Annotated in this window: 37 protein-coding genes and 1 pseudogene (2 of these 38 running past the window's edge); 9 read left to right on the plus strand and 29 right to left on the minus strand. The window is 41.4% G+C overall.

Annotated features, from left to right (window positions below; all coding sequences use genetic code 11):
- From B7P33_RS18340 to B7P33_RS18385, 10 genes and pseudogenes are all read right to left on the minus strand, one after another.
- Positions 1-66, minus strand: partial view of a hypothetical protein gene (locus B7P33_RS18340; RefSeq protein WP_097443692.1) — the start only. The gene continues 1,122 nt to the left of window position 1, outside the view; only the first 66 of its 1,188 coding nucleotides appear in the window; it begins with the start codon at positions 64-66; its stop codon lies beyond the left edge, outside the window.
- 15 nt (positions 67-81) lie between these two features.
- Positions 82-1,233, minus strand: coding sequence for a glycosyltransferase (locus tag B7P33_RS18345; protein ID WP_097443693.1), 1,152 nt, complete (start codon positions 1,231-1,233; stop codon positions 82-84).
- A gap of 103 nt (positions 1,234-1,336) precedes the next feature.
- Positions 1,337-1,528: pseudogene (locus tag B7P33_RS19850) on the minus strand (DapH/DapD/GlmU-related protein); the annotation flags it as partial.
- A 385-nt stretch (positions 1,529-1,913) separates the two neighbouring features.
- The gene (locus B7P33_RS19780) at positions 1,914-2,501 is read right to left on the minus strand and encodes an acyltransferase (RefSeq protein ID WP_097443694.1); all 588 of its coding nucleotides are present in this window, start codon (positions 2,499-2,501) and stop codon (positions 1,914-1,916) included.
- A gap of 11 nt (positions 2,502-2,512) precedes the next feature.
- Positions 2,513-3,451 (minus strand): GT-D fold domain-containing protein, encoded by a 939-nt coding sequence (locus tag B7P33_RS18360; RefSeq protein ID WP_141402512.1) that lies wholly within the window; start codon positions 3,449-3,451, stop codon positions 2,513-2,515.
- A gap of 3 nt (positions 3,452-3,454) precedes the next feature.
- A complete protein-coding gene (locus B7P33_RS18365) occupies positions 3,455-4,876 on the minus strand; it encodes a lipopolysaccharide biosynthesis protein (protein ID WP_097443696.1) in 1,422 nt (473 codons plus the stop codon).
- 59 nt (positions 4,877-4,935) lie between these two features.
- A complete protein-coding gene (locus B7P33_RS18370) occupies positions 4,936-6,027 on the minus strand; it encodes a GDP-L-fucose synthase family protein (protein WP_097443697.1) in 1,092 nt (363 codons plus the stop codon).
- Positions 6,024-7,109 (minus strand): acyltransferase family protein, encoded by a 1,086-nt coding sequence (locus B7P33_RS18375; protein ID WP_097443698.1) that lies wholly within the window; start codon positions 7,107-7,109, stop codon positions 6,024-6,026. Before B7P33_RS18375 ends, B7P33_RS18370 begins: the two co-directional genes overlap by 4 nt.
- Positions 7,110-7,139: 30 nt before the next feature.
- Positions 7,140-8,255 carry a GDP-mannose 4,6-dehydratase gene (gene gmd, locus B7P33_RS18380; protein ID WP_097443699.1) on the minus strand — a complete coding sequence of 372 codons (1,116 nt, stop codon included), beginning with the start codon at positions 8,253-8,255 and terminating at the stop codon, positions 7,140-7,142.
- 132 nt (positions 8,256-8,387) lie between these two features.
- Complete coding sequence (locus tag B7P33_RS18385; RefSeq protein WP_141402513.1) at positions 8,388-10,217, minus strand: right-handed parallel beta-helix repeat-containing protein; 1,830 nt, start codon at positions 10,215-10,217, stop codon at positions 8,388-8,390.
- A 286-nt stretch (positions 10,218-10,503) separates the two neighbouring features.
- On the opposite strand from B7P33_RS18385, the gene B7P33_RS18390 reads away from it, so the two are divergent.
- Positions 10,504-11,382, plus strand: coding sequence for a polysaccharide deacetylase family protein (locus tag B7P33_RS18390; protein WP_097443701.1), 879 nt, complete (start codon positions 10,504-10,506; stop codon positions 11,380-11,382).
- Between the two features lie 95 nt (positions 11,383-11,477).
- Here B7P33_RS18390 and B7P33_RS18395 read toward each other — a convergent pair whose 3' ends face one another.
- The 3 genes from B7P33_RS18395 to B7P33_RS18405 all read right to left on the minus strand — a co-directional run bounded on the left by B7P33_RS18395 (position 11,478) and on the right by B7P33_RS18405 (position 26,451).
- Positions 11,478-18,443, minus strand: a complete 6,966-nt coding sequence (locus B7P33_RS18395) for an Ig-like domain-containing protein (RefSeq protein ID WP_097443702.1) — start codon at positions 18,441-18,443, stop codon at positions 11,478-11,480.
- Between the two features lie 127 nt (positions 18,444-18,570).
- The gene (locus B7P33_RS18400) at positions 18,571-24,852 is read right to left on the minus strand and encodes a PKD domain-containing protein (RefSeq protein WP_172436002.1); all 6,282 of its coding nucleotides are present in this window, start codon (positions 24,850-24,852) and stop codon (positions 18,571-18,573) included.
- A 225-nt stretch (positions 24,853-25,077) separates the two neighbouring features.
- Positions 25,078-26,451 (minus strand): sugar transferase, encoded by a 1,374-nt coding sequence (locus tag B7P33_RS18405; protein WP_097443704.1) that lies wholly within the window; start codon positions 26,449-26,451, stop codon positions 25,078-25,080.
- A 443-nt stretch (positions 26,452-26,894) separates the two neighbouring features.
- Here B7P33_RS18405 and B7P33_RS18410 point away from each other — a divergent pair, with 443 nt between their 5' ends.
- From B7P33_RS18410 to B7P33_RS19710, 4 genes are all read left to right on the plus strand, one after another.
- Complete coding sequence (locus B7P33_RS18410) at positions 26,895-28,532, plus strand: polysaccharide biosynthesis protein (RefSeq protein ID WP_172436003.1); 1,638 nt, start codon at positions 26,895-26,897, stop codon at positions 28,530-28,532.
- A 5-nt stretch (positions 28,533-28,537) separates the two neighbouring features.
- On the plus strand, positions 28,538-29,296 hold the full coding sequence (locus tag B7P33_RS18415; RefSeq protein ID WP_097443706.1) for a polysaccharide biosynthesis/export family protein: 759 nt from the start codon (positions 28,538-28,540) through the stop codon (positions 29,294-29,296).
- Positions 29,297-29,480: 184 nt separating this feature from the next.
- Complete coding sequence (locus B7P33_RS18420) at positions 29,481-31,670, plus strand: GumC family protein (protein ID WP_245871841.1); 2,190 nt, start codon at positions 29,481-29,483, stop codon at positions 31,668-31,670.
- Between the two features lie 331 nt (positions 31,671-32,001).
- On the plus strand, positions 32,002-37,869 hold the full coding sequence (locus tag B7P33_RS19710) for a PKD domain-containing protein (RefSeq protein WP_097443708.1): 5,868 nt from the start codon (positions 32,002-32,004) through the stop codon (positions 37,867-37,869).
- On the opposite strand, the gene B7P33_RS18430 is transcribed toward B7P33_RS19710, so the two are convergent.
- From B7P33_RS18430 to B7P33_RS18470, 9 genes are all read right to left on the minus strand, one after another.
- The gene (locus B7P33_RS18430; protein WP_097443709.1) at positions 37,870-38,607 is read right to left on the minus strand and encodes a tyrosine-protein phosphatase; all 738 of its coding nucleotides are present in this window, start codon (positions 38,605-38,607) and stop codon (positions 37,870-37,872) included.
- 67 nt (positions 38,608-38,674) lie between these two features.
- Entirely contained in the window at positions 38,675-39,220 is a 546-nt protein-coding gene (locus tag B7P33_RS18435) for a hypothetical protein (RefSeq protein WP_141402514.1), read from the minus strand.
- Positions 39,221-39,320: 100 nt separating this feature from the next.
- Complete coding sequence (locus tag B7P33_RS18440; protein ID WP_097443711.1) at positions 39,321-40,403, minus strand: serine hydrolase domain-containing protein; 1,083 nt, start codon at positions 40,401-40,403, stop codon at positions 39,321-39,323.
- A gap of 15 nt (positions 40,404-40,418) precedes the next feature.
- Positions 40,419-40,841, minus strand: a complete 423-nt coding sequence (locus B7P33_RS18445; RefSeq protein WP_097443712.1) for a nucleoside deaminase — start codon at positions 40,839-40,841, stop codon at positions 40,419-40,421.
- Positions 40,842-40,956: 115 nt separating this feature from the next.
- Positions 40,957-41,943 carry an alpha/beta fold hydrolase gene (locus B7P33_RS18450; protein WP_097443713.1) on the minus strand — a complete coding sequence of 329 codons (987 nt, stop codon included), beginning with the start codon at positions 41,941-41,943 and terminating at the stop codon, positions 40,957-40,959.
- A 41-nt stretch (positions 41,944-41,984) separates the two neighbouring features.
- Positions 41,985-42,392 carry a nuclear transport factor 2 family protein gene (locus B7P33_RS18455; protein WP_097443714.1) on the minus strand — a complete coding sequence of 136 codons (408 nt, stop codon included), beginning with the start codon at positions 42,390-42,392 and terminating at the stop codon, positions 41,985-41,987.
- A gap of 59 nt (positions 42,393-42,451) precedes the next feature.
- Positions 42,452-43,009, minus strand: coding sequence for a TetR/AcrR family transcriptional regulator (locus tag B7P33_RS18460; protein WP_097443715.1), 558 nt, complete (start codon positions 43,007-43,009; stop codon positions 42,452-42,454).
- A gap of 178 nt (positions 43,010-43,187) precedes the next feature.
- Entirely contained in the window at positions 43,188-43,895 is a 708-nt protein-coding gene (locus B7P33_RS18465) for a LytR/AlgR family response regulator transcription factor (protein WP_097443716.1), read from the minus strand.
- 7 nt (positions 43,896-43,902) lie between these two features.
- On the minus strand, positions 43,903-44,928 hold the full coding sequence (locus B7P33_RS18470) for a sensor histidine kinase (RefSeq protein WP_097443717.1): 1,026 nt from the start codon (positions 44,926-44,928) through the stop codon (positions 43,903-43,905).
- Between the two features lie 194 nt (positions 44,929-45,122).
- On the opposite strand from B7P33_RS18470, the gene B7P33_RS18475 reads away from it, so the two are divergent.
- From B7P33_RS18475 to B7P33_RS18485, 3 genes are all read left to right on the plus strand, one after another.
- Positions 45,123-47,501, plus strand: coding sequence for a TonB-dependent receptor (locus B7P33_RS18475; protein WP_097443718.1), 2,379 nt, complete (start codon positions 45,123-45,125; stop codon positions 47,499-47,501).
- A gap of 123 nt (positions 47,502-47,624) precedes the next feature.
- A complete protein-coding gene (locus B7P33_RS18480; protein ID WP_097443719.1) occupies positions 47,625-48,284 on the plus strand; it encodes a YceI family protein in 660 nt (219 codons plus the stop codon).
- A gap of 67 nt (positions 48,285-48,351) precedes the next feature.
- The gene (locus tag B7P33_RS18485; protein ID WP_097443720.1) at positions 48,352-48,909 is read left to right on the plus strand and encodes a PepSY-associated TM helix domain-containing protein; all 558 of its coding nucleotides are present in this window, start codon (positions 48,352-48,354) and stop codon (positions 48,907-48,909) included.
- Positions 48,910-49,149: 240 nt separating this feature from the next.
- Here the strand turns inward: B7P33_RS18485 and B7P33_RS18490 are convergent, their stop codons facing one another.
- The 7 genes from B7P33_RS18490 to B7P33_RS18520 form a co-directional block, all read right to left on the minus strand.
- The gene (locus B7P33_RS18490) at positions 49,150-50,370 is read right to left on the minus strand and encodes a multidrug effflux MFS transporter (protein WP_097443721.1); all 1,221 of its coding nucleotides are present in this window, start codon (positions 50,368-50,370) and stop codon (positions 49,150-49,152) included.
- A 283-nt stretch (positions 50,371-50,653) separates the two neighbouring features.
- The gene (locus B7P33_RS18495; protein WP_097443722.1) at positions 50,654-52,195 is read right to left on the minus strand and encodes an acyl-CoA carboxylase subunit beta; all 1,542 of its coding nucleotides are present in this window, start codon (positions 52,193-52,195) and stop codon (positions 50,654-50,656) included.
- Between the two features lie 20 nt (positions 52,196-52,215).
- A complete protein-coding gene (locus B7P33_RS18500) occupies positions 52,216-53,655 on the minus strand; it encodes an acetyl-CoA carboxylase biotin carboxylase subunit (RefSeq protein ID WP_097443723.1) in 1,440 nt (479 codons plus the stop codon).
- A 21-nt stretch (positions 53,656-53,676) separates the two neighbouring features.
- Positions 53,677-54,162: an acyl-CoA carboxylase biotin carboxyl carrier protein subunit gene (locus B7P33_RS18505; RefSeq protein ID WP_097443724.1), complete on the minus strand. Its 486-nt coding sequence runs from the start codon at positions 54,160-54,162 to the stop codon at positions 53,677-53,679.
- Positions 54,163-54,360: 198 nt separating this feature from the next.
- Entirely contained in the window at positions 54,361-55,314 is a 954-nt protein-coding gene (locus B7P33_RS18510; RefSeq protein WP_097443725.1) for a nucleoside hydrolase, read from the minus strand.
- Positions 55,315-55,323: 9 nt separating this feature from the next.
- Entirely contained in the window at positions 55,324-56,247 is a 924-nt protein-coding gene (gene rbsK / locus B7P33_RS18515; RefSeq protein ID WP_097443726.1) for a ribokinase, read from the minus strand.
- A gap of 81 nt (positions 56,248-56,328) precedes the next feature.
- Complete coding sequence (locus tag B7P33_RS18520; RefSeq protein ID WP_097443727.1) at positions 56,329-57,339, minus strand: LacI family DNA-binding transcriptional regulator; 1,011 nt, start codon at positions 57,337-57,339, stop codon at positions 56,329-56,331.
- A gap of 301 nt (positions 57,340-57,640) precedes the next feature.
- Between B7P33_RS18520 and B7P33_RS18525 the strand changes: the two genes are divergently transcribed.
- On the plus strand, positions 57,641-57,671 hold the start of the coding sequence (locus B7P33_RS18525; RefSeq protein WP_097443728.1) for a hypothetical protein. Its footprint extends 239 nt past the window's final position; only the first 31 of its 270 coding nucleotides appear in the window; the start codon lies at positions 57,641-57,643; its stop codon lies beyond the right edge, outside the window.

Consider the following 57,671-nt stretch of genomic DNA (forward strand, 5'->3'; position numbering starts at 1 on the left):
ATACGTAAATGGATCAAGAACGTAGAAAGCCACTAAGAATAATAATAAGTAATCTTCTTTTTGCATATTTTAAATGAGCATTCAACGGTTTTTTACTCGTGAGGCAATTAGTTTTAGAACGACTTTTAGACTACTTCTTAGAGAGATTAGTTTTATAGAATATATGATCCTTCTAAATTCTAAATGCCTTAAGTTGGTTATTCCTTTTTTAGGTAAGGCTTTTAACTGGGTGTCATATAAAAACAGTTCTTCCCCATCTATTTCTTCAATTATATTTGCTTCAATAGGTTTGAGGCATCTCCCATAACTGTTAATGATTCGATAGGGTAAGATTTTTGAGCTTAAAATAAAATCTTTGTTTGTATTGGTTTTATAGCCGTAAAGGTCAATTACAGGGTCAATATCTAGGGTAAAGTGTAGTCGACGGCTTTCAAAAAAAGCGTCATAAACGGCTTTTGATTCTTCTAAGGTTGAAAAGAAATAATCTGTCTTTTTTGAAAATAACAATTCAGTTTGGTAAGCCGTACTGTCTGAGCCAACATGGGTCCCTGGGTCATTGAAATTTGTCGATAAAGAGTGCTTAGGATAAAGAAAATATTTGTCGGTTTCAATCATATAGGCAATAAAGAACTTTAACCATGATCTATTCGACCAGTTTGTCACATTTTCCGGAATTAAATGGTCTTTTTCTAGTATTTCTTTGTCATGATACCACGATATGAAGCTTTTCCATTGGTTATGGGTCCATGCCTGCCCCCAAGAAGAAGCAAATTGAAAATACCAGTTGTCAAACCCATCTTCAAGTGCCGAGAAATATTCACCTACATGTACATTGATTTTATGATTATAAAGTGAGACACCACTTATATTACTTTGGTTATTGGTGAATTCCAGCGCTTTTGTACTGTAGAAATAAAAATTAGGGGAGACATACAAATCATCTTCTAAAACTATGATACTTCCATATTTTTCCGACAAATTACCGCATTTAATTATATGCTTCCGTAAACCAAGGTTTTTAGAATGAGTAATAACTTCTTTTTCTCCATAGGCCCACTTGTATTGATTGGCAAAGTCAATAACAATTTGATTGGTATCTGAGTAGTCAATGCTAATAATCAAACTAATAGACTCACTGGGATAATGACCTCGATCTAATGATTTTAACAGCCGTTTCAATGAATTCGGTCTATTATAGGCTACGACTATTATTGCTGGGTGGTTAACTGCCATGATCTATATAGTTGGAAAGTTCTTCAATGTCGTGGAATAAATGCGATTTTGATTTTATCCATTCATAATCTTTTTCCCACCAGGCCAAAGCTTTTAAAAATTCAATATGTTCTTGTTTAAATCTTTTTTTGATTTCCTTGGCAGGAATACCTCCAACAATAGTATAAGGTTCTATATCTCTATTAACCAATGATCCCGACGCAATAATGGCCCCATCACCGATTTTAACACCATCTAAAATAGTTACTCTTGCACCAATCCAGACGTCATTACCGATTTCTATAGTATAAGGTTTGCCTTTTTCCAAGGGGATTGCGAATTCGTCAAACAGTTGTTCTTCAACAAAAGTAAAACCGCTTTGTTGGCGTGTAGAGAAAAATGCTGGATGCGTACTTACAAATGTGTGGGTAGGGTGGTTACCAAAAACGCATTTTACATCTGGTCCTATGGATGTATATTTGCCTATTTTACATTTTTTTAAATTACTGGATTCACCAATATAAGAGGCAAATCCCAATTCTGAGCTCATTAAACACGAGTTAGTCGATAGATAATTATGCCCCTCTAAAATGGTGTCTTTTGAAAAATAACTATTAGGCCCAAACCGTATGTTTTTCTTACTCGAAAGCCTCGATTTTATAAGAAACAACACAAATTTGGAAGCGATATTTTTTAAGTGATCAATCAATTTTCTTTATTAATTTAGCTGGATTCCCTGCCCAAATTTCATTTTCATTTACGTTTTTGGTTACAACCGAGCCCGCACCAATAATTGAATTGTTACCAATGGAAACTCCCTTTAGAATTATAGAATGAGCGCCAATAAAGACATGATTGCCAATTTTTACCGGTTTTTGTTTAGGTTGATCAGTTTCAGGATTAGCTCTATCTGTAGCGTTCAAATGATGGAAATCGGTATCATAAATTTTGACACTACCCCCAATTTTCACATATTCTCCTATATTAACGCTAGAATGACATACAATGGTACAATTAGATAATCCAGAGTTTGAACCAATGTTAAGTTTACCATTAGTGCCAAGGTCAATAATTAGCTTGTTGTCACCTCCAATAGGATTAGATCTTCTAGAAGAATTTAATTTTACAGAATGGCCAAATCTTATGGAGCCTCTTCCAGTAATTAATACAACACCCTGAATTTGCGGGAAATTTGAATATGTTATACTCTTTCTATAGAAAGTGATACGATTTATGATTAACTCATAAAGTTCTTTAGGTAAAAATAAGATTTTAAAAAGCCTTTTCATAAAAAAATGGGTTACCAATAACAGGCGTCTTCAACTACACTTTTGTTCTTCGGGGATTCGTTTTTTGATGGTCTTACCCAGAAATTATTATATAACTTGGAAATAAAGGGATGTGAATCCCATCTACTTCCTTTGATTCCGAACAATATTTGAGTTGCACCTCCCAAATGGACGGCTTGTTTACCACTTCTCTTCGCGTGTGCACCTAAAGATAAACCATATGCTCCACAACCGATTATCGCAATATCATAATCTATATGATCCATCTGGCATTTCATGTGTTCCAGGGCATCAAACCAATTGTTGAACTCTACTTTTTCACCAGCAATAGATTGGACTGATTTTATAATGGAAAGTTCAAAATTAGGAAGAACGTCTTTTTCCGGGAATAATTTTTCGTGCCGTTTGTATTGCTCTTTTATAGTCTCTGCAAAAGGATGTATTACAAGAACTTTTTTATTTTCAAGGCTTTTAGACCAAGGGATTTGGTGATAGTATGGTTCTAAGTCAGCTAATGGGACTCTTACTTTATCATGTATTTCATGTGAAAGTAAATGCTCTTCCTTGAGCCATACGCCAAGAACATCTACCTCTTTAATGTCGCGAAGGGTAAGTTCTGAAAACCTATCTATTATAGTTCTTTCTGCGGGAAATATACCTGACCATTGATTGGCTTGGTATATAACGCTGGAATCGATTTTTAGAGTATCGGTTTTTCCAAGGAGATATGCGGCGTACTTATTAAATCCCTTGGATTCATTTAAATAACCCGATAAACATTTAAATTCAGTTGCACCTATCCTTGCGACTAAAAATGGTTCCTTTTTCTCAATTAATGAACTGATGTGGTTTGAAACACATTGACCACTATGAGTAAGTTTTGTGTCAGGCTGAACCGACATCCCAATGAACTCAATGGCTTTTCTGGTAAATTTCAAGAGTTGATTCAAAACCTATGATTGTTTTCGATTAATGATTTTCTTTAGTTTGAATATTTCTTCCTTCTTGTAAAGGTACATTAGAAGAACATGTATTGCTATGCCAATAATTGGAACGATTAACAAATTAATTAGGTCACTTGTAATCAGTTTGATTGTAAAATATAGCATTAAAAACTCTATTGCACCCATAAGGATATAGGGTAGCATTATTTTAAGATGCCTAATAAAACCCAAATTCAAAAGTTTATTTGGGTAATATGTACCTATTGCGAAATTAATTATAACCGAAATCGTTTCGGCTATAGCTAAATAAACAATTCCATGTTTTAATGCAACCAATATAAATATAACGCGAACAATCATTTTTATGTATTGTTGCTTTAAAACTAGGTTTGCTTTTCCCATAGCATATAAAGAGTTAATACCTACGGCGGAAAAATTGGTGAAAAACCTAGATATGCAGAAAATTTGTAAAATTGGGATAGCTTTACTCCATTTTTCGGTTAATAGGAAATGAATTATGGGTTCAGCTAAGGCGATAAGTACAACGGTTATAGGTACAGTTATAATGCTTAAGTACTTTAAGACCAGTTCTATTTCATTTTTAAGAGCTTGAGGTTCTTTTACCCTGGCAAGGTTAGGGAGCAAAACAGAATCTAAGACCGTACCTAAAGTTCCAATGGCCGTGTCAGGGAATTGAATCCCTCTATTATAGTATCCAAGTTCACTCGCACTAAAACTCTTAGCAATAAATAACCAAGAAAACTTACTTATAATTTGGTTTAATAAAGAAGAAAGGGTGATTGAGTACCCAAAACTAAATAATCTTTTAAAAGAATCCTTGTCAAAAATTAATTGGGGCTTCCATGTATTTGCAAGCGCAAACAAAACAAGGCATATAAAGGATTTAGAAATATACTGGATCACCAATGACCAAACACCATAACCATTTAAGGCGGCAACGATTGCAATCATACCGCTAATAACAATTGAAACAAAATTGATAATGGCAATTTTTTTAAAGTTCAGTTCAATTGACAAGATGGTATTCGGAATAGTAAACAAGGCATTGAGTACCAGAGTTAAGGCTAAAACCCTAAGAAGTGATGTCAATATATGTTGCTCGTAATAATTGGCAATTAGTGGAGCAGATACAAATAAAAGAGCATAAAAACCAATGGCAACGATTAGGTTGAAACTGAAGGCAGTTCCAATTTCCTTTGGGTTCTTATCATTTCGCTGAATTAAGGCCTTGCTAAATCCACTGTCTATGAAAATTTGAGCAACTGAGGTAAAAACAACTAGTAGGCCAATTAGACCATAATCATTTGGATCTAATATCCTTGCAAGTAAAATGCCTAGAATAAACCTAACGATTTGACTTCCAAATTTCTCAATTGAGTTCCAAACATAGCTTAATAGTTTTATAGACATCGGAAGAAATAATCTGTAGATAAAATACTATTTGATTTTTATATTTGGATTAGTCCAAATTAGACATGACTTTTGTACCAATTGTATAGGAGTAATATCCCATCGCTCAAATTCACCTTATGTTTCCAACCTAGGTCGTTTAGTTTTGTAACATCGGTCAATTTTTTGAGCGTACCATCAGGTTTATTCGAGTTGAATGAAAAATTGCCTTTAAAGTTTAATAGTTTTTTAATTAATAAGGCTAAATCTTTTATACTGATGTCTACACCGGTACCAATATTGATATGTGTATTTCTTATTTCAAGATCGTTTGATGAATAGGTGTCGGAGAAATTGCGATGTTCCATAAGATGAACACAAGCATCGGCCATATCTTCAGACCATAGAAATTCTCGCATGGGTTTACCACTACCCCAAATTTCTACCGTTACCTCACTTTGGTTAGAAAGTGTTATGCCATACCTATTAAGAATATCTAATTTTTCTTTTTTGGAATTCTTTCCTGAGACACCTTCAATTGGTAAACGGTTTAAATCTTCATCTATAATCGACCAATTGTTGTTTTCCAAAGCTATGCCCAGGTGGGTTTTTCTAATTAGGGCTGGTAAAACATGGGACTTCTCCAAATCAAAGTTGTCATTGGGTCCATACAAGTTTGTGGGCATAACGGATACAAAATTGGTTCCATGCTGTAAGTTATAACTCTCACAGGTTTTTATTCCTGCAATTTTGGCTATGGCATAAGGCTCATTGGTGTACTCCAAAACATCAGTTAATAAATATTCTTCCTTCATGGGTTGCGGACAATTTTTGGGATAAATACATGTGCTCCCTAAAAAGAGAAGTTTTTTTATTCCATGGAGGTAACTTTGATGGATTACATTGTTTTGAATCATCAGGTTATCGTAAATAAAGGAGGCCCTATAGGTGTTATTGGCAACAATACCCCCAACTTTTGCAGCAGCCAAAAAGACATATTCTGGTTTTTCTTTGTCAAAAAAATCTTTAACAGCCATAGTGTCGGTAAGGTCCAACTCCGAGTGGGTTCTTCCAATAATGTTGTGATATCCTTTTTTATTAAGGTTTTTTACGAGGGCACTTCCAACTAGACCTCTGTGACCGGCAACGTAAATTTTAGAATTTAATTTCATTTTGTTATGACTGATAATTTTTTGGAATTTTGGAAATAACTTTTAAGTTTTAAAAACCGAACTTCAAATAGGTAATAACTTAACGTAGCAAAAAATACAAGTAGAAAAATAGACAGAATAAATTCAAAGAATAGATTAACTCTGTTTCTTGCTAAATAGGCCGCAATATCAAGGGCAAAGAATTGATAGACATACAACCCGTAACTAATCCTTCCCATGAATATCAAGGGTTTTGAGGCGAATAAACCATTTAAATAAGATCTCGGACGTAATGTAATTATAAATAGAATTAGGTGAAAATAGCCAAAACCAAAAAGGCTGTATTTTACTATTGGGTAAATTGATAATCCTAAAGATTGATTCAACTTACCTAGAGCCAATGTCAAAGTTAGAATAAACAAAGAAAGAATACCATGCCTAGTATTGTGGTTATATTTTATTTTTCCCTGAATTTCCATAATGGAAATAAATGCCCCTATGGTGAGTCCATCTATCCTTGTTAAAGTAAAGTAATATGGGTCATATCCCTTGATTAAAAAATAACACCTCAAAATTAGTGCTAGAGCGATTGAGAAAACAATCACTTTTTTAAGTATGTTTTTGTTAAAAAAATAGATTAATAGAGGCCAAAAAAGATAAAAATGTTCTTCAATTGCCAATGACCAGAAATGGCCTGGGCCAACAAAATCGATCGAAAAAGTTTGCAATATATTCTGCAAATACAAGTAGAAGTATACTTGATGCTCAATAGAGGGAATTTCCGTTGAAGTAATAATAGGCTTAACGAAATAATACAAAAAAAGGAAAAAATAATAAAGCGGAAAAATTCTTAATGTACGTCTGCCATAAAAATTACGAAAGTAATTGGCTTTATCTTTATTAGCCAGTAGTATTCTGGTTATTAGAAAGCCCGAAAGCACAAAAAATAGGTCAACGCCTGAACGTCCGAAAACGGATAGACTTTTTATAGAAGACATTAAGGTTGTTTCAAATTCCAAATTCTGGAAAAAATGGAACAAAACAACCATTAATGCCGCTATAGCTCTTAGGCCATCGAGATTTTTATAATATTGTATGCCCAATTTTTTGTACTATCTTAAATGTCGTGGAGTCTATTCGAAATAATTCAATATTCGATAACCTCCATCTTTTAGGTATTGGTCTTTCTGCATTAATTTAAGATCGGACTGCATCATATCCTTAACCAAATCCTCAAGCTCATATTCCGGTTTCCAGCCAAGTTTCGTGTTGGCTTTAGTGGGGTCGCCAATTAAAAGATCTACTTCCGTTGGTCTAAAGTATTTCGGATCTACAGCCAACACTTCTTTGCCTATTTCCAATTGATATTTAGGGTTATTACAAGATTTAACGTATGCTTTTTCATCTACCCCTTTACCTTTGAACTCCAATTCGATTCCTGCTTCGGCAAAACTCATACGCACAAAATCACGTACTGGTGTGGTTTTACCTGTGGCAATTACCCAATCTTCTGCGGTATCGGCCTGAAGTATCATCCACATCATGCGCACATAGTCTTTGGCATGTCCCCAATCACGTTGGGCATCAAGGTTCCCTAAATAAAACTTGTCCTGAAGGCCCAAAGCGATCCTAGCTGTGGCCCTTGTAATTTTACGTGTAACGAAAGTTTCGCCGCGAATTGGGGATTCGTGGTTGAACAAAATCCCATTACAGGCATACATATTATAGGCTTCCCTGTAATTTACCGTTATCCAATAGGCATACATTTTGGCTACGGCATAGGGGCTTCTGGGATAGAAAGGTGTTGTTTCGCTTTGAGGAACTTCTTGAACTTTTCCATACAATTCGGAGGTAGATGCCTGATATATGCGGGTTTTCTCCGATAAACCAAGTAATCGGACGGCATCTAAAATCCTCAAGGTACCCAAGCCATCTGCGTTGCCCGTATATTCTGGGGTTTCGAATGAAACATGTACATGACTCATAGCGGCCAGATTATAGATTTCATCGGGCTGTATTTCTTGTATTAATCGTATCAGGTTCGTACTATCGGTCATGTCTCCGTAATGCAAAATAAAATTCCTTTCTTTCTCATGAGGATCTTGATAGAGGTGATCGATACGATCGGTATTGAATAAAGAAGACCGTCTTTTTAGCCCGTGAACTTCATATCCTTTTTTTAATAGAAATTCACTTAAATAGGCGCCATCTTGTCCGGTTACTCCTGTAATCAATGCTACTTTTTTCATGTAATGATTTTATTTAGGTTGTTGAGGTCTTAAATGTTCGATATTAACGTTTCCTTTTCAAAAAAATTTTATCAAAAATAAAAAAGCCTTCAGTACTGAAGGCTTTCTGGCTTTTATGTGCATTTTTTTCGGTTAAAGAGCCCCAATATTAAAACTGTGTCTCGTATTACCCTTAAAATCTTTAAGCACATGCGTACTTATGTCTGAGATATCTTTGCCTGAATTTAGTAATGGGCTATTATTGGATAATTCTAGTCCGGAAATATCAAAATCGGTATTTTTGGCTGTTGATGCATTGATGAACTCCGGATTCCCACCGATTAGATTGTAGGCTGCATATTTATTATCAATTTCTTCAGGACCAGTAGCTCCATTAAAATGACAATTCTCAAATCGGGTATCCCTACTTAATGTGTAACCATTGTTTTCAATAACAAAGGTTCTGGTAGTGTTAAAAGTGGAGTTGTAGAATCTGGTATTTCTATTTGGTCTATTTGCCCTTATTCCGTATTCAACGTTATAAAAAGTACAATTGGCAAAATAATTGTTATACGCTTCATTGCTTCCGTTAGCACTGGATTCACTGAAAATCAATGCATATTGTGAGTTTTTAATAATTAAATTTATGAAATGATTATCATTACCAGGATGATTGGAATTAATGTTCGGGTCGTTAGATGCCCCGTCTTTGTATGCCGAGCAAGATACACCTCCCCAAGTCCCGTCGACTATAATATTCTTAAAAGTATTATGATGTGCGCCATTACCAAAATAAATTCCTGAAAGCGGGTCAGATTGGTCATATAACCTTCCTTTGATTATACCATTTTCGAATAGGTTATTGTTAGCATTGGTGAAGTTAACTTCCACACTGGTGTTTATAACCTTAAAATTTCGAATACGATTTCCGATACCTCCATTTTTTACTACGAACCCATGGCCCCCATGGGGTACGGATTCCGCTCGTTCACAGGTGTTGTTTTCAAAAACAAGTCCTTCTGAGTAGGTGTTTCCTTTTCTAGTAATAAGAAACATATAATCGGTTCCGTTTTTAGTATTGTAAGAGTAGACAATATTGTTTGAAACAGTACCAGAGAAGGCTCCTTGGAATTGAAGGGCGTTCTGTTCTACGTTTAAAAAACTACAAAATTGAATATCGGCATTTTTTGAACCTCTATTATTAATCCCAGTACCTTTGTAGCGGTCGGGATTGGAAGTATCACGCATACCTACGTTCATATTACCTTGTTCATGGAATATACAGTTCCATATTTTGGTGTTGGCACTGTTTTCATTGATTTGAATTCCTGTGGAGTATCCACTAAAAATCAGGTTTTCTACTCTTATATTACTCCCGTTGATGGTAAGTGCTGTTTCGTCTCGACTATAATTCTTTTGTAAAAATGGCATTTCGTTTGCACTTGGACTTTTTTTGTAGTCGAAAGAAACACCTCCGGAAACAACCGTAGTGCCCCGTCTTCCCTTTGTGTTAGGGGATAAAAGATTTTGATTGTTGGCATCAATATCGCCTGGGGTATTCTTATAACCCATAAAGGTGATTGGGTTATCTGGTGTTCCAGAATTCGAAACTGTTAAAAGAAGCGCATTGTAGGTGCCAGCTTTAATGTATACCACATCTCCGGCTGTTGCCGTTTTAATAGCATGTTCAAGACTCCAAGATTTAGCTTCCGATAACCCGTCGTTTTGCGAAGACCCATCGGTTGTTACATAGAAGGCACCACTAATGGGATGGGAAATACCAGTGTTCGGTGTTTCCGGTGTTTCGGGAGTTTCAACGTCGGTTGAGTCTTTGGGTTGGTTTAAGCTTCCATCAATGTTCTCCTTTTCTTCCTGGGACAACATATCATAAAATAAATCAGAGTCTTTTTGACATCCAATAGTGGTAAGTAGGCATAAGACTAGGGGTAGAAGCATAAACTTCATTCTTTTAACATAAAACATAGCAAAGTAGGAATTTTGGGTTTAATAGGTTAAGCATATTTCTTTGCAACATTCGGGAACTAAAGATCTTTATATTTTCTGTTACGTCGGTGAAATAATCGGTTTTTTCGTTGAACTACCTCTTTTTCACAAAACCATTTACGGGGATGTATCGGCTTTTGGATTTTTAAATTTGAAATATTCGATGAACTACCGTTTTTGTTAACATTTACCAGGGTTTCTAGATCAAAATTGAAAAGCCTATACTTAACCAAAGTTTTGTACGTTTGCTTTGAAAACTTGACTTATGCAATATTGTAATACCTATTCGACCTTACTGAACCACCACGGTAAGGGTTTTAGACATTATGCTAGGCATTTGGCCTTGGATGGTCTGGCATTATTGAATAGGTTCGGATTGGATAGACAGCTTAAAACCCCAAGGATACACTTTTTGTATTTCCATCATATATTTAAGGATGAAGAGCGACCTTTTGAATCTTTGGTTTCCAATTTGGCCAAAGACCATGAGTTTATTTCCTATTCAGAGGCTGCCGATCGCATACAGAAGGGTAATGTAGATCGCCCCTATATCTGTTGGAGTTCGGATGATGGGTTTAAGAATAATCTGGCAGCAGCAGCTATTCTGGAGCGTTATGGTGCAAGTTGTTGTTTTTTTGTTAACCCAAGTACAATTGGGTTAACTGAATATGAAAAGATTAAGTCGTTTTGTCATGAAAAACTGAATGTTCCCCCAATATCCTTTTTAAATTGGGAAGACGTGGACCTTTTGTTAAAAAACGGACATGAAATTGGAGGCCATACGATGTACCATGACATGGTTGCAGCGATGCCACTGGAAGCGTTTGAAGACGATCTTTTGGAGACAAAAAAGATTTTGGAATCAAAATGTGGGCAGATTAAACATTTTGCCTATCCGTATGGAGGTTTCCAGCATTTTACGCCACAAGCGTTCGAAACAGTCTTCGAGGAAGGATATGAGACCTGTGCGTCTGCCGTAAGGGGGTGCCATATCGTTGATCAAAGTGGTATGCCCAAAAATAAACTGTTGATTAGGCGTGATCAGATCATTGCTGCTTGGAACCCAAAACACATTGCCTATTTTATAGGGAATTCCGTTAAAAAAATGCAATTGGTTAACAATAGCTACCCCCAAGTGGGTTAACAATAATCTGTAGTTGGGTTTTTATTGGCATAAAATCACGATATGTAACGAATTGAGGTTGTATTCAATCCTAGATCGTAACAGTGTTGCCCCTTTTATCTTACCAAACTAAAATGACCTTTGAACTGAATCGTCTTTTCCGAGATACGGTCATACAATTCTGTGCTGAACCAGTAATCTGAAGCGGGTACGGGTCTAGAATTAAAGGTGCCGTCCCAGCCTGGTCCAAGAGGGTCTAAAACTGCCATAAGGGTTCCTTGTCTGTCAAATATCCGAATACTTACATTTTGGGTTATATTAGGGTTGTTAGTTCCCAAAACATGCCATGTCTCATTATTTCCATCCCCATTGGGTGTAAATACCGTAGGGTAGTTTACTATTAAAAAAGGTTCACTTGAGATAACATCTCCACAATCCGAAAGCCCTTTTACGTATATTCTATGCAAACCACCAGGTACATTGGTAAAGTAATTGTCCACTTGAAAAGGTCCGTCAGGCATATCCAAACTATATTCGAATTGATCATATAATAAATCATCGTTGTTTACTACGGCACGAACGCGGTTACCAGCATTTAATTGATAGCCTTCCGCGGTTACCTCGGCTTCAACCGTTAACGGGCGCAAGGTACCAATGACTTCGGATGTGTGAACAATAGAGCCTCCGCATTCCGACTGGGCCCCGACTTGGTACACTTGTAAGGTGTATGTTCCGGCTTCGGTTACTCTGAAGATCGGGTTTTCGACCCCATCATTGTCGGGGTCGTTATTTGGGGTCCAATTGTATCTGTATCCAGGCCCTAAGTCCGTACCTATTTCAATGAATTGACCCGGTTCGGCACATAAAAAGGTCTCATCTGGCAGAGAGATCGTTGGTTCTTCCAGTATGGTAATGTCAAAACTACTTTCGGTAAAACAATCAGGAAGGTTCGGGTTTCTGGCTACAATGAATAGTGTTGTAGAGGCCGCAATGCGCTGGCCTTCAGCTAAAGGCTGCCCTATGCCACCACTGTTGGCATAATACTGATTATTTAGGCTTAAGGGTGGTAAAGTATAGGTTTCACATGATTCTTGATTGGGTAGAATATCGACTATAGGAAGTGGATAAACTTCCAGATTTACCTGGGTTCGGGTATCACTAGTACAATTTGATGCCGCTTCGGTGGTTTGGGCGTAATAACTATACGTTCCTTGGCCATTAATTACAGGCGTATAATTCGTGCCTGTCGCCAACAAGTTTCCACCGATTGGTTGGTCATACCACTCAATGGTATCCCCACCTGTTGTGGGCAATAGAACGTTAAGTGATGGCGATGGCTGGTTTTCACAGATCTCATAATTATCTACGGCGATTGGGGCATCCAACTGAGGGCATGAGCAATCGGGAGCTATAACATTTTCAGTATAGGTACACCCATTTTCACTTACTGAAATTTGAAGATCTAAGCCTGCAGGTATATCCGATATAGTATTGCCATTGATTATACCCACGTTTGTACTGACCATAGCAGTGTTGGACGATACGCTAAAGGTTACCCTATAACTAGTTCTATCGGGGGCACAATTGGTGTCTTCTAGGGTTACCGTTGGTGTCGGATTGATGGTTATGTTAAAGCTGCTCTCGTCTGTACAATTGGGTGTAGTGCCCGATTGGTTATAAATATAAATCGTTTGGTCGGAGGTGATTAGGTCTCCAGGGGAATACGGTGTTCCGCCACCATTGCTTTCAGCGAAGTAAAAATTACCAGGAGTTAAAACAGGAAGTTCGTAACTATCACAGGACGCTATGTCTGGTAATACTTGTGCCGTGACACTGGCATGTATCGTATAATCTACCTGCAATCTTGAAGCACTACTACATCCGGAAACGGTTTGTATGGCTTCGGCATAATAACTGTAATTGCCGACCGCTGTTACCGTTGGGGTAAATGTAGTTCCGGTACCTATAAGTAATCCTGCTGTTGGGGCATCGTACCACATAACCTGATTACCCAAACCTGTGGGGTCTAACTCTACGGACACTGGTATATTGGGTGTTCCCTCACATATGGCTGAAGAAACGGCATTAATAGGTAGGGCAATTGTGGGACAGCTGCAATCGGGAGCCGTGTATGTCAAGATACGGATACAACCGTTACTGTCTACGGTTATATCAAGATCGTTTCCGGCGGTAATCCCGCTTACCGTATTACCGGTCAGGGCTCCTTCACTTACACTGGTTATAGTACCAGCGTTAAGGGTAAAGGTTACGTCGTAGGTGCTCAAGTCAGGAGCGCAACTATAGCTTGCCCCATCAATGGCGGGGGTAGTTCCCACATTGACTAAAAAGCTACTTTCATCGGTACAATTGGGAGTAGTGCCGGTTTCAATATATACATAAATGGTTTGACTTGAATTAACAATATCGCCGGGAAACAATTCCGCTCCGGTGCCACCCGTATTTGTGAAATATCTATTTCCAGGGTTTAATGCTGGCAGGGTATAGGAATCACAGGCTTGTACATCGGAAAATACTTGGGCGGTTACGCTCGGATGTATGGTAAATTCGACCAAAACCCTATTGCTCCTACAATTCGAAACGGTTTGAACGGCTTCGGCATAATAGGTATATGTACCTGCAGTGGTTTCTGTTGAGGTGTAGCTTAAACCAGTCCCCAATAATGTTCCTCCACTCGGGCTATCGAACCATTCAATGGCATCCCCCAGGCCGGTTGGGTCTAATTGAACCGAAATGGGGCTGTTCGGATTTCCATTACAAATCGCCGTAGAAGTGGGATTAGTGGGTTCGAGAATAGTAGGGCAGCTACAATCGGGCGCTGTATATGTTAAATTTCGAATACATCCATTGTTGTCTACGGTATAGGTAAGATCGTTACCGGAAGTAATTCCACTAACGGTATTTCCAGTGAGCACACCCTCACTTACACTGGTAATGGTGCCCGCATTTAAGCTTAAGTTTACCTCATAGGTCGATAAGTCGGCAGCGCAAGCATAAGTGGCCGATGTCAGGGCCGGTATTTGGTTGGCTACTATTGTTGCTTCAATGGTCGGGGCAGGGGTAAGGGTACAAGTATTGGTGCTATTTTGTATAGACACAATGGAAAGGGTGGTGTTTACGGCAATGGCATTGGCCGGAATGCTTGCATTTCCCGTGGCATCTAGGTTTATGGTGGCGGTAGTGGTTCCTCCGTCAAAACTATAGGTGACTATGGCGTTGGCATCTCCTCCGGAAATATTAAAACTGGAATTTTCCCCTATACAAACCGAAGTATTGGCCGGACTTAGGGTAACTGCCGAAGGTAAGGCATTAACGGTCAATTGGGCAATAGATTCTTCATAACACTGATAATCATTACCCCGGGCCCGTACACGATAGAAATGGCCATTTTGCGTTGGGTTTATATTGGCCACGGTTAAACTGTTGGTCGTTGTTCCAGAAACATCCCCTAAATCGGATAATGCCGTATAGGTGGTGCCTCCATCTGTACTTAAGGCCCAGTCGTATACTATAATAGCCCCACCGGCCCGGTTAGCGGTTAAGGTAAAAGTGGCGGATCCGCCTTCGCATAGCGTTAAGTCGTTTAAAGCCGTAGTTATAGTTACAGGATCGGCATAATCTGTGACTTCTGGGCTCACCGGTGTTCCATACCCGCTACCATCACTAGTTATCAAACCATTGGCGTTGACAACCGGTACGCCATCACCTAAATAATCGTCGTTATCCGGATTGTTATAGCCTGCTTCCGTAGTATCGGGGCAGCCGTCGTTGTCAGAGTCAGAGTCTAAACAGTCAGGTATACCATCTCCGTCATAATCAAAGTTTACCCTTATGTGGTCGTAACTGCCACGTTGTTGGTTTAAAGCGGTGTTTTGGGTGTGTGTGATCCGGAAAAATAGGTCATTACCAATAGAAGCCGGTGTTGCAGTTATACTGAAGCTAAAATCCTTCCAGGTGCCATTGGGAGTTTCGTGACCTTCTACAGTCAAGGTACCTAAGGGGACAAACCCACCGCCACTGTTATAACCAGCTTCTATTAAACTGGTTCCGTCGTTTCGAAAAGAATCTACCATATCTAATTCATCGCCTATGGCAATTGTTACTATATAGCTGCCTTCCTCGAGGATTATGGCTGAACTCGTTTGTGTAATTGTGGTGGTGCCATTAAGGTATAAATAAGAATCATTGTCATAATTTGGGTCTGGTAAGTCTACTAATCTAGAACCGTCTTTTCTAAAGTTAGGTGATAAGCCACCAAATGTATCTGCGTTCAACAGATGGACCCCTGCCCCGGTTCCGGAAACATTATACCAGAAATCGACCACTGAATTGAAAGGGAATCCCCCTCCACTAACAAAATTATTTCCAGGAAACTCAAAATTGTAAAAGCCGCGATTTGTCCCTGATGTCATTTGACATCCTTCATTTAGATCGCTTATTCCATCGTTATCATCATCTAGGTCCAAGTCGAATTGGAGGTTATTACTGCCGTCTAAATAGAATTTGTTTCCATCGAGAACTAAATCATTATCGGTATCTAAAGGGGTGCAGCTGACTACCGTTGGATCTAGTACAGCCGCTTCGTTACCTAGGTATCCGGTTTGGTAACCAGCCACTGTACCATCTGCGTTAATCCCCGTTCCAATTAAAGTGCCTGTGCCGTTTCCTAAATGCCCGGCCTCTGTAACATCAAAACAACTATCATTATCGGAATCAAGGTCGACACAGTCTTTGAATCCATCGCCATCACTGTCTTTTACAATCGTTAGTAAATCATAGTTGCCTTGCATTTGATTTGCTCCTATATTTGATACATGTGTGATTCTGACAGCAATGGCTTGACCTAAGGAAGGGTCGCCAGCATTGACCATACCGTTAACTTCGAAGCTTTTCCATAACCCAGCCGGCGTTTCGTAGCTTTCAACCGTTATAATGCCAGTTGGGAGTGCTTGAAAATTATTTGGGTCACCGTCATGGTAACCTAGCTCAATTATACTTCTTCCATCATTGCGAAACTGATTTCCAAAATCTAATCCATCTCCGATTCTAATATTTAAATCGTAATGCCCAATTTCATATGTTGCATAAACGGTATTTAAGACTAGGCTTCCATCTCCATTAATAAATAAATATGTGTTGCCATCGTCGGCATTTGGGTAATTGGAGCCATCGATTGCCAATGGGTCTTCTATGCCATAGTTACCCGGATTGGTACCTGGAAAATAAGTCCAATTTGAGACAGGGTTTGCAGGTAAATTGGAGTTTTCAAAACTGAAATTTGCAATCGGGATTTCACATTCATAGATGTCCAATATACCGTCATTATCATCATCTAAATCGACGGAATTGTTTACACTGTCACCATCAAAATCGTTATTGATCGTGCATTGATTTAAGCTAGAATCGGTTACGCTTGAATCCGAACCAGTGTATCCATCGGTATTTCCGGTTACTAAGCCGTTAAGGGGGTCGATACCTGTACCAGCAAGGGTGTTAGTCCCTGAATTTGTGAATCCGGCTTCATCAACATCAAAACAACCATCTCCATCAAAATCTGGAGAATAACAGTCGGGTATACCGTCTCTGTTTCTATCGAGTACAACCCTTAGGTCGTCATAATTTCCGGCCCCTTGAAGCATAGGTAGATTGGCTAAGTGCCCAATTCGAAGCAATACTCCGTAATTCAAAGCAGGGTCGCCTGGAAGAATAGTCGTGGTAAAGGTAAATTTTGTCCAAGAGCCATTTGGGGTTTGCCATGGTTCAACTATAAATGTTCCGTTATTCCCGGCGGGGACAAAACCAGTACCATCATCAAATCCGATTTCTATCGTGCTTTGACCGTCATTTCTGAATAAATTTGAATAATCTAGACCATCGCCAACAAGTAAACTTACAATATAATCCCCTGGTTCAAAGGAAGCTCCTGCAGTTATCAAGCTTAACTCGCGATTTCCATTTATATATAAATAACCTGTGCCTTCAGGTGAAGCAAAATAATTGGATCCATCTATAATGGTTTCTATGCCATAGGTACCTGTATCTACATTCGGATTCCAACCGGCTATATTGTTAAAATTCCCATTAGTGATAGGGATGTCACATTCAAAACTATCTAGTATACCATCATTGTCATCGTCTTGGTCGATATTATTTTCAACACCATCGTTGTCATAATCATTATTTTCCCCACAATGAGAAGTGCTGTCGACTACATATCCACTCGTTTGATCGTAACCAACTACATAACCTGTAACTTGACCTTGTGGATCAAAACCAGTGCCGGCCAAAGTGCCGATACCTGAATTTATATACCCAGCTTCTTCTACATCTGGACAAGTATCACCGTCAGAATCTAAATCGATACAGTCCGATGCGCCATCTCCGTCAGTATCTTTTTCTACTCTAATATTATCGTAATTACCTGACCAAGATCGAACAGTATTTCCGTGTACGGCTATGTTAGACCCAGTATGCGAAATTCGAATTAAAATGCCTTGACCTAAAGCAGGACTTCCTATTGGGATATTGGTGTCGAAAGTAAAATCTGTCCATGTGCCAGGCGGGGTGTTGTTACCATCGACTACTAAATTATTCAAGGGTACAAATGAAGCAGCATCGACACCATATCCAATTTCTATGGTTGATTGGCCGTCATTTCTATATTGTGCATCGTCTATTCCGTCACCAATAGCTACCGTGACAATGTAATTTCCGGGTTCAAAAGTTTTGGAAAAACTATTTAAAGTGACAGAACCGGTTTGGTCGAAAGTATTAAGAAACAAGAATTGTACACCGTTTGGGGCAGTTGGGTAGTTTGTTGGGTCTAAATCATGGTTGCCTGCCGTACCAATTCCCGAATGTATCCACTCTGGTCCTAATGCGTAAGCGGCGGGAGCTTCAAAACTAAAATTGGCAATGGGTATCTGGCATTCGTTGCTGTCCAAAATTCCATCATTATCGTCATCTAGATCGACAATATCCAATACCAAATCCCCGTCAGTGTCCTGCGCGCTAAGATAGTATGGGGAAAGGGCTACTATCAAAAGGCATATCAGTGTTCTCATATAATGATACCTTTGTTGGGTAGGTAGGTGTTTTGGGAGTACCTATAAAAAACCACCTAAAGGTAGTTAGGTGGTTTTGTACAAAGATTATTAATTCGTTCAACTATAGCAATTAGCCGATAAAGCTTTAGCGTACCAATATACGAGTGGCTTTTGAGGGGGCATTGCTGAAATATACTTTCAAATAATAAATGCCACTTACTAAATTGTTCAAAGGTATGTTGTACCTACCCGATTCTAAAACATCCTTAGGTGTAAAGGTGTAAATGAGTTTGCCCGTAGAGTCATATACACCCAATTTAGTAGGTTCTGTATCATTGCCATAGGAGATATAGGCATGGGCTACATTACCACTAACCGGGTTTGGTGCAATTTGAACGATGGTGTTACCATTGGTGTTAGGGTTAACGGTAATCGTGAAACTGGCCGTACTGCTTAAACCGGCTTCGTCGGTAACCGTTAACACCACCTCATAGGTTCCCACTTGGGTAAAGGTGTATTGAGGGTTTTCTTCCGATGAAGTGTCACCAGTGCCAAAATCCCATGAATAATTGGTTATACCTATATCGTCAGTCGAACCTTCACTACTGAAAGTAACGGTCAAGGGAACTTTGCCAGAAGCACCATTAGCGGTTATTTGGGCAACAGGGGCCATGTTTTCAGGGGCATTAACAACAATGGTTAAATTATACGTATCGGTTAGGCCTTCAGCGTCAGAAACGGTTAAAATAGCTTGGAAAGTACCACTTTCGGTATATAGATGGGTTGGGTTTTGATCTTGGGAAGTGGTTCCGTCACCAAAGTCCCAATTGTAGTTTTGGATGCCAGCGTCGTCATAAGAGCCTTCGCTACTAAAAGAAACATTAAGCGGTGCCAAGCCGGTCAAAGGTGTTGCTTGGGCCATGGCGATTGGGGCGGTGTTTTCCATTTCCGAAACCGTAATTACGATCTGGTCAGAATCAGTATTGCCGTTGGCATCGGTAACAGTCAAAACAACCGTGTATTGCCCCGCTTGCGCGTAGGTTTTATTCAGAGCGGATTCACTGGAGTTGGTCCCATCACCGAAATCCCAAGCATATGTGGTAATTCCTATGTTATCTGACGATTGGCCGGCATCGAAAGCAATGGCCAAAGGTGCAATACCGGATGTGGTTGAGCTTGTAATTTTGGCCACAGGAGGGGTGTTGTCCTCTGGCAGATTAACGGTAATACTAGTCTGGGTAGTATTTGAAAGGCCCTCGGCGTCACTAACAGTTAAACTTACGGTATATTCCCCAGGGGTTTCAAAAGTGATTGTAGCATTTATTTGTTGGGATGTTTCTCCATTCCCAAAATCCCATGTCTGTGATACAATTTCTTTATCGTCATATGAATCGGAACTACTGAATTGTACAGTCAAAGGGGCTTCGCCTTCAGATTTGTCACTGCTTATTACGGCTACTGGAGCCGTGTTCGGAACAGGGTCTACAACAATGGTCTGGGTGTCGCTATCGCTTAAATCTTCTTGGTCCCAAACCGTTAGTTTTACTGTATACGTACCCGGTTCGCTAAAAATCATTGCGGGGTTGCTATCGGTTGAACTTTGCCCATTTCCAAAATCCCATGCATAAGATACGATACCCTTGTCATCCGTAGAGCTGTCGCTATTAAACTGAACGGATAATGGGGCTACCCCCGTTTCATTATCAACGGTAATCTGGGCCAAAGGAGGAGTGTTGGGTACTTCCCCTACCGAAATAACCACATTATCGCTATCACTAGCCCCTTGGGTATCGGTTACTGTAAGGTTGACCGTAAAGTTACCCGATTCCGTAAAGGTGTGGTTAGGATTCGGTTCGTTTGATGTATTACCATTTCCAAAATCCCAAAGATAAGTCGTGATTCCTGCGTCGTCAGTTGATAAATCTCCTGTAAATGCTACCGTTAGGGGGGCATTACCATTGGTGGTATTCGTTTCGATTATGGCTGTTGGCGGATTATTCGGCGGGGCTACGTTAATGGTAACTGAAGCTGAATCTTCTACACCTTCCGTATCGGTTACCGTTAAAATTACTTCAAACGTACCCCCAGTGGTAAATGTATGAGAAACTTGTTCGCCATTTTCCGTATTCCCATTCCCAAAATTCCATGCATACGCATTTATGCCTTCGTCATCAGTGGAATCCGTTCCGTTAAAATTAATGGTCAAAGGTGCTTGCCCGCTTAATATATCGGCTTGGATAACGGCATTAGGTGCTTGGTTAGGAGCCTCGACATCAATAGTCAATTGTTCGGTATCTTGGGCGCCTTCATTATCGGTAACCGTTAATACTACGGTATAGGTTCCCGGATTAATGAATTGATGGGTGGGGTCGGCCTGGTTTGAGGTGTTTCCGTCACCAAAATTCCATTGATAACTACTTATGGCTAGGTCATCTGTTGAACCAGAGCCTGTAAAGTCTACATCCAAAGGCGCAGTACCGCTTAATGTAGAGGCACTCGTGTTTGCCGTTGGAGCGGCATTGGCCCCTACGATTACCTCAATATTTGAAGAACAACCACTGCTGGAGACCAATTCGTACGTGCCCCCATCTGCGTTTTGTATATTGTTGATTGTTAAGTCACTGCTATTTAATGGTTTATTGTTGCTGTTGGGGCCATTTACTGTATACGCCAAGGGGCTACCATTGTTTTGGTTCGGTAACCCGCTGATTACTAGTTTGTCTCCTGGCAAAACACGTACAAAGCTAGAGCCCTCAATAAAACCCGAATCGTTTATATTATGTTCAATCCTAAAATTAAGCGCATTACAGCCTACTGTATTTATAGTAAGGTTCAAAGTTTCCGTGCATCCGCTATCGGTGGTAAAGGTGTATGTACCGCTATCTTGACTAGTGACATTGTTTAGGGTCAACGATTGGGTATCCATAGTCTTTGCATTGCCATTGGCAGCATTGCTGGTCACTTGGTAAGACGTACCGGCAGGGCTCAAACGAAGTTCCAAATTGTTCCCTTCGTCCAAGGACAAGGTGTTACCGGTTTGTGTAAAACTACCTTCAGCGTTTATTTGATACTCTATTTGCGGGTTTAATGCGGCACAGGAAACGTTAACCGATACTTCAAGTGTGGTAGAACATCCGCTCGCAGTAGTGAAGGTGTAGGTGCCTGCATCATCAGCAGTTATATTCGTTAGTAATAGATCGTCCGTCCCGTTCGATTTACCGTTTTGATTGGCAGCATTGGAAACTATACTATACGGAATACCATTTGGGGCAATACTGAGGTTAAGATTACTGCCAATATCGACAGATACCGAATTTTGACCTGATACCCAAGGGGTCGAATTGATTTGATATTCGGTTTCTAAGGGTAATGTATTGCAATCTACATCGTTTATCGTGAGCTCAAGAATTTGTGAACACCCTTGGTTGGACATGATGAGGTATTCGCCCTGATGACTCAAAGGGTCCAGGCTTTCAATTTCGTAATTGTCGGGTACATTAACCCCATTTGGGAGCGTAATAGTGATTTCAAGACTAGGGTCATCGGGAATGGCACTTAATACCAATTTGGTTCCCTCGTCCAGCGATAGGCTGTTAGCACCACTTTGCCAGACCCCATTGATTTGATATTGGGTGTTTATTACGGTTTCTCCAGGGTCGCAACTGCCCAATACTCTCAATTCAATAGGTGTCGGACAACCATTTTCAGTGGTTAGCACATAGATACCCGAATCAGACACACCTAGTATGCCATCGTCGGCATTACCATAAATGCCAGTATCTAGCTTATAAGCATTTTCAGGGTTTGAAAAGTCATTGGAATCAAAAGTAGGGCCATCCATTCGCTGTGTGGTAACAAAATATTGGCCACTATAGTCCTTTGCTCTAATAAAGAGTTCATCGCCCTCTTTGGCCAATATTCTTTTGTTAGTTGATGTTACCCAGTCGCCCCAAGTGCTGCTGGCAGAATCGTATAATTTGTATTCGACGGTGATTTCGTTGCCACTGCAATCTGGGATATCCGGGTTACCAGTGGCTACCCCCAACTGGTATAGCTGTGAAATTTCTTCGGCCCCCAAGGCTACATTGTAAATTTTCAATTCGTCTATTTTACCATCGACCTCGTCGGTAATTTTGCTCATGTTGGCATATGCTTGAATGCTAACTGGAAATTCGTGAAATTCCCTGTGCTCATAAAAACCAGAAACGGTAAAACTGCTCCGGTCGCCCGAATCTACAAGGTTGATCATGCCAGTCGCGGCATTTTTGGCTATTTCTACCCCATTGGCATATATACGGGCGAATTCGCCATCAAAGGTAGCCACGATATGGTTCCAGCCTTCTAAAGGGGCATAGCCCGAATAACAATCTACATAGCCATTAGTGGTGCTAAAAGACCACTTGTACAAGGTATTGTGGAATCCGAAAAAAATATTGGGGTAATGATGGCTGACCACCCCTACATTCGCAATTTTACCACCGGCTTGTGGAATGGCACTGCCCGTATCGCGCCACACCCAGGCACTTAAGGTAATTTGGCTTTGAGCGGTTTCGAACGAAGTGTCGTAGGGAATATCGATTAAAGAGTTACTGGTGTGTTCTTTTCCGTCGAACTCGATCGCATTCCCGAAAACCCCGGTAGAGAATTGGTGGTCGTCGGCTGTTCTTGGTGTACCATCGTCTTCCCGTTCAACAACGGTGCCATCGTTATTATTCGCGGAATCGTCTGATAGTGAGGCGCCCGAATTTTCATCGAACTTCATGTCCAAGACCAGATTCGGATTCGAGCTCAAGGGAATGGCATCCCCGATTTTCAATACTTCGGCTATGCTGGGCGTTCCGTTAGCATCTAATGCGAAAAGCATATAATATCCGGGGGGTAATAGGTTTCTGTCCGGGATGGAAAGTGAATGAGATGTGCCGGAAACCGTATTTAAGGGGATACGGCGTTGTTCATTATTCGTGGCATGGGTAGCTGCCGAAAACCGGATAAGACTAAATTCGGTGACGTTGGTATTAGTGTTAACGGTAAGCGTTGAATTGTAGTCAACCACGGTTTCGTTATACGGACCATTGGCATTTCCAGAACTTATCCCTGTTATTTGGGGTCGGGTCGCTAAGTTTCCTGAATTGTCAAAAAGATAGGGGGGGCTATAAATCTCGGCATCAAAATGGTTCACACATCCCGGATTACTTCCATCACATAATCCGCCGCCTCCTACGAAAACCCGTCCGTCTACCATTAAAATAGCGACACTATGGTAGGTTCTTGGTTCGTTCATAGTAGCAACATTACGCCATCCGGTGTTTTCGTTATATATTTCAGCACCCATGACCGCGCCAAGGTCTTGAAATACTTCCGCGCTTTCAATTCCACCCGTAACCAAGACTTCACCATTCGGTAATACGGTACTGTTGTGCATGGTTCTGGCGGCCCCCATATTTCCAGCGAAAGTCACATTGGGAGTGTTGCCAAAGCTAACCCCGTTTAAATCGATTATAAAAGAACCCTCACGTGCTGGTTTTCCGTTCAGGTGATCGTCGCCATATTCAGGGGCCCCCCCGGTTTTTAAGATTTTACCTACATCGAACATTACCGTGTTTCCTTTCATGGAATAACCATCAACCTTATTCTGTCCAAGGTCTTGGCGTATCCCCGCATCTACGATTAAACCGTTGGGCACATCGACATCGATCCAATGCATCATTTCACTAGGCCCAGCATGAAACAATTTTCCGTTCGGTGCCGGCCATAGCCAAACATGGTTGTCTACCCGGTATAGACCCTGGTCTTCCGAAGCGAGATCGGCCGCGGTATAAATGTCTTCTCCCTGAATGTTGTTCAGGGTAATCCAACCGGTCAGAGGGGACCATAGTTCGGCATCTTTGCCACCGTTCCGAAATGGGTCGTTGGGGTTATTGCTATTACCATTACTCCATGAACCACCAACGGTAAAAACGGTACCGTCTTGCAGGGTAACATTGCCTTGATAGCCACGAGGGATGTTCATTTCGGAGGCTACACTCCAAATTCCGGTCTGCGGATCGAAAATACTGGTTCTTTCACTTGTTGTTCCCCCAGCAGAAAGCAATCGGCCGTCGGCTAGATTATTTATACCGGGACAGAACATATCGTGATCTGTGTTAATCGTGAATTCTGCACCGTCAACCCCTCCCTTACCATCAACGCCACCAAAGGGATCGAAGTATTGGGAAAAGGTAGCCCCATCACCATATTCAATAAAAGTGTTTCTGAACTGCGACGACCAACATAGCAGTCGGCCATCGGGCAGGTTGGCCACGGCAACAGGGACGATGCCGAATTCTATTGGCGCACTCCATTGGCCCTGTGTACTAGCATTTTGGGACCAAATAGTATTTAAGAATAAAAAACAAGAAAGTAGTGTTAATGGTAATTTTCTTTTCATAGTTTCCATCATAGTGCGTTCTGTAGTTCAGCATGGGTCTGGAAACAAAAATACGATGGCAATATTACCGCATGAAGAATTAAACGATTAAGCCCTTGATTAATCGGTAAAAGGTAAGCTTGTGATCGCTTGCGGACACAAGTCTGATAAAAGTTTGTTTTTCAGTTTTTTGAGATAATGTTTTTGAAGGGGAAGGCCCTAAAAACATGACTTCTGTCATGAGCGTTAAATACCCCTGGAGAAAAGGACCGTTGTTACGGTCTTGAATATAATCCTGATGTCCAATAAAATAGATTTGTTCTTGATGTAATATAGGTCGTATTCTAATTTTCGAATAGAGTCCTCTAAGTTTTCGCCATATTTGTACTTGACCTGTGCCCAGCCAGTTACTCCAGGTTTTACCAAGTGTCTGGTATCATAAAAAGGGGTGACTTTTTTTAGTTTTTCCACAAACACCTTACGTTCTGGCCTCGGCCCAATAAATACCATATCACCTTTGATCACAGAAAGGATTTGAGGTAATTCGTCAACTCTAAATTTTCGTAGGATTTTTCCGAACTTGGTTATTCTAGCATCATTTTTTTGTGCCATTTGTGCGCCTTGTTTTTCGGCATTCACTACCATAGAGCGAAACTTGTATATTTTGTACTCTTTTCCATATTTACCAACCCGAAGTTGGGTGTAAAAAAGTGGGCCCCTATTGAAGAATACGTTTAAGAACATTACGAAGGGGGTAACCATAAAAAAAGCGATACCCGTTACCAATGTTAGCGTAAAATTGAAAACGAAACCAGCAATACTCTGTATGTATCTGATTTTTCTGTTTTTTAGTTGAAGTATTTCATAAATACTGTCATTATGAGAGTCAATGGGTAGCGCCTCGTATACACTTTCGTAAAACGAAGTATAGCTTACAATGTCCTCGCCCCTTAAAATGGAATTAACCATTTCGGCTTCCATGAACTTTGAAAAATGGTTGTAATTTCTTGTGTTGATAATCCATGAGCTTACTTGATTTTGCTCTATTTTTTCCATTAATTCGGCCGAATCCGAAAACTCATCATTCAGGTGTGATGCCACGACTTTATGATAAGTTTCGGAATCATTACCATTAATCAGGCCAATATTGCGCTCTAAACTGTTTTTGGTGGTTTCGTCGTAGAGATACAGAACCCTTTTGGTCGTAGGGACGAATTTAAATACGTAATTGAATAATAAGCGCCATAATACAAGTTGTATGGGGCAAAAAACCAGAAAGACCAAGAGGTGGATTCGCCAATAAGCGAAATCAAAAATTATTGTGGTAATAACGAACTGTGAAACCGTAAATAGGGTAACAATCGTAAAGACCCTTAATATAGAGACGGATAACGACTTGGGTATTTTCTCTAAATTGTATAGATCGAGTACATAGGATATCACAAAATAACTGATTACCCCGATTAAGAAGATGCTGATCTTGGTTGCCGTAAAATCCTCATCTTGATAGTCAATGGCTTGTAAAACAAAGTTTTTAAGGGAAAAGCCAATTAAAAAAAGATCACCTATAAGAAGTATAGATTTTCGCTCTAATGTATTTAGGATAGACTTATTAGCCATGGGCTTTGGGGTTTACAAAATCTGAACGCAAAATTAGGATTTATAGTGTGAAGGACTTTTCTATTTTTTGAAATTGGTCCAATAACCGATTTTTAGACAACTTTAACGAAAAGAAACCCGCGTTTTCCTGTCCTTATAACTAAAGATTTACATTTGAGTTGTTAAGAAGCCCTGAAATGAAACAAACTAAAACTTTACACGAGAAATTAATACCTATCGGATTGGTCTTTGCGATAGATATTTTTTTGACTGCCGTTTCTTTCGTTCTTTCTTATGTCCTATGTTCCTTTATCTTACCAGAAATCACGAGTCATACCATGCTATTGCAACTTCCGGTGATAGTCGCGATTTCTTCAATTATCTTTTTGTCGATTGGAATCCATAAGGGTGTAGTTAAGTACGATCGAATTCGTGAAGTCTACAGTATTTTCAACGCCATTTGTTTGGCCAATATACTAACCATAGTATTGGTGGTGATCAATGGTAAATTGGTTATGGAACAAGATTTTATGGTTCCTTTGTCCATAATAATCGTTCACAGTATTCTCAGTTTTTCTGCTCTTGTGATTTCGAGACTTATCTACAAAAAGATAATGTTACGGATCAAACGGGATATGTCCAATGGAATCCAAACCCTTTTGGTACATGATATTCCTATGAAGGAAATGAATGCCCTGCATGGCGATTTATTGGAAAAGCTCTTGATGAAAGGTTATCGTGTTACTGGTGAATTTGGTCTAGATGAGTACATAGCTAAAAATGATACCGTTGCCCAGAAATCTGATGCGAGAGAGGAAGAGAAAAACGTGTTGTTTCTTTCATTAAAAAATGAAAACCCTAAACTTTGGGATGTAGTTAGTACTTCGTTTAACCTTGGGTATTCGTTATCATTGATTTTGTTGGATAAGACTACATTGAAAAGAAATGACGATTTTAATTTCAGGGTAGAAAAATTGGACATCAATCATTTGTTCCCCGCACAGATTGGCTTCGATGCCAGGGAAATGGACAAGATGCGGAAATATTATGAGGCTGAAACCATTTTTATCACCGGGGCAGGTGGTGCCATAGCAAGTGCCTACGTTCGGGTTTTGGCAGAACTGAATGTGAAGTTGAGATTGGTGTTGGTCGATAATTCGGAGGCGTCTTTGAACAATGTGGTGAATACCGTGGGTCGCATGCCGCTCATAGAGGTTGTTTCTGTACTGTTGGATGTAAAGAATAAGAGAAGATTGAAAGAATTGGTGGGTAAATATAGGCCTGCTATTATTCTTCACGCTGCAGGTAACAGTACTTCGGAGTTTTTAGAGGATGATTTTGAAAAGGCCATTCAAGAAAATGTGATGGCGACCAAAAGTTTAGCCGATATAGCCAAAGAAAACAAGGTCAAAGAGTTTATATTTTGTTCCACGGTCCATGCTAAAATGCCTAGGAATACCCTAGATGTCAGTAAACGATTGGCCGAAATGTACCTTCATTGTTTAAATGAGCCTGGAAACCTAACCAAGTTTACCAGTTTTAGGATAAATGATGTTTATGATTCATATGGTTCGAATTTAATTAAGATCCAAAAAGCCTTGACCCTAAAGAAAGATTTGGAACTTATTGGTTCTAACAATCAAGTAAAATTCATTGGCAAGGACGATGTAGCCAAATTAATGCTCAGGTTGTTAATTGGGGATAGTTCTGGTTACCATGCAGGCGGGATCTTCAAAAGTCCAATCGGTATTGAAGTAGGCCTGAACAGATTGGTTGAATTGTTTGGGGCAGGTAAATTGGCCTTAGAGAAAAAGCAAACCAGTGCCCTACCTCATTCCAAACGCATTCTTATGGATTTAAAACCAACCGGATTTTCGGGTTATTCCCGTTTGTTTGAGGCTTGTGAAGATGGAATGGAAGAAAAGAAGGAATACGTTATCCAAAAAATCGAAAGTTTGTGCTTAAGCGTCTTGTTTAACGAAAAGGAATTGGGGCCGGTTTTTGATCTCATCCATGAGTTTGGATCAGGTCCTTGGGAAAAACTTTATAAATTGCACAATAATAATAAGGAACATAAAGTTTTAAAACTCCAATCTAAATAGATTCCATGAATCGTAAAAACATTCTTCCCCTCGTCATTTTTACCCTTCTTCTTATTGGCTGTGCCTCTAAAGAAGAGGTGGTTTATTTTCAAGATGCCAAAGATTATGAGACTCTTGTAAACGATACCCAATACGACTATAAATTTAAGATAGATGACGTACTTAGTATACATATTTCTACCTTAGACCCGCAGGCAAGTGTTCCCTTTAATTTGTTTAGAGGAGCACAAGAAGGCGATATTAGACCAGAACAAGTAGATTATATTATAGATAAAGAAGGAAATATTGATTTTCCCGTGCTTGGTTCTTTAAAAATGGTCGGTTTATCTCCCAGTGAAGCAAAAGAACTTTTGAGAAATAGGCTGGAAGATTATCTGAAAGACCCAATAATCAATATTCGATTAAAAAATTTCTCGGTTACCGTTTTGGGAGAGGTCAATAGACCTGGAACCTATCCGGTCAATGGAGAGCAAATTACCATACTGGAAGCTATTGGTATGGCTAATGACTTAACAATTAAGGGGATGCGGACCAATGTTTTGGTGATTCGCGACTTTAATGGTACCAAGGCTTATTACAGAATTGACCTGACTTCAAAGGAATGTTTGGAATCCCCGGTGTATTACCTTACCCAGAACGATGTGGTTTATATAGAACCGAATAATTCGGCCATAACTTCATCTTCCCTGGATAATAGGGCCACAATTGCGGTTTCCATTGCCTCGTTGTTAATTACTTCCACGGTACTTATTCTTACCAGATAAACTTTAGTTGATGGATGTATTTCAAGAAGGGTTCGGTGATCGAACCGATCTAAAGGAGTTAATTTTCGGTTATCTCAAATATTGGTATTGGTTTGCCTTAGGGGTATTTTGTATGATAGGTTTGGCCTATGTGTATAACAAGTATTCGGTGCCAAAGTTTGAAGTGAAATCCAAAATACAGATTTTGGAGGAGAAAGGAGCTTCTCCAGAGATGACGGTTTTTAAGGATTTAAGTTTTTTTTCAGGTAAATCCAACGATGTTTTGGATGAGATTGAGATAATCAATTCCCGGTCTAATTTTATCCAAGTGGTTCGGCGATTGGGAACTAACGTTGTCTATACGGCTATAGGAGATATTAAGAAAAGTGAGGTGTATAAAGAAACGCCTATCAAGGTTAACTTTTTGGCGGCCGATTCATTAATTTATCAATCAAAATTTTCTTTTTTCGTAAAATTAGACTCCAAAAATAGTTTTTCGTACCGAGTCGAAGAAAGCGACGCCCCGGTCGTTTTTCCATATGGTAAAAATATTGAAACTCCCATTGGCGATATAATCATTACGCCAGACGATCGCTACTTTAATGCGTATCAAGGGCAATTGCTGAAGATTAGTCTCAACCCCTTGGAAAAAGTAGCCCAAGGCTATAAGAATTTAGTTAAGATTTCGAATATTGAAGAATACTCTAAAATCGTAAATCTGGCTATGACACATCCAGTCCCTCAAAAAGCTAGGGATATTCTTAATGAATTGGTCGATGTATACAATCAAAATGCGGTTAATGATAAAAAAGAGATAGCTGATCGAACTTTTTCTTTTATTAATGAAAGAATCAATAGTATAAGCTCTAATCTTTCTCAAGTAGATCAGAGTGCCCAAGAATTTAAAACGTCAAGAGGATTGGCAGATATAGGGTCCCAGGCCAATATCAATCTAAACATTGGTGCTGAAAACCAACAATTGTTGGAAAATGCAAGAACCCAGTTGAACATGGCATCTTCCATGAAGGGTATCGTAGATGGGGCGGAAGACTTTTCGCAAACTCTACCAGCCAATATTGGTCTTTCCGATCCTTCGGTTACGAATGCCACTGCAAAATACAACCAACTGGTACAAGAACGTAAAAGACTCTTAAAGAGTTCTAATGAGAAAAACCCTATGATTGTTAATATTGATGATCAATTGAAGGGCATAAAAAATAGCTTGCAATCCAGTTTAAATAATACGGTAGGGAATTTAACCTTACAAGTGAATAATCTGAGTACCCAACAATCACGTATCAATTCAAAAATATATTCGGCCCCAAAAAATGAAAGGGCACTTAGGGATATTACCAGAAAGCAAGAAACGACGGAAGCATTATACTTGTTTCTTTTGCAAAGAAGGGAGGAATCCCAGGTAGCCTTGGCATCTGCAGCCCCAAAATCTCGGGTTATTGATCGGGCCCATTTAGCTGACGATGCTCCGGTATCTCCCAATAAACCAAAAATTTATCTGGCAGCTCTTGTGTTAGGCGTATTGATACCATTTGCGTTCGTACACTTGGCGAAGGTCTTGGACAATAAAATCCATAACATGGCAAGCCTCGAAAAATTGGTGAAGAATTATCCGGTTTTGGCCGAATTACCCAAGGTTGATAAAAAGAAGAAAATTGTTTTGGATGGGGACTCTAGATCGGTTCTTTCAGAGTCTTTACGCATTTTAAGAACGAATTTGGATTATCTAGTAAAATCCGGTCCGGCAGAAGAAAAGAATAATGTGGTATTGATTACCTCAAGTGTTTCGGGAGAAGGAAAGACATTTGTTTCTTCGAATTTGGCTGCCATTTTTTCCAGTACAGGCAAAAAGGTATTGTTGATTGGTGCCGATATTCGAAATCCTAAAATCCATGATTTCTTTGATGGGGGTAGTAAGGAAAAAGCACAATCTCTTGGTTTATCCGAGTATTTGATGGATGAAGCTTTGAATGAAAATGATGTCATCCAGCAAGCCACGATCAACGATTATAGAATAGATATAGTATACTCAGGTAAAATATATCCAAATCCCTCTGAGTTGTTGATGCGTGAAAGGATAGAGACCCTTTTGAAAAAAGTTTCTCAGGAATATGATTATGTAATTGTAGATTCTGCACCATTAATGTTGGTAACCGATACGTTATTGATTACCCCATACACCAACCACACCTTGTATGTAACACGAGCCGATGTTACTGAGACTAAAGTGGTAGATTTCCCTATAGCACTGGCTAAGGAAGGGAAGGTTAAAGGCCTTTGTTTTATCGTGAACGATGTAAAAGAAGGAAATTTAGGATATGGTGGTAAATATGGATATGGATACGGGATTAAAACTAAAAAATGGTGGCAGTTTGGTTAAGATAAGATAGCCCTGTATAATTAAAAAATCCCGTAGAACCTGATGGTAGTGCGGGATTTTTTGTTTGCCTATTGTGCATTAAATTGATATTTGGCATCAATAAGTAGTAACATATGTTTTCAAGATCAAGGTTTGATTTATTGGGAAAATGAATGCCTTTGTGGTCTTTATTTACCATTAATCCCGAAAAGGTTCCATTTTATCGATTGTTGATAATATATGATGGTTTTCATTCTTGTTTTCTAGGTTGTTAGGTGATTTTGCCCTTCATTTGTAACTCTTCCCTACAAATCTGTTTAATAACTAGATGTGAATCTAATCAACAGTATTCATGGGGACATTTTTATCTAAGTATTTTTATTTATTTCTTATTTTTTTCTGTGTTCTAAGCTTACAAGGGCAAAATGAACATAGCTATGGAAAATGGAGTGATCCTATACCTTTTGGAATCGTTCCGGTGGCAGTGGCCAATTTACCAGACGGCCGATTGCTTTGTTGGTCCTCACAGTTTAGAAATACCTTTATTACCACTGGTGACGGAGCCACTTTTACAGAGATTTTCGACCCCTTCCAAGGTGCTGATGGCATGGCCTTGGGTGAATTTGTTTCGAACACCAATCATGATATGTTTTGCCCGGGGGTAAATAACCTTCCCGATGGCCGGATTTTAGCGGCTGGGGGTACCACCAGTGAAAAAACCAGTATATATGATTGGCGTACCGGGTTATGGACTGTTGCCGATGAAATGAATATTCCGAGGGGGTATCAAGGTAATGTAACGCTAAATGATGGTCGGGTTTTTACCGTTGGTGGCTCATGGGGAGGCGGGCCTTGGACGAATAGGGATGCCGAGATTTGGAGCGAAGCGACAGGTTGGAAATTATTGACGGGAATCAAAGGGGATGATTTTTATACCTCGGACGATCTCTTAGGGGATTCTGATGCGCCATTATACCGTGCCGACAACCATATTTGGCTTTGGGGAGCTCCTGATGGATCTCTTTTTCATGCTGGCCCTAGTGAATTAATGCATTGGATTGATGTTGATGGAAGTGGATCCATGATCAGTGCTGGTTATAGGGCCGACGATACTTTCGCCATGAAGGGTACAACTGTTATGTTCGACTGGGGTAAAATATTAAAGGTAGGTGGTTCTAAATCTTATGATGATGGTGATATCGCAAACAACAATAGCTATGTTATAGATATTAATGGAGGGTATGGGTCATTACCAAACGTTGTACGCACCGCTAATAATTTGAGTTTCTCGCGTACCATGCATAATAGTACGGTTCTACCTAACGGCGAAGTATTGGTTACCGGAGGATTAAATGAGTCGAATCTTTTTACTGATGTCGGGGCCAGATTAACTGCTGAAATTTACAATCCCGATTCTAACCAATGGCGAACTGTAGCCGGTATGCAAACCCCGCGAACGTATCATAGTGTGGCCATTTTAATGGTAGACGGTAGGGTATTTGTCGGAGGCGGCGGCCTGTGCGATGCGACACCAGGCTGTGTGAACCATTTTGATGCCGAAATCTATAGCCCACCTTATTTATTTGATTCAAACGGAAATTTGGCCACACGGCCCAATTTGGAAGCCCCCAAAAACATGGGGTATGATACTGAGGTAAAAGTTACGGGTAGTAGTAATTTATCCTCATTAAGCTTGGTGCGTTTTTCTTCGGCAACCCATAGTACCAATAATGAACAGCGACGCATCCCCATTCAATTCAATCCGTTGGGGTCTGGTGAATATATACTTCAAATACCTAATAGAAATGTATTACCCCCTGGGTATTATATGTTGTTTGCGATGGATACCAATGGGGTTCCATCCATTGCTGAAGTCGTTCAGATAGGAGACTCCTCAGATATTGATGATGCCGATTTGATCGTTTCATTGGATTTTGAGGAATCTTCAGGAAACCTAGCCTCGGATTCCACCCCAAATGGAAATGATTTCGAAATTAAACAAAGGGATGATAATGGTAATCCAGTTAACCCGACTGATCATAACTGGAACGGATCAGGAGTCTTTGGAAAGGCTATGGAATTGGATGGTAAATTCCATAGCAGTAACTCTATTTTGACCCTACCCTATAATAATAACATCGATGATATAGAGGAGGCGGTCACCGTATCGGGTTGGGTATGGCGAGATTCAGGAAGCATGGTTACGCAAACCGGAAAACCTGCCAATGTTGCCGTTTTTGCACATGATTATCCGGCCATCTTTGGAGGTTTTCATAATTGGTTAATGAAATGGTCTTTTGCAACCGAAAATGGGTTTGTAAATTGTTATGCCGGTCATGCTCCATTGGATCAATGGACCCATTATGCGGTAACTTATGATGGCCAAATGGCGCGATTGTATTCTAATGGAATCGAAATTTGTAGCAAGCCGATTACAGGTAAGATCAGATTAAGGCAAGACGCGACCCCAAATAGTAATTTTACGATTTCCGGTTTCTATGAGCATAGAACCAATTTACCTGTAGTACCCTATGGAAATAAAAGTGGGATTACCGATGAGCTCGACGGAAAACTGGATAGATTACAAATCTATAGAAAAGCACTTTCCAGTACCCAAATTAAAGGTTTATATCTTGAGGGATTAAATACAGGAGTGCCCAATATTCCTGATTGTACCGATAACTTACTAGTGCCCGAGTATAAAATTGGTGATAGCGGTGACTGGAAAATCGGTAAACAGGTAAAAGCCCCCTTGGGTAGTAAGGTTTATATTCGAGCTAGGAATAGTAATGGGGAATATTTTATTTCAACATCGGATTATGATGGACCAACATTCAGTTCGATTCATGATACGGATAAATTGAACAACGATAATGCGTACCAAATCGATACACATGTTTATCATTTCAATAATGCGGAACGGAACAATGGTTTGTTTGATTTAAGTAATGTTGGGCAATACGCGATTACCAATCGGCAAGGTTGTTCTACGGTAATTACTATAGAAATAGCCGATAATAATGGGGATGATTGCGAAAACGAAATAATTCCTGAATATAGACTTAATGGAAGTTGGTATTCAGGAAGTTCTGATTTGCAAGTGGAAGAAGGAACTGAGGTTATGTTAAGTATGTTGCCTAATGGAATTGGATTGGAAATCGAACTTCCAAATGGTGCACGCGTTACCGATAACTTTAATTTAGGGGCTGTTAACACCACCCATAATGGCCTCTACACCCTTCGCTCCGCAGAGGGGTGCATTGCTTATATTAATGTAAATGTCGTATCCGATAATTTAAGTCCAAATGCCGTAGCCTCTTCCGATGTTTCTACCGGTAGTGCGCCATTAGAGGTTCGGTTTACGGGTAGTGGTTCGATTGACGACCAAGGAATAGTAACCTACCACTGGGATTTCGGCGATGGATCTACCTCCGATACCGCCGACCTAGAGCACACTTATACAGGGGCAGGTAGTTATACGGCCACCCTTACCGTAACGGACGGATCGGGACAGAGTTCCCAAGCGAGTATAGGTATTACGGTAACTGGATCTGGAGGAGCTGGATGCTCTGGTGTTCCGGTCCCATGGGGTGTTACCGATGTTGGATCGGTAGGTGTGTCTGGCAGTTCCTGTTATGATCCCGAAACAGGCCGTTTTGAGCTAGAGGGATCGGGAAGCGATATATGGGGTCTACAAGATAGTTTCCACTATGTGTACCAAGAACTTTCGGGTGATGGGGAAATGATCGTTCGGGTGGTTTCTATGGACAATACGCATGGTTGGGCCAAAGCGGGGATTATGTTCCGTAATAGCCTGACCCCTAACGCTGCACAGGCCTTACTTTCGATGCATCCTAATCCAAGGGGTTCAGGCCCGGGTTATACACTACAGCAGCGCGAGACCGATGGAGGCAGTATGAGTTCTTCCAGTTTACATAATCTAGGTCCGGTTACGGCCGGATTTCCGAGATATTTGAGAATGGTACGCCAAGGATCACAGATTACGGCCTACGGATCCTCGACAAACGGAAATTGGCAGGAACTAGGGAGTAGGACGGTATCCTTTGATTACACGATACAGGTCGGGTTAGTGGTAACCTCCCATAACAACACTACACTTAACAAGGCGATATTCGAAGAGGTTAGTTTGTCCTGGGGGCAGTCAGATCAGTTCCCAAATGCCGTGGTCTCTTCCGATGTTTCTACGGGTAGTGCGCCATTGGAGGTCCGGTTTACGGGTAGTGGTTCGAGCGACGACCAAGGAATAGTAACCTACCACTGGGATTTCGGCGATGGATCTACTTCCGATATCGCCGATCCGGTACATACCTATACAGGGGTAGGTAGTTACATGGCCACCCTTACCGTAACGGACGGATCGGGACAGAATTCCCAAGCAAGTTTGGGCATCACGGTAACGGGAGCGGGAGGATCTGGATGCTCCGGTGTACCGGCCCCTTGGGGTGTTACCGATGTTGGTTCGGTAGGTGTGTCTGGCAGTTCCTGTTATGATCCCGAAACAGGCCGTTTTGAATTAGAGGGATCGGGAAGCGATATATGGGGCCTACAAGATAGTTTCCACTATGTGTACCAAGAACTTTCGGGTGATGGGGAAATGATCGTTCGGGTGGTTTCTATGGACAATACGCATGGTTGGGCCAAAGCGGGGATTATGTTCCGTAATAGCCTGACCCCTAACGCTGCACAGGCCTTACTTTCGATGCATCCTAATCCAAGGGGTTCAGGCCCGGGTTATACACTACAGCAGCGCGAGACCGATGGAGGCAGTATGAGTTCTTCCAGTTTACATAATCTAGGTCCGGTTACGGCCGGATTTCCGAGATATTTGAGAATGGTACGCCAAGGATCACAGATTACGGCCTACGGATCCTCGACAAACGGAAATTGGCAGGAACTAGGGAGTAGGACGGTATCCTTTGATTACACGATACAGGTCGGGTTAGTGGTAACCTCCCATAACAACACTACACTTAACAAGGCGATATTCGAAGAGGTTAGTTTGTCCTGGGGGCAGTCAGATCAGTTCCCAAATGCCGTGGTCTCTTCCGATGTTTCTACGGGTAGTGCGCCATTGGAGGTCCGGTTTACGGGTAGTGGTTCGAGCGACGACCAAGGAATAGTAACCTACCACTGGGATTTCGGCGATGGATCTACTTCCGATATCGCCGATCCGGTACATACCTATACAGGGGTAGGTAGTTACATGGCCACCCTTACCGTAACGGACGGATCGGGACAGAATTCCCAAGCAAGTTTGGGCATCACGGTAACGGGAGCGGGAGGATCTGGATGCTCCGGTGTACCGGCCCCTTGGGGTGTTACCGATGTTGGTTCGGTAGGTGTGTCTGGCAGTTCCTGTTATGATCCCGAAACAGGCCGTTTTGAATTAGAGGGATCGGGAAGCGATATATGGGGCCTACAAGATAGTTTCCACTATGTGTACCAAGAACTTTCGGGTGATGGGGAAATGATCGTTCGGGTGGTTTCTATGGACAATACGCATGGTTGGGCCAAAGCGGGGATTATGTTCCGAAATAGCCTGACCCCTAACGCTGCACAGGCCTTACTTTCGATGCATCCTAATCCAAGGGGTTCAGGCCCGGGTTATACACTACAGCAGCGCGAGACCGATGGAGGCAGTATGAGTTCTTCTTCCCTTCACAATATAGGTCCGGTTACGGCCGGATTTCCGAGATATTTGAGAATGGTACGCCAAGGATCACAGATTACGGCCTACGGATCATCGACAAAGGGGAACTGGCAGGAGCTAGGAAGTAGGACGGTATCCTTTAATCACACGATACAGGTTGGGTTAGTGGTTACCTCCCATAACAACACTGCCCTGAACAAGGCGGTATTCGAAGATTTGGAGTTGAACGCTACACAGGCTACGGCATTAACTATGAAATTAGGAGTTGAATATCAAGAACCTGAAATTATATCTGAAACTCTTGAAATAATACCTAACCCGGCAAGTAATCAAGTTAAATTGACTTTGATAAATTCGAATAAAGCTGATGTTCTTGTTTTTAATTCTGTAGGGGTTATGGTAATGCAGGCGATTGATACCGAGAATAAGATTTCTAATGGTGGGATTACCTTGGAAATATCACATTTATCCGATGGAACTTATTTTGTGGTAGTAGATGATGGTTTAGGGCAAAAACATGAAAAACAGTTGATTATCAGACCCGAATAATCAATAAAACAATTCAATGGTTTTATTAACAAGCTTATTGATTTCCGTAATTTGTTTTTCAGGTAATGTTACCTTTTTCAACCCCTCTACATGCCCCATATGATGGGTATCGGTACCCACAAAATCGATATAACCGTCTTCAATGAGTTTGAAGGCGGTTTTTTGTACCCCCTTGCCATAGTAGCCGCCTATCGATAATAGGTTTAGCTGAAAACGGATACCGTCTTGTTTCATTTTTACATATTTGTGGTAATGCCCGTGTAAAAAATTGTAGCGCTCGGGGTGGGCCAAAATAGGGAACAGGCCTTTTTGCTGTACTTTGGCAATGGCCTGGTCAAAATTGATTGGTGGCTGTAGATATGACATTTCGACCAGTAAATGCTCTTTCCCCATAGGCATTATGGCGTCTTGTTCCAACAAATGTTCGAAGTTGTCGTCTATCATATGTTCTGCGGCCAGACTAATTTTAGGGGTGTTTTCCATTACGGATATAGTTGGCTTCAAATGCTCGTATGCCGCAACTATGGAATCATTCGTATTTTCAAAATAATGATTCATGATATGCGGGGTGGCAATAAAGCGTTCAATGCCAAATTCTCCCAAACCCTTGATTAATGCCAATGATTCGTCTGCATTTTTGGCTCCATCGTCAATACCGGGAAGAATGTGGTTGTGAATATCTACCAAACCTTTTAGTTGGTCGGCTAAATACCGCTTCTTTTCAAAAAAAGAGAACATAGATATGGGTTTGCCCAAATGTAAGGCCAAAATACCCTAAAACGCAAGTGTGATTGTAAACAGCGGGCTAAAACTTTTTAGCGATGCCCATGCCTAGGTTCCAGCTGTCGTAGGCCTCGATCTTTACATCGTAATTGGTGGTGAAAAGAAGTTCAAAATTATGAGGAAGTTCTATGCCGGCTTCCAAGCCCATACGGAACATGCCAAAATTTTCTTCTTTGGAAAATTCACCGCCACCGCCGAACATGGCTCCAAGCCACTCACTTAATTTATAAGTAGCAACCAAAGTTGTTGCGAAAGGGCGGCTTCGTTCTAAGGTTTCACCACCACTATCTTCAACGGCAAAGGTCTCAACAATCATTTCATTATGTAAACCTAATGCCCATTTATGATTGAAATGGTAGTTATAGTCCAATCCCCAAGATGGCAGTACCAACCATTTTCGGTCATTTTCCCTTACTCCTTTAGATACATGGGTATGGCCTAGGAATATAGCGATGGAGTGTTTTTTATGGGTCGTTTCATGACCTTCGTCATGGTGTTCCTCTTGAGCTTTCGCTACGAAAGTAATAAACAGAAGAAAGCTGCTGGTCAGGAGTATTCTTTTGATCATGGTCATGGTTTTTATTCACATGCTAAAAGTAATAAGAATAAGCTACCTGCCGTAAAAAAAATGCTACTAACTTTTTGTAGTCCGGTTTTTTGGGATGTTTTTAGTTTGAAATCAAAGCATATAAAGCTTCGTCAAAGGTTTTATAAGTATCAGCATACCTATTGTTACTCAGTATAACTAGATATTCATCGGAATTTGGCAAATAAAGGGCCATGGTTTTATAGCCGCCCAAACTTCCGGTATGGTATACCCATTTTCCCTTTTTGGTTTCATATAGGGCAACACCAAAACCGTATTTTGGGGAGACGGAATCGGTGGTAAACATCAACTGTTTGGTCTCTTCTGAAATGAGTGTATTATCACGGAGGGCCTTTCGCCATATATTTAGGTCAATGATGGTACTGTATATACCACTGCCACCGACAATGGCGTGCATCCAGGTTAAATAGTTGTGATTTTTATCTTTAATGGCCGGGCGGTACCTTTTCCTTTTTTTTGTTGGCGTGTAGTCTAGGGTAGCTCGACTTCCTTGTCCTATCGGCTGACTCCCGGGGTAAACATAGGAGTCGTGCATACCGATAACGTGGAATATTTGACTTTCAACATATGTTTTATACGAAAGACTACTGACCTGCTCAATTACCGAAGCCAAAATAGCATAACCGGTATTACTATATCTATATTCGGTTCCCGGCTTAAAGTAAAGCTCCGGTTGGTGCATAGCCAAAACTTGTAGGAGGGCTTGGTTGTCGGCCATTTTTTTTCGATTCCAAAACTTTTTATTACTAAACAATACTTTTTCATCGATAAGCCCCGACTGGTGTCGCAGCAAATGTGTTAAGGTTATGCTAGGGTAGGGGAAGGAAGGAATGAGGCTTCTTACCGTTTGATCCAATGCTATTTTTTGGTCTTCTACCAACTGTAATATGGCTAGGGCGGTAAATTGTTTGGTCAAGGAGGCTAGTTCAAACTGACTCGAATTCGTTAAGGGGGTTTGAGTTTCCAGATTGGAATAGCCATAATTCCCTGTAAAAACAATACTATCTTTTATGGCGTATAAGAGGTTACCGTTGAACCCTCTTTGTACATGTATTTGGGTCAGACTATCGATTTTTCGCCCAATTTGGGCACTTAATAGTTGTTGTATAAAGACGACCAGGACTAGCAGTATGAGACGTATCATGCTTATTTATCGTATTTAGTTGGGTATAGCATATACCGGGCCTACTACTTCTGGTGGTGTGCCCCATTTAGATACGGTATCGGATAGGATTAGGGGAAAAGAAGAGGTTATGCCCCCGATATCTTCTACCTGGTTGCCGAATACGATTTTCGAAATACCATAGTGCCGAATTACATACGAACACATAAGACAAGGTTCGTGGGTTGAATAGAGTACGCTGTGCCGAAGGGCCGATGGGGCTAATACCTGTAAGGCTGCTAGTATAGCCTCGATTTCGGCATGTCGGGTAATATTGTTATCCGATTTGGCCAGTTCAAGTCCTTCAGATATTATTTGGCCATCTTTAACGATTATGGCACCCACGGCCGGATTTCCTAATAGTTTCGATTGTATGGCCAATTCTTGGCAGTAGTCTAAATAATCTTTTGTGGTTTTCATAAGTGTGGTGGTTAAAATGGGGCCGGGTACCCGCTAATTTGGGCACCCGACCCACTAACTAAAAACAAGGATAAGTAATCATGTACGGTTCGTTTTTTGTAGGTCTTGTTTTGAGTTATTTAATATTGTTCTTGGCCAGGAAATTCAAAATATGGGTAGCAATTTCATTTCCTTTTTCCTCTAAGGCAAAGTGTCCGGTATCCAATAGGTGGAATTCTAGGTTCTTGAGGTCACGCTTATAGGGGTAGGCACCATTATCTGGAAAGATATAGTCGTTTTTACCCCAAACGATTAAGGTCGGAGGCTGGTATTCCCTCAAGTATTTTTGCCATTTTGGGTATAGGGGTACATTGGTGCGGTAATCGTAGAACATAGCCAGTTGTATGGCATTGTTTTCGGGACGGCTTAGGTGTTGTAGGTCAATACTCCAGTTATCCGGACTAATTTTTAAGGAATCTTGCACCCCATGGGTATATTGCCACTGCAAACCGGCAGGTGAGTGGAATGCCTCCAATGGTTTTCCGTTTTCAGGGGTATAATCGTTCCAGTATTTTTTGATCGGAATCCAGAAATCTTGAAGTCCTTCGTCATAAGCGTTTCCGTTTTGTATAATCAATGCCTGTACTTGTTTGGGGTTTCTTTCGGCAATGCGGAAACCTATGGGAGCACCATAATCCATTAGGTACAGACTGTATTTTTTTACCTGAAGCTTTTTAAGCAATCCTTCCATAAGCATAGACATATTGTGAAACGTATAGTCGAACTCGGCCATTGGGGGTTGTTCACTCTTACCAAAACCAGGGTAATCCGGGGCGATTACATGGTATCGAACAGACAAGTCTGTTATTAAATTCCGAAACATATGGGAAGAGGTAGGGTACCCATGTAGTAAGAGTAAAGTGGGATTTTTCGGATTACCGGCTTCTCGGTAAAAAATGTCCAATCCGTCGATTTCTACGGTTTTGTAATACACCGAGGTACTAGTATCGGTTTTCTTGCTTTCCAGGCCTTTATTTACGGCTTTGGTAAATGATAAGGTCATTAGACCGACAAATGCTACGGCAATTACGGTCAACACGGTTTTAATTGAGATTGTTTTCATGTGTAATAGGGTTTATATGGGTTCGTATTATGCAAATGGGTTTAAAAAAGGCGGTCTTCGGCGGTAATTTTAACGTCGTTGGCACTCATATCTCGAATCTCCATAAGGCCATCTGCGTTAAATTGCCAGTGTTCATTACCATGGGTGCGGTACCATTGATCGGTCTCCTCATGGTACCATTCATACTCGAAGCGTACCGATATACGATTGTCGGTATAGCTCCATAAGTGCTTTTTTAGTTTGTAGTGTTTCTCTTTGTTCCATTTTTGGGTCAGGAATTTCTCAATGGACTTTCGGCCACTAAAAAATTGATTACGATTACGCCATTCCGAATCGGGAGTGTAGGCTAAGGCTACTTTAGCAGGATTTTTGGTGTTCCAGGCATCTTCTGCCAGTTGTACTTTTTGGGCGGCACTATCGGCCGTAAATGGTGGGATTATTGTTTTCATTACGTACAGACAATTCTGTCTAATTTTTAATTGATTTTTCCAATTGATGATTTCTTTTTTTATGTCAATAATTGCTCACAATTTTTTTTCGCTGTTCCAATGGGCCAGGCGTCCTGTTGTATCTGCGATAACATAATGGCACCTTCTATCAAAACCAAGATTTGATTGGATAAATCCAAAACCTTCTCGCTGCTCGTCTCAAAAGTCGCTATTTGATCTTTGACCCACTGGTGCAGTTCATTTTTATGTAAGCGTACCTGATCTTTTATCTTTTGATGTTCTGCCGGTATATCGGTGATAATATTTTGAAAACCACAGCCACGAAAACCAACTTCAACCAGCCAGGAATTTAGAAAATCGAAACTAGCGATCAATTTTTCCTTACCCTCGGGCTGGGTCGCTACGGCTTCTTCCAATAGGCCCATCCAATAGATATGCCTTCTTTGGAGATAGGCTACGGCAATGTCTTCCTTAGAACGGAAATGCTGGTACATGCTGGCTTTGGCCACCCCGGCTTCCTCAATGATCTTGTTTATACCAGTTTGGTTATAACCATCGTAATAAAACAGGGCCGATGCAGCATCAATAATCCTTTCTTTAACACCTTTCTTCTTCATTGGTTGAAATTAGCTCGATTGATTTTATACGACAAAGTTAGTTATTTTTTTAAAACGAACAAACCTGTCTGTTTATTTATGAAAACATTAAGAATATGATGTTAGGGAACGCCTGTTGAATTTTTTTGTTTAAAATTCGGGATTAAGCTCGCTAGGTATCTAATCGAAAACGCCTATTTTATTTAATAAACCCTTTTAAGAGTTTGTCTTTATAGGCCCTGCCTATAGGAAGTAGGGTGCCATCGTTTAGGTAGAGTTGGTTGCCCGATATCTTTCGAATATGCACCAAGCCCACCAAATACGATTTATGACATTGGCAAAAACCCTTGGCATCTAATTTTACGTTCCAGGTTTTTAAAGGCTCTTGACTCAAATATTTCTTTTCGATAGTATGGAGTTCGCAATAATCGGATCCGGCTTTAATATAAACCAATTGCCCTAGATCGATTCGGATAAGGTCGTGCCCTGACCGTAAAAGGAAAGAATCCGTTTTTACGGAAGGCGCTTCCGAAGGGGCTTGGCTTTTTGAATTTTCAAGAAGCTGTGAAGCCTTGGATACAGCCTTTAAATACCGTTGAAAGGGAAAGGGTTTCAATAGATAATCTACCACATCAAGCTCATAACTTTCCAATGCATAGTCTGGGAAAGCCGTAGTTAAGATAATGGCGGGTTTATAAGGCAAGATCGTTAAAAAATCGAGTCCGGAAATCTTGGGTAGGTGGATGTCCAAAAAAATCAAATCTATTACCTCTGTTTTTAAAAAACCTAGTGCCTCTAAGGGGTCGTGAAATGTTCCCACACGATTTAAATTCGGTGTATCTGAAATATAGGTTTCCAGAATGCGTTGGGCCGGGGGCTGATCTTCGATTACGATACACCTGATCATGTCGTACTTATTTAAGTTGCAACTTTAAGCGTACCGAAAAGATAGTGCCGTCTTCTGATATATCCAATTCATGTGAATTTGGATAAAGCAGCTGTAAGCGCTTTTGTACATTGGTAAGGCCAATACCCTTGCTTAGGTTTTGAGTATTGGAATTCTGCTGGTAATTGTTCACACAGCTGAATAAGAGCATGCCTTTTGGATCAATGCCTAGATCAATATCTATCTTGATGTTTCCAGACTGACTGGAGGTACTGTGTTTAAAGGCGTTTTCAATAAAAACACTGAGTATTAAAGGTGCAATACGTAAGGTGCCTGCCTTATCACTGGTAAAGTTTACCTCACCACGATTACCGATCTGTAGGGCACTGAGACTGGTAAAACTGCGTAAATGATCGATTTCCTTTTCCAAGGGTACAAAATCTTCGCGGCAATCATACAGCATATAACGCAAGACATTGGATAATTTTAAAATAATGTCCGGTGTTTCGGTAGAGCCGCTTATGGCATAAGAATATAGGTTGTTTAGATTGTTGAAGAGAAAGTGCGGATTGATCTGACTTTTAAGGAATTCCAGTTCGCTACTTTGTACCAAATGGGTCAGGTTCTCTACCTCTCGTTGTTTTTTATTGGCATCCCAAGCGAATTTAAAACCTACCAAAATGGCAATTACCGGTATTACCTCTAAAAAGGTATAACCAATACCTCGGAACCACTTACCCCGGGTATCCGGGAAATAGATTTTTTCCAGTATCAGTTCTTCATTAACTATTACCAAGGCGAGAACGGCCGTTAAACTCAAGGCGAACCCTAAATATTTTTTGGCATATAATAACCTGGGTAGCAAGACATAGTTTATAAAAAGTGCCGCCAATACATAAGAAAGGAAAAACCAAATGCCACCATGGTCGAATTCGTTATGCCATTTGTCATTGGACTCATCGTTCGAGACCACTTCAATGAGCCAGAGTAATATAATAAGTATACCCTGGAACAAGAATTCACTCCGATAGTGTTTTTTAATTCGGTTGATCATAGGGCAAAACTACCAAAATCGAGGGCTAAAGGGTTCATTTTCTTCGGAAACGACCCGTTTTCGTATCCGAACGTCATTTTACAAGGGCTAAACCTCCCCATGTCGTTCAGGTGGTGTTTTAGGGTGTTGGAATTGTAATATTTTTACGAAAACATCTATTGGCCCACCTTTGTGCCAACGTGATTTGTTTACATATGAAAAAGATTTTATATCTAACTTGTTTGTTTTTACTGGGCATATTTGCCCATGGTCAAGAATTGGAGTTACGTGGTTTGGTCGTAGATAAAACGACCGGGCAACCCATAGAGTTCGCTACGGTATTATTGGCCGATCCCGAAACCAAAAAGCCCATAACCGGGCTAACTACCGATTTGGACGGGAGATTTAAAATGACCACCGATGCTACTGATTTTTTTATGGAGATCAGTTTTATTGGGTACATAAAAACCACTATTGATCAATTCGATAAGACCAAAAAACGGATTGATCTGGGTTCCATTACCTTAGAACAAGATGTGCAAAACCTGTCGGAAGTAACGGTTACCGGAGAAAAATCGACTACCGAGTTCAAGTTAGATAAAAGGGTATTCAATGTAGGTAAGGATTTAAGTAGTGCCGGTGCCAGTGCCTTGGAGGTATTGAACAATATTCCCTCGGTTACCGTAGATATAGAAGGGGCCGTTAGTTTGCGGGGTAGCCAGGGCGTTCAAATGCTTATCAACGGTAAACCTTCGGTATTGACCAGTGGCGATGGTACCAATGCCCTAGGTACCATAACAGCCGATATGATCGAAAAAATCGAGGTGATTACCAACCCTTCGGCCAAATATGAGGCGGCCGGTACTTCAGGTATTCTGAATATCGTATTGAAAAAGGACGAGAAACAGGGGCTTAACGGCTCGGTTACCCTGAATACGGGTATTCCCGATAACCATAGTTTAGGACTAAGTTTGAACCGAAGATCCGAAAAACTGAATCTTTTTAGCCAGATCGGTATCGGTAGACGTAGTTTTCCTTCAGACAATAGATCGTTGAACCGGAATTTGGAAAATGGGGTTAGCGTTGAGAATATTGGGGATCATACAAAAAATGAAAAATTCTACAACTTCATCCTCGGGGCCGATTTCTTTCTGAATGAAAATAATGTGATTACCCTTTCGGGAAATTATGCCTTGGAACAGGAAGATGAGATCGGGAATAACAATTACACCGAGTACGATGCCAGTAACCAGGCCGGAAACCGTTGGACCCGGGTAGAGGATACCGAGGCTACCAACCCCAAATGGCAGTACGAGCTGCAGTACAAAAGTGATTTTACCGATCATGAAGATCACGACCTTTTGTTCTCGGCCATGGGTTCGTCTTTTGTAAAAGATTCAGAAACCAATTTTACCACAACGGGCGATAGACAGGCCTTGGAACGTAACCTGACTGATTTTGGTGAGAATGAGTACACATTTAAACTCGATTATACCCGACCACTTTCTGAAACTTATACCATTGAAACCGGGGCCCAATACGCCATAAACGATGTATCTAACGATTATGAGGTTTTGACTAATACTGACGGAAATTGGGTTACCGATTCCAACCAGACCAATGTGTTCAATTACGATCAAGGGGTACTGGGTGTCTATGGTACGGTAGGATTCGAAAAGGATCCTTGGGGCATTAAATTGGGACTTCGCATGGAGAATACCAATTTAGAGACCTATTTGGAAACCGATGATGTCAGGAACGTGCAAGATTACACTGATTTCTTCCCGAGTGCCCATACTTCCTATAAATTCAGTGAAGAGCTGTCGCTTCAAGCGGGGTATTCCAGACGGATTTCTAGGCCTCACTTATGGATTTTGAACCCATTTTTTGTGCAACGCGATATCTTGAACATTAGAAGGGGTAATCCGAATTTGTTACCCGAGTATACCGATTCTTACGAGGTGACCAGTATTTTTAAATTGGGCGATGTATCGATGAACCTAGCGGCCTTCCATCGTTATACCACCGATATTATTGAAGATGTGGTTACTACCGAAGAGATAGTAATTGAGGGCGAAACGGTTACACGAACCGTAAGTACCCCCGAAAATGTAGGAACCGCCAAAACCTACGGACTCGAAATGAACGCCAAATACAGTGCCATTAGATGGATGACCCTATCCATGGATGCCAATTATGGTTATTTTGAGCGCGATGGGGAATATGAAGGCCAGGTTTTCGATTTTACCGGAAATAGGGGTGGGGGGCGATTTATAGCCAAGTTCAAGCTTCCGGCAGATATCGATGTAGAGGCAACGGGTAACTATCGCTCAGGTTATCGAGAGCTGCAAGAAGTGCGCGAGCCCCAATACTTTATGGACATGGGTGTACGCAAGAAGATACTAAAAGGCAAGGCCATCTTAAATTTGAGTATACGTGATGTCTTCGCTTCCCGAAAATTCGAATCTACGACCAGTCAGCCTACCTTTTACCTCGAAAATTCACGACAAAGAGGGCGTTTCGTAACCTTCGGGGTCAGTTTTGGCTTCGGTAAAGGGGAAGCCATGGAGTTTTCCGGTCAAAAACGATTTTAAACAAATTTTTAATGTTGAGAGGATTCCTTTTACCAATGGAATCCTTTCCAAACTAGTTATGTGGCGTTGTTCCCAAAGAACATAGGCAACTCCACTTATATCATCTTTTAAAAAATCATTCTTATGAAATTAGTTCTGTACGGCTTTGTATTGTCTATGTTGTTGATGGCCTCTTGTAAAGAGCAACCCAAAACCAGTGAAGCGCCTAATGAAGATTCACAGGTTGAAGTTAATTTTAACGGCCTAAAGTCGGTAGATACCGAACATAGTACCTTGTATTGGAAAGGTTATAAGATTATGGGCAACCATACCGGTACTATCGGGTTAAAAAGCGGTTCATTGGTTTTTGATAAAGGCGCCATTACGGGCGGGAAATTCGTTGTGGATATGCAATCGGTAAAGGTTACCGAGTTAATGGATTTCGGAGAGGCGGAAGAAGAGGAAGAAGAATCGGATGAAGACGATAAATCCGATTTGGCCCAGCACCTTATGGATGCAGATTTTTTTGATAGTGAAACCCATCCCACGGCTACCTTTCAGATTACCAATAGTACCCATAGCGGAAACACCTACCAGATTAACGGGAACCTTACTATAAAAGGGGTTCAGAAAGAAGCTTCGTTCGAGGCTCAGATGAATGAAAATATCTTGAAAGGTACCTTAAGCATTGATCGTACCCAATTTGGCGTTACCTACGGATCGGGCTCGTTTTTCGAAAACTTGGGCGATAGGGCCATCAAAGATAAATTCGATATTGAGGTAAGCCTTCATATCATTGAATAAAAGGGTAAGGTCCCATTTTCAAGCTTGAAAAACTTTCAACATATTTGCGGCCTAAAATCAATGTAAAATGGCAAAAAAGAACGCACATTATTGGTATCGTACCTTACATAGGGATATCGCTTATTTTTTTCTTGGTCTAATATTGGCCTTTTCCTTTTCAGGAATCGTTTTAAACCATAGGCGATCTATAGATCCACAAGAATACACGGTGAATACCGAGAAAATAAAAGTAGACCTAGAGTCTGATAAAAGCCTATGGACACCAGAGTATATGAAAACCTTGGGAGCTACGATTACCGAAGAACCTTATCGCGATTTTAGGGATAGGGGAGAAGCCGTTCGCCTCTATTTTGAAGATGCCTACGCTACTATTAATGTGGCCACTGGAGAAGGGGAAATAGAGTATGTTCGTACCATTCCCGTATTGGGTCAAATGACCATTTTACATAAAAGTACCAATACTTGGTGGATTTGGTTCTCCGATATCTTTGGGGTGGCCATGTTGGTAATCGCCATAACGGGCATGTTCATAGCCAAAGGAAAGTATAATTTTAAGAGAAGGGGCTTACCCCTGGCCCTTTTAGGGCTAATATTTCCTTTTATCTTCCTCTTTTTGATTCGATAAAAGTTTTGAACTAGCAAGCAAAGGGCGTCTATTAATTTAGACGCCCTTTGTTTTTTTGGTTATTCACGTGAATCAAGAGTTGAACTCTCTGTGGTCCTCTGTGCTACTCCGTGAAACTCTGTGCAACAACACATAAGGCTCAAGTTACACAGAGGCAAGCCGAGGATACCCAGAGTTACACTGAGAAATTTCATCTGGTTTTCAATAGATTACATTAACCTTTAATTCGCATTATTCAGTTTAACGATTGCTGCGTACCCAGCTGAACAGGGCCAGTGAAACGAGTCCGCATACCGCCAATCCTAAAAAGAGGGGGAGCACCGTATCTTCTACAAAACTACCGATCAGGGTGGCAATGGGAATGGCCACCACCGTGGAAAAGAATCCATTTATGGCTGCCCCAATGCCCGCTATATGTCCTATGGGTTCCATGGCTATGGATCTAAAATTACCCCACATAAAGCCTAAACAAAAAAATTGAAGCGATAAGAAAACGACCAAGACCCAAACACTGGGGTTACTTTCCTTTCCAAAGAATAGTAATACATATAACAGGGCCACGGCGCAGAATCCGATCAAGGCGGAATAGGAAAGGTTACGCATGCCAAAACGCATGACCAAGGTACCGTTCAAAAGGGTGGAAAGACCAATGGAAACGGCCAGACCCGCAAATATGTATGGAAATACTTCCTTTAAACCATAATGATCTTCAAAAATGTGTTGCGAGGCACTGAGGTATACCAAAAAAGAGCCTGTGACCAATCCGGAAACTAGCGTAAAAACAACAGTCTCCCTATACCGAAGCAACTCCTTAAAACCATCGAAAAATAAATGGCTGGTAAACGGAATTTTGTATTCCGGATGTAGTGTCTCGGCCTGTCTACGCCAAAACCATAACCCTACAATGGCTGTTAAAACAAGCTGTACATAAAAAATGGCGCGCCAATCGGCGAATTCCAGAATTAGTTTGCCAAAGGCGGGGGCCACAATCGGAACCAAGATAAAAAATGCGGTTACAAAAGACATGACCTTGGCCATTATGTCGCCTTTGTATAAATCGCGAATGATGGAGATGGTTATGGTGCGTGAAGAAGAAAGACCTATCCCTTGCACAATGCGCCCGAATACCATGAGTTCTAAACTACCCGAAGCCAAACAAATAAAACTTCCTATGGCAAAAATCAGGATACCCAAATACACCACCGGTTTACGGCCCACGGAATCGGAGAGCGGGCCAAAAAAGAGTTGACCAACACCAAGACCTAGAAAGATCATGGTTACCAACATCTGGTTTTCCGTGGCATCGTGGCTACCAACACTGGTGCCAATGGCCGCTAAGGCAGGTAGCAGGGTGTCTATACTTAAGGCCACGATAGACATTAAGGCGGCCATTAAGGCAATAAACTCAAAAGAGGGCTTTTCCGATGAGGGTGCTACAGTTTTTGGTTCGTGTTTTTGCATTAGGCAAAAGTACGGCCAAATGTGGCGCTATAAAAAGATTGGCGGGAAAGAAGTCAAATGGGAAGCGAAGCTAAAGCTAAGAATGGACAAGAATAGAAATATCGTATAAAAGATTATACCAAATTTACTAGGTAGTCCACCACCTTACCCTAAGGCTAAGGTGGTATAGGCCCTCACCCCCGGCCCCTCTCCCTTGGGGAGAGGGGAGGCAAAAAAGCTTATTAATAAAAAAGCCCTTATTCCTAACAGGAAAAGGGCTCTTTCATTGGTGATTTCGGTTGGCTTATAACGGAATGTTTCCGTGTTTACGCTTAGGCCTATCTACCTCTTTGTTTTCTAACATGGCGAAAGCTTTGATCAACTTACGTCTCGTATTTCTAGGTAAGATTACCTCGTCGATAAAGCCTCTTTCGGCAGCCGAATACGGATTGGCGAAAAGCTCGGCATATTCGGCTTCTTTTTCTTTCCATTTGGCCTCGGGATCATCAGCGGCCTTGATCTCACGTTTAAAAATAATCTCGGCAGCCCCTTTGGCACCCATTACCGCAATTTCGGCCGAAGGCCAGGCAAAGTTCATATCGGCCCCAATGTGTTTAGAGTTCATTACATCGTAAGCACCCCCATAGGCTTTTCTGGTAATAACCGTTACCCGCGGCACCGTAGCTTCACTTAGCGCATACAATAGTTTGGCACCGTGCACGATAATACCGTTCCATTCTTGATCGGTACCAGGCAAGAACCCGGGTACGTCTTCCAGTACCAGAAGCGGAATATTGAAACAATCGCAGAAGCGGGTAAAACGGGCCGCTTTTTTAGAGCTGTTCACATCTAAACATCCGGCCAAAAACATGGGATTGTTGGCGATTACCCCAATACTGCGACCGCCTAAACGTGCAAAACCAACGATAATGTTCTCGGCATGGTCTTTATGTATCTCATAAAAAGATTCGGCATCAATAATTCCTTCGATAACCGCATGCATATCGTAAGGCTTGTTGGGGTTGTCGGGAACAATGTCTGCTAGATTCTCTCTTATCTCATCATCGATTTCATAAGGTAGGCATGGGGCTTTCTCTGTATTGTTCTGCGGCAGGTAACTCAAAAGACGTTTTACATCTTCGAGGCATTCGATGTCGTTGGCCGATGTAACATGGGCCACCCCAGACTTGGTAGAATGGGTACTGGCCCCACCCAAGGCCTCGGCACTTACCTCTTCATTGGTTACCGTTTTTACCACGTTGGGGCCGGTAACGAACATATAACTACTGTCTTGTACCATCAAGGTAAAATCGGTCATGGCCGGTGAATACACGGCACCCCCGGCACAGGGCCCCATTATGGCCGATAATTGCGGAATTACCCCGGAAGACTGCACGTTCCGATAAAAAATGTCAGCATAGCCCCCTAAGGATCGCACTCCTTCTTGAATACGCGCACCACCGGAATCGTTAAGGCCGATTACGGGTGCCCCTACCTTTAGGGCCAGATCCATGATTTTACAGATTTTTTCGGCATGAGTTTCCGATAAGGCACCCCCAAAGACCGTAAAGTCTTGGGCGAAGACATAAACCAGCCTACCGTTAACGGTACCGTAGCCGGTGACCACGCCATCGCCATAGTATTTTTCTTTTTCCATACCAAAGTCCTTGGTACGGTGGGTTACCAATACACCTATTTCTTCAAAAGAGCCTTCGTCCAAGAAATAACGGATCCGTTCCCGGGCCGTCAGTTTCTTTTTCTGGTGCTGCTTTTCTATACGCTTTTCGCCCCCACCCAAATGGGCTTGGGCCAACTTTTGCTTTAAATCGTTTATTTTGGATTCCATTGTCTTTGTGCTAAGGATTCTTAGTTAGGTAAACGAAGTTTTTTCTGATCTTCCAGATAACACTTCAAGGCCATTTTGGCTGCCAATTCGGCTTCGGTATCCGTAGCCTCTTCCAACATCTCGGGGGCATAATAATTCTTTACGAAGTGGGTATCGAAATTGCCCGAGGTAAAGGCTTCGTGGTTACACACGAACGCACCAAAGGGTAGGGTAGTGGCCACGCCTTCTACCTTATAGGCGGCAATGGCTTCCTTCATACGTTGTATGGCAGATTCACGGGTATCGCCATAAGTGATCAGTTTCGAGAGCATGGGGTCGTAATAAATCGGTACATCCATGCCTTGTTCGAATCCGTTATCTACCCGAATGTTCTCACCTTCCGGCAATTGGTAGGTGGTTAAATTACCCACGCTGGGCAAGAAGTTGTTCAAAGGGTCTTCGGCATATACGCGCAATTCTACGGCATGGCCCGTAATACTTAAATCTTCTTGTTTTAACGCGAGTGCTTCGCCCCGGGCGACCTGAATCTGAAGTTCCACCAAATCTACTCCAGAAATCCATTCACTAACAGGGTGCTCTACCTGTAAGCGGGTATTCATTTCGAGGAAATAGAAGTTGAGGTCGGCATCCATCAAAAACTCTACGGTACCTGCGCCTACATAATCACAAGATTTGGCCACATTAATGGCCGCCTCGCCCATTTTGGACCTTAATTCTGGGGTCAATATGGCCGAAGGCGCCTCTTCTACCACCTTTTGGTGCCTACGTTGTATACTACACTCCCGCTCAAAGAAATGCAAAACATTTCCGGTGGTATCGGCCATTACCTGTATTTCGATATGGCGTGGCGAGGTTACGTATTTTTCTATGAATACCGAACCATCACCAAAGGCCGAGGTGGCCTCGCTTATGGCGCGGTTCATCTGTGACTCTAGGTCTTCGCGTTTTTCTACGATACGCATACCCTTACCACCACCACCGGCAGAGGCCTTGATTAAGATAGGGTAACCGATTTCGTTGGCGATCTCCTTGGCTTTTACCACGTCGGTTATAGCTTCGTCTATACCGGGTACCATAGGAATATCGTAGGCCTTAACCGCTTCTTTGGCTGCTAGTTTACTACCCATGACCCGTATGGCTTTAGAACCCGGACCAATAAAGGTGATATGGTTCTTCTCGACCGCTTCGGCAAATTCGGCATTCTCGCTCAAGAAACCGTATCCGGGGTGTATACCGTCTACGTTGAGCGATTTGGCCACTTCAATAATTTTATCGCCCAAAAGATAGGAGGCACTCGATGCGGGCGGACCTATACAAACGGCCTGGTCGGCAAATCGGACGTGGGGCGAGTTTCTATCGGCTTCCGAGTAGACGGCTACGGTCTTAATACCCATTTTCTTTGCGGTTCGCATTACCCTAATGGCAATTTCTCCCCTATTGGCTACTAATATTTTCTTCATGATTACGATATAAGGGGTTGGCTATTCGAATTCGATCAGCAAGGCGCCTTTTTCAATGGCATCACCTTGTGCTACTTCAATCGATTTAATGATACCATCACGTGGCGAACTGATCATGTTCTCCATTTTCATGGCCTCTAAGACCAAGAGCACATCGTCGGTCTTTACTTCTTGGCCTACGGAAACATTAATGTCCAAAATAAGCCCGGGCATAGGAGCCTTTATCGAATTTACTTGTTTACCTGCGCCCAAAGAAAAGCCCATCTCCTTGATCAAACGATCTAGGTCGTCTTTAAGGCTTACTTCATACTTTCGGTTGTTAATGACCAGGGTGTAGGTCTTGTTGTCAAAATCGGCCTTTTCGACCGCGATGGCATAGGATTTAGCTTGGTCTATGAGGTGATAGGTACCGGCACCAGTGGGTATAACGTCGAAGTCGTCGAGTTGGTCCACCGAAATGTCGTACGCTCTGTTTCCATTGACCTTTGCTTTGAAATTGGTGTTCATATGGAAAGTTTTAGCCCTATAAAGGTACGGTTTTCCATGGCTTGAAAACTGACGATTATCATTTGTTAAACTGTGACTTTATTAGCTATGGGAAACGATGCCAACACTACAATCTCATACAGGGGAATTGATTACAATATGGTTATGATGTGTAGTTGTAAGTAGCAGTATTACAGTTATTTGTGTTTGTTGTACTGTTTAGTTTGAAAGGCGAGAAATATTAACCGTTGTGGATTGTAAACTTTGGTAGAAATCGGCTAAAATCGCTGGACCATCGAAGTTTTCCCAAATTTTGATGCTTTTGCCCAAATCCGGGGCTACCACCCAATTATTTTCCTGAATATAAGGGGTAGAAATGGTGTGGGATTGTCCCCATTCCGGATTTTTCAGCAACGCTAATGCCACTAAATCACAAATTGGAAGTTGCTCGGATGTCATGGCCATACTTTTGTTTTGGAATAGGTCTACCAAATAATCGCCCAGGCAGTGAAATAATCCGCCATGCCTACCGATAACAGGAACTTGAATAGGGGAGCCTTGACCAGAAAGGGAAACTATATCTTTTCTTTTCGCCTGAACATGGGCCGCACCATTGGGAGAATCGAAACGGCCCAAGACCATCTCGAACTGTATGCCTGATTGCAAAACGACGTTTACAGCTTCAACATCGGCCATAAGGTTGTATTCCCCTGGGTCGGGATAGTTCGAACCCAACCAAACCACACGGACTAAAGAAGCTATATCAGGGCATTTTGCCAACGCCAATGCCAAATGTGTCAATTTACCAATGGCGGCCACCACCAAGGGTTGTTCAACAGATTGTAGGCGGGCCTGTGCTATAATGAATTCTACGGCTTGTATACCGTTTATTTTATCGAAAGTCGGTAATGGTTCGTAGTCGGTCATTCGGCCTTCAACCCCCTTGATCAAGGGATTGGATGCCGCCTCTTCTCCACTGAGTTGAAGTATCCGAGATGCTTCTTCATAATGTTGGTCAATACTACCGCCATGATCCGTAGCATGTACCGTTATGCCTTTAATATCAAAAATCTGTGGATTGTAAAGGGCATAGGCTAAGGCCATTTGATCGTCGATATCGTTATTTGTATCTGTATCGATAATTAAGGGAATACGACCGTTAGCTACTGACATAGTACGTGTTTAATGGGCGGGCTGTTGTTCTAAAAACCGTTCTATTTCCCCTAAGGAAGGAATAGAGGTCTGTGCCCCTAATTTAGTAGTCGATAAAGCCGCCGCCGCCATGGCGAATGGTATGGCCTCTGCCAAACACCAGCCTTGGGTAATACCTTGTGCCAAGGCCCCATTGAATACATCCCCGGCGGCAGTAGTGTCTACTGCCGCAACTGGAAATGTAGGGTAGTGTTTAGTTAAATTTTCAGTATGTAGCAAACAACCTTGGTCACCCAAGGTTATCAATACATTTTCTATACCCTTGGCCCTAATATTTTGGGCTGCGGTTTCGGCTTCGGTTAGATTGGTTATGGGGGTCTCACCTAAAAATTCGGCTTCTACTTTATTCGGGGTCAATAACCAAAGGTTTTTACAAAGTGCTTCAGTTAAATCCTTGGCAGGTGCCGGATTTAGTATAACCTTAACGCCGTTTTTTAGGGCCAACTCAGCGGCATAGGTAACGGTTTCCAAAGGAATCTCAAGTTGCATAAGTAACACCTTGGCCGTACTGATAATGGGAATAAAAGGGGCTAAATCTGCCGGACTTAAGGTCATATTGGCACCAGAGGCTACACCTATGGCATTGTCACCCTTTTCTGAGACAAATATTTGTGCGATACCCGTAGGGGTATGGTTATCTTTTAAAAAGAATTCTTGTGGTAGTCCGGTTTTGGTAAAATACGATTGCAGATCATTGCCGTAACGGTCGTTCCCTAACTTACAGATAAAACCTATGTCACCTCCGGCTCTATGGCCGGCCATGGCTTGGTTGGCACCCTTACCGCCAAATACCTCTAAAAAATTACCCCCCAAAACAGTCTCACCATTCTTGGGTATTTTGGGCAGGCTCACTACCAAATCTATATTAGCACTTCCGATAACCATTAAATCCATATGGGGGTAGTATTGTTGCGCAAACGTTTGTGCAAATATATGATTTTTCTAATGATATGCAACGGACTTAGAAGCGTTAATCTATTTAATAAGGGTTTTTACCGATTTTCGACGGATTAACCGGGTAGGAATCAGGGTCTTTACTTTAGGGGTGTCTCCAGCGATACTTTCAAGTAGGTTTTGTACAGCTTGTTTACCAATGGCCTCAGCGTTTTGGAAAACCGCGCTAACCGGTGGGTCTAAAAGAGAGAAATAGGGGAGGTCGTCAAAAACGATTAGAGATAGGTTTGTTGGGATATCGACGCCTAATTCCCGGGCTTCCAACAAAACACCCAAACCTATTAAATTGTTCATAGCCAAAAGGGCCGTTGGTGGCTTTTTGAATGCCATTAGGGTCCGTAGCGCCTTACGACCGGCTTCGATACTGAATTCTTGGCCCACAATCAGCGATTCAACAATATCGATTCGTGACTGTATATGGGCCTCCTTATAACCGGCGATACGCTCCTGTACCAATTCCGAAGTGCTATCGCCCGAAACCAAAGCGATATGGGTATGGCCGTTGGTTATAAATTCTTCCACGGCAATACGACATCCCAAACGGTTGTCTGAACTGACAAAGGGAATAGCATCCTTAGAAGAATAACGGTCAACGAAAACCAAAGGGATATTCTTCGCTAGAACTTGGTCAAAATGGCTCGTGTCTTGGGAAACCGGTACGGCAATAATGCCATCAACTTTCCGCCCTATCATTTTCATAACCTGTTCCTTTTCCCGTTCGGCATTTTCTTGCGATCCCACAAATAGGATGGAATAGTTCGATTCGGCCGCACATAGTTGGATGTGTTTGGCCAAGGCCGAGAAAAAAGGGTTGTCAATATCGGGTAGCATCAAGCCCAAGGTAAAGGTCTTGGATGCCTGAAGGCTTTGGGCCAAAAGATTAGGGGCATAGCCCACCTTTTTTACATGGGCCATTACCGTGGCCACGGCCTTGTCGCTTATCCGATATTGTTTGGCCTTGCCGTTTAATATTCGGGAAACCGTACCTGGCGAAAGGTTGAGGTCTTTTGCAATCTCTTTGAGGGTTGACATACCAGCAAATTAAACGAAATCAAAAGACCTTTGCAAAGGCTTTGATGACAATGCCTTTAGAAAACTAATATGCTTAGTCTTGATTATTACCTTTTTCCATGCCAAGCGCATAAGTCTTACAGGAGTGTTTATGCATTTACTAGAATGAAAGGCCTAGTATTGAGGTTTACCTTCAAAAAAAGGTCTAATGCTTTAGAAATGAGATACTGTTCTTTAATTTTTGAAAGTTAATCGTAAATTGCGTACGAAAATTCGCCATGTTACATGGTGGGTTGTGATCGAAGGAATTTAATGTAGGAAGATGGAGCAGGAATCGATTAAAGGCTGGCCCA

It is taken from the genome of Sediminicola luteus (assembly GCF_002514735.1).
In the GTDB taxonomy this organism is placed as follows: Bacteria; Bacteroidota; Bacteroidia; order Flavobacteriales; family Flavobacteriaceae; genus HQA918.

Bases quoted from the DNA above. Each gene is read 5' to 3' on its own strand.
- B7P33_RS18345 (WP_097443693.1), bottom strand. From the start codon at position 1,233: ATGGCAGTTAACCACCCAGCAATAATAGTCGTAGCCTATAATAGACCG.
- B7P33_RS19780 (WP_097443694.1), bottom strand. From the start codon at position 2,501: ATGAAAAGGCTTTTTAAAATCTTATTTTTACCTAAAGAACTTTATGAG.
- B7P33_RS18365 (WP_097443696.1), bottom strand. From the start codon at position 4,876: ATGTCTATAAAACTATTAAGCTATGTTTGGAACTCAATTGAGAAATTT.
- B7P33_RS18370 (WP_097443697.1), bottom strand. From the start codon at position 6,027: ATGAAATTAAATTCTAAAATTTACGTTGCCGGTCACAGAGGTCTAGTT.
- gmd (WP_097443699.1), bottom strand. From the start codon at position 8,255: ATGAAAAAAGTAGCATTGATTACAGGAGTAACCGGACAAGATGGCGCC.
- B7P33_RS18385 (WP_141402513.1), bottom strand. From the start codon at position 10,217: ATGTTTTATGTTAAAAGAATGAAGTTTATGCTTCTACCCCTAGTCTTA.
- B7P33_RS18390 (WP_097443701.1), top strand. From the start codon at position 10,504: ATGCAATATTGTAATACCTATTCGACCTTACTGAACCACCACGGTAAG.
- B7P33_RS18395 (WP_097443702.1), bottom strand. From the start codon at position 18,443: ATGAGAACACTGATATGCCTTTTGATAGTAGCCCTTTCCCCATACTAT.
- B7P33_RS18400 (WP_172436002.1), bottom strand. From the start codon at position 24,852: ATGAAAAGAAAATTACCATTAACACTACTTTCTTGTTTTTTATTCTTA.
- B7P33_RS18405 (WP_097443704.1), bottom strand. From the start codon at position 26,451: ATGGCTAATAAGTCTATCCTAAATACATTAGAGCGAAAATCTATACTT.
- B7P33_RS18415 (WP_097443706.1), top strand. From the start codon at position 28,538: ATGAATCGTAAAAACATTCTTCCCCTCGTCATTTTTACCCTTCTTCTT.
- B7P33_RS19710 (WP_097443708.1), top strand. From the start codon at position 32,002: ATGGGGACATTTTTATCTAAGTATTTTTATTTATTTCTTATTTTTTTC.
- B7P33_RS18430 (WP_097443709.1), bottom strand. From the start codon at position 38,607: ATGTTCTCTTTTTTTGAAAAGAAGCGGTATTTAGCCGACCAACTAAAA.
- B7P33_RS18435 (WP_141402514.1), bottom strand. From the start codon at position 39,220: ATGATCAAAAGAATACTCCTGACCAGCAGCTTTCTTCTGTTTATTACT.
- B7P33_RS18440 (WP_097443711.1), bottom strand. From the start codon at position 40,403: ATGATACGTCTCATACTGCTAGTCCTGGTCGTCTTTATACAACAACTA.
- B7P33_RS18445 (WP_097443712.1), bottom strand. From the start codon at position 40,841: ATGAAAACCACAAAAGATTATTTAGACTACTGCCAAGAATTGGCCATA.
- B7P33_RS18450 (WP_097443713.1), bottom strand. From the start codon at position 41,943: ATGAAAACAATCTCAATTAAAACCGTGTTGACCGTAATTGCCGTAGCA.
- B7P33_RS18455 (WP_097443714.1), bottom strand. From the start codon at position 42,392: ATGAAAACAATAATCCCACCATTTACGGCCGATAGTGCCGCCCAAAAA.
- B7P33_RS18460 (WP_097443715.1), bottom strand. From the start codon at position 43,009: ATGAAGAAGAAAGGTGTTAAAGAAAGGATTATTGATGCTGCATCGGCC.
- B7P33_RS18465 (WP_097443716.1), bottom strand. From the start codon at position 43,895: ATGATCAGGTGTATCGTAATCGAAGATCAGCCCCCGGCCCAACGCATT.
- B7P33_RS18470 (WP_097443717.1), bottom strand. From the start codon at position 44,928: ATGATCAACCGAATTAAAAAACACTATCGGAGTGAATTCTTGTTCCAG.
- B7P33_RS18475 (WP_097443718.1), top strand. From the start codon at position 45,123: ATGAAAAAGATTTTATATCTAACTTGTTTGTTTTTACTGGGCATATTT.
- B7P33_RS18480 (WP_097443719.1), top strand. From the start codon at position 47,625: ATGAAATTAGTTCTGTACGGCTTTGTATTGTCTATGTTGTTGATGGCC.
- B7P33_RS18485 (WP_097443720.1), top strand. From the start codon at position 48,352: ATGGCAAAAAAGAACGCACATTATTGGTATCGTACCTTACATAGGGAT.
- B7P33_RS18490 (WP_097443721.1), bottom strand. From the start codon at position 50,370: ATGCAAAAACACGAACCAAAAACTGTAGCACCCTCATCGGAAAAGCCC.
- B7P33_RS18495 (WP_097443722.1), bottom strand. From the start codon at position 52,195: ATGGAATCCAAAATAAACGATTTAAAGCAAAAGTTGGCCCAAGCCCAT.
- B7P33_RS18500 (WP_097443723.1), bottom strand. From the start codon at position 53,655: ATGAAGAAAATATTAGTAGCCAATAGGGGAGAAATTGCCATTAGGGTA.
- B7P33_RS18505 (WP_097443724.1), bottom strand. From the start codon at position 54,162: ATGAACACCAATTTCAAAGCAAAGGTCAATGGAAACAGAGCGTACGAC.
- B7P33_RS18510 (WP_097443725.1), bottom strand. From the start codon at position 55,314: ATGTCAGTAGCTAACGGTCGTATTCCCTTAATTATCGATACAGATACA.
- rbsK (WP_097443726.1), bottom strand. From the start codon at position 56,247: ATGGATTTAATGGTTATCGGAAGTGCTAATATAGATTTGGTAGTGAGC.
- B7P33_RS18520 (WP_097443727.1), bottom strand. From the start codon at position 57,339: ATGTCAACCCTCAAAGAGATTGCAAAAGACCTCAACCTTTCGCCAGGT.